General features: G+C 58.8%; 59 protein-coding genes and 2 tRNA genes (1 of these 61 running past the window's edge). 28 read left to right on the forward strand and 33 right to left on the reverse strand.

The window, feature by feature from the left end:
- Positions 1–347: IS30 family transposase (locus BMX75_RS10790; protein WP_139197161.1), on the forward strand; the 347-nt coding region annotated here is incomplete at its 5' end.
- On the opposite strand, the gene BMX75_RS10795 is transcribed toward BMX75_RS10790, so the two are convergent.
- From BMX75_RS10795 to BMX75_RS10825, 7 genes are read right to left on the reverse strand one after another with little or no spacing between them, the layout of a single operon-like run.
- Positions 340–1,350 (reverse strand): phage late control D family protein, encoded by a 1,011-nt coding sequence (locus BMX75_RS10795; RefSeq protein ID WP_092827821.1) that lies wholly within the window; start codon positions 1,348–1,350, stop codon positions 340–342. The genes BMX75_RS10790 and BMX75_RS10795 overlap by 8 nt on opposite strands.
- A complete protein-coding gene (locus tag BMX75_RS10800) occupies positions 1,347–1,790 on the reverse strand; it encodes a phage tail protein (protein ID WP_092827823.1) in 444 nt (147 codons plus the stop codon). The genes BMX75_RS10795 and BMX75_RS10800 overlap by 4 nt, the downstream gene beginning before the upstream one ends.
- A 27-nt stretch (positions 1,791–1,817) precedes the next feature.
- Positions 1,818–4,556, reverse strand: coding sequence for a phage tail tape measure protein (locus BMX75_RS10805; protein WP_092827825.1), 2,739 nt, complete (start codon positions 4,554–4,556; stop codon positions 1,818–1,820).
- On the reverse strand, positions 4,540–4,683 hold the full coding sequence (locus BMX75_RS10810; RefSeq protein WP_092827827.1) for a GpE family phage tail protein: 144 nt from the start codon (positions 4,681–4,683) through the stop codon (positions 4,540–4,542). Before BMX75_RS10810 ends, BMX75_RS10805 begins: the two co-directional genes overlap by 17 nt.
- A 26-nt stretch (positions 4,684–4,709) precedes the next feature.
- Positions 4,710–5,018, reverse strand: a complete 309-nt coding sequence (locus tag BMX75_RS10815) for a phage tail assembly protein (protein ID WP_092827829.1) — start codon at positions 5,016–5,018, stop codon at positions 4,710–4,712.
- Positions 5,019–5,077: 59 nt separating this feature from the next.
- The gene (locus BMX75_RS10820) at positions 5,078–5,590 is read right to left on the reverse strand and encodes a phage major tail tube protein (RefSeq protein WP_092827831.1); all 513 of its coding nucleotides are present in this window, start codon (positions 5,588–5,590) and stop codon (positions 5,078–5,080) included.
- A 12-nt stretch (positions 5,591–5,602) separates the two neighbouring features.
- On the reverse strand, positions 5,603–6,787 hold the full coding sequence (locus BMX75_RS10825; protein ID WP_092827833.1) for a phage tail sheath protein: 1,185 nt from the start codon (positions 6,785–6,787) through the stop codon (positions 5,603–5,605).
- A 177-nt stretch (positions 6,788–6,964) separates the two neighbouring features.
- On the opposite strand from BMX75_RS10825, the gene BMX75_RS10830 reads away from it, so the two are divergent.
- On the forward strand, positions 6,965–7,558 hold the full coding sequence (locus BMX75_RS10830; protein WP_092827835.1) for a hypothetical protein: 594 nt from the start codon (positions 6,965–6,967) through the stop codon (positions 7,556–7,558).
- A 743-nt stretch (positions 7,559–8,301) separates the two neighbouring features.
- Positions 8,302–8,907 (forward strand): YajG family lipoprotein, encoded by a 606-nt coding sequence (locus BMX75_RS10835; protein WP_092827837.1) that lies wholly within the window; start codon positions 8,302–8,304, stop codon positions 8,905–8,907.
- A gap of 92 nt (positions 8,908–8,999) precedes the next feature.
- On the opposite strand, the gene BMX75_RS10840 is transcribed toward BMX75_RS10835, so the two are convergent.
- The 7 genes from BMX75_RS10840 to BMX75_RS10870 are packed head-to-tail and all read right to left on the reverse strand — an operon-like array spanning position 9,000 to position 13,516.
- The gene (locus BMX75_RS10840) at positions 9,000–9,680 is read right to left on the reverse strand and encodes a DUF4376 domain-containing protein (RefSeq protein ID WP_092827839.1); all 681 of its coding nucleotides are present in this window, start codon (positions 9,678–9,680) and stop codon (positions 9,000–9,002) included.
- 7 nt (positions 9,681–9,687) lie between these two features.
- Complete coding sequence (locus BMX75_RS10845; RefSeq protein WP_092827840.1) at positions 9,688–10,920, reverse strand: phage tail-collar fiber domain-containing protein; 1,233 nt, start codon at positions 10,918–10,920, stop codon at positions 9,688–9,690.
- Positions 10,913–11,542, reverse strand: coding sequence for a phage tail protein I (locus BMX75_RS10850; RefSeq protein WP_092827842.1), 630 nt, complete (start codon positions 11,540–11,542; stop codon positions 10,913–10,915). The genes BMX75_RS10845 and BMX75_RS10850 overlap by 8 nt, the downstream gene beginning before the upstream one ends.
- Entirely contained in the window at positions 11,535–12,464 is a 930-nt protein-coding gene (locus BMX75_RS10855; protein ID WP_092827844.1) for a baseplate assembly protein, read from the reverse strand. Before BMX75_RS10855 ends, BMX75_RS10850 begins: the two co-directional genes overlap by 8 nt.
- On the reverse strand, positions 12,461–12,793 hold the full coding sequence (locus BMX75_RS10860; protein WP_245748502.1) for a GPW/gp25 family protein: 333 nt from the start codon (positions 12,791–12,793) through the stop codon (positions 12,461–12,463). The genes BMX75_RS10855 and BMX75_RS10860 overlap by 4 nt, the downstream gene beginning before the upstream one ends.
- 10 nt (positions 12,794–12,803) lie before the next feature.
- Positions 12,804–13,001, reverse strand: a complete 198-nt coding sequence (locus BMX75_RS10865; protein WP_092827848.1) for a hypothetical protein — start codon at positions 12,999–13,001, stop codon at positions 12,804–12,806.
- Positions 13,001–13,516, reverse strand: a complete 516-nt coding sequence (locus tag BMX75_RS10870; RefSeq protein ID WP_092827850.1) for a phage baseplate assembly protein V — start codon at positions 13,514–13,516, stop codon at positions 13,001–13,003. Before BMX75_RS10870 ends, BMX75_RS10865 begins: the two co-directional genes overlap by 1 nt.
- 158 nt (positions 13,517–13,674) lie before the next feature.
- On the opposite strand from BMX75_RS10870, the gene BMX75_RS10875 reads away from it, so the two are divergent.
- Together BMX75_RS10875 and BMX75_RS10880 are read left to right on the forward strand one after the other, a co-directional pair.
- The gene (locus BMX75_RS10875; protein WP_092827852.1) at positions 13,675–13,926 is read left to right on the forward strand and encodes a type II toxin-antitoxin system RelE family toxin; all 252 of its coding nucleotides are present in this window, start codon (positions 13,675–13,677) and stop codon (positions 13,924–13,926) included.
- A gap of 27 nt (positions 13,927–13,953) precedes the next feature.
- Positions 13,954–14,316: a helix-turn-helix domain-containing protein gene (locus BMX75_RS10880; protein ID WP_092827854.1), complete on the forward strand. Its 363-nt coding sequence runs from the start codon at positions 13,954–13,956 to the stop codon at positions 14,314–14,316.
- A gap of 68 nt (positions 14,317–14,384) precedes the next feature.
- Here BMX75_RS10880 and BMX75_RS10885 read toward each other — a convergent pair whose 3' ends face one another.
- The 11 genes from BMX75_RS10885 to BMX75_RS10930 form a co-directional block, all read right to left on the reverse strand.
- Complete coding sequence (locus BMX75_RS10885) at positions 14,385–14,843, reverse strand: phage virion morphogenesis protein (RefSeq protein ID WP_092827856.1); 459 nt, start codon at positions 14,841–14,843, stop codon at positions 14,385–14,387.
- The gene (locus tag BMX75_RS10890; RefSeq protein ID WP_092827858.1) at positions 14,833–15,339 is read right to left on the reverse strand and encodes a phage tail protein; all 507 of its coding nucleotides are present in this window, start codon (positions 15,337–15,339) and stop codon (positions 14,833–14,835) included. Before BMX75_RS10890 ends, BMX75_RS10885 begins: the two co-directional genes overlap by 11 nt.
- Positions 15,302–15,547, reverse strand: a complete 246-nt coding sequence (gene lysC / locus BMX75_RS18405) for an Rz1-like lysis system protein LysC (protein WP_217639876.1) — start codon at positions 15,545–15,547, stop codon at positions 15,302–15,304. Before lysC ends, BMX75_RS10890 begins: the two co-directional genes overlap by 38 nt.
- Complete coding sequence (lysB, locus tag BMX75_RS10895) at positions 15,435–15,869, reverse strand: Rz-like lysis system protein LysB (protein ID WP_092827860.1); 435 nt, start codon at positions 15,867–15,869, stop codon at positions 15,435–15,437. The genes lysC and lysB overlap by 113 nt, the downstream gene beginning before the upstream one ends.
- Positions 15,866–16,363: a lysozyme gene (locus BMX75_RS10900; RefSeq protein WP_245748504.1), complete on the reverse strand. Its 498-nt coding sequence runs from the start codon at positions 16,361–16,363 to the stop codon at positions 15,866–15,868. Before BMX75_RS10900 ends, lysB begins: the two co-directional genes overlap by 4 nt.
- Positions 16,353–16,556: a hypothetical protein gene (locus BMX75_RS10905; RefSeq protein ID WP_092827864.1), complete on the reverse strand. Its 204-nt coding sequence runs from the start codon at positions 16,554–16,556 to the stop codon at positions 16,353–16,355. The genes BMX75_RS10900 and BMX75_RS10905 overlap by 11 nt, the downstream gene beginning before the upstream one ends.
- A 46-nt stretch (positions 16,557–16,602) precedes the next feature.
- Positions 16,603–16,827 (reverse strand): tail protein X, encoded by a 225-nt coding sequence (locus BMX75_RS10910; protein WP_092827866.1) that lies wholly within the window; start codon positions 16,825–16,827, stop codon positions 16,603–16,605.
- A complete protein-coding gene (locus BMX75_RS10915) occupies positions 16,824–17,297 on the reverse strand; it encodes a head completion/stabilization protein (protein ID WP_092827868.1) in 474 nt (157 codons plus the stop codon). The genes BMX75_RS10910 and BMX75_RS10915 overlap by 4 nt, the downstream gene beginning before the upstream one ends.
- 116 nt (positions 17,298–17,413) lie before the next feature.
- Entirely contained in the window at positions 17,414–18,094 is a 681-nt protein-coding gene (gpM, locus tag BMX75_RS10920; protein ID WP_092827870.1) for a phage terminase small subunit, read from the reverse strand.
- A 22-nt stretch (positions 18,095–18,116) separates the two neighbouring features.
- Entirely contained in the window at positions 18,117–19,166 is a 1,050-nt protein-coding gene (locus BMX75_RS10925) for a phage major capsid protein, P2 family (RefSeq protein WP_092827872.1), read from the reverse strand.
- A 15-nt stretch (positions 19,167–19,181) separates the two neighbouring features.
- Positions 19,182–19,988: a GPO family capsid scaffolding protein gene (locus BMX75_RS10930; protein ID WP_092827874.1), complete on the reverse strand. Its 807-nt coding sequence runs from the start codon at positions 19,986–19,988 to the stop codon at positions 19,182–19,184.
- A 61-nt stretch (positions 19,989–20,049) separates the two neighbouring features.
- Here BMX75_RS10930 and BMX75_RS10935 point away from each other — a divergent pair, with 61 nt between their 5' ends.
- Together BMX75_RS10935 and BMX75_RS10940 are read left to right on the forward strand one after the other, a co-directional pair.
- Complete coding sequence (locus tag BMX75_RS10935) at positions 20,050–21,918, forward strand: terminase large subunit domain-containing protein (protein ID WP_479715030.1); 1,869 nt, start codon at positions 20,050–20,052, stop codon at positions 21,916–21,918.
- Complete coding sequence (locus tag BMX75_RS10940) at positions 21,915–22,991, forward strand: phage portal protein (protein WP_092827878.1); 1,077 nt, start codon at positions 21,915–21,917, stop codon at positions 22,989–22,991. The genes BMX75_RS10935 and BMX75_RS10940 overlap by 4 nt, the downstream gene beginning before the upstream one ends.
- 44 nt (positions 22,992–23,035) lie before the next feature.
- On the opposite strand, the gene BMX75_RS10945 is transcribed toward BMX75_RS10940, so the two are convergent.
- Together BMX75_RS10945 and BMX75_RS10950 are read right to left on the reverse strand one after the other, a co-directional pair.
- On the reverse strand, positions 23,036–23,638 hold the full coding sequence (locus BMX75_RS10945) for an antA/AntB antirepressor family protein (protein WP_092827880.1): 603 nt from the start codon (positions 23,636–23,638) through the stop codon (positions 23,036–23,038).
- A 25-nt stretch (positions 23,639–23,663) separates the two neighbouring features.
- Positions 23,664–24,422 (reverse strand): BRO-N domain-containing protein, encoded by a 759-nt coding sequence (locus tag BMX75_RS10950; RefSeq protein WP_092827883.1) that lies wholly within the window; start codon positions 24,420–24,422, stop codon positions 23,664–23,666.
- Between the two features lie 913 nt (positions 24,423–25,335).
- Here BMX75_RS10950 and BMX75_RS10955 point away from each other — a divergent pair.
- The 3 genes from BMX75_RS10955 to BMX75_RS10965 all read left to right on the forward strand — a co-directional run bounded on the left by BMX75_RS10955 (position 25,336) and on the right by BMX75_RS10965 (position 27,636).
- Positions 25,336–26,043: a hypothetical protein gene (locus tag BMX75_RS10955; protein ID WP_217639877.1), complete on the forward strand. Its 708-nt coding sequence runs from the start codon at positions 25,336–25,338 to the stop codon at positions 26,041–26,043.
- A gap of 436 nt (positions 26,044–26,479) precedes the next feature.
- Positions 26,480–26,803 (forward strand): hypothetical protein, encoded by a 324-nt coding sequence (locus BMX75_RS10960; protein WP_092827885.1) that lies wholly within the window; start codon positions 26,480–26,482, stop codon positions 26,801–26,803.
- A 215-nt stretch (positions 26,804–27,018) separates the two neighbouring features.
- Entirely contained in the window at positions 27,019–27,636 is a 618-nt protein-coding gene (locus BMX75_RS10965) for a hypothetical protein (protein WP_092827887.1), read from the forward strand.
- Between the two features lie 8 nt (positions 27,637–27,644).
- On the opposite strand, the gene BMX75_RS10970 is transcribed toward BMX75_RS10965, so the two are convergent.
- Complete coding sequence (locus BMX75_RS10970; RefSeq protein WP_092827889.1) at positions 27,645–28,169, reverse strand: helix-turn-helix domain-containing protein; 525 nt, start codon at positions 28,167–28,169, stop codon at positions 27,645–27,647.
- A 277-nt stretch (positions 28,170–28,446) separates the two neighbouring features.
- Here BMX75_RS10970 and gltX point away from each other — a divergent pair, with 277 nt between their 5' ends.
- The 3 genes from gltX to BMX75_RS10985 all read left to right on the forward strand — a co-directional run bounded on the left by gltX (position 28,447) and on the right by BMX75_RS10985 (position 30,207).
- The gene (gene gltX / locus BMX75_RS10975; RefSeq protein ID WP_092827891.1) at positions 28,447–29,925 is read left to right on the forward strand and encodes a glutamate--tRNA ligase; all 1,479 of its coding nucleotides are present in this window, start codon (positions 28,447–28,449) and stop codon (positions 29,923–29,925) included.
- Positions 29,926–30,019: 94 nt separating this feature from the next.
- Positions 30,020–30,095 (forward strand) — tRNA-Ala (locus BMX75_RS10980).
- A 36-nt stretch (positions 30,096–30,131) separates the two neighbouring features.
- Positions 30,132–30,207: transfer RNA gene (locus BMX75_RS10985), tRNA-Glu, on the forward strand.
- A 386-nt stretch (positions 30,208–30,593) separates the two neighbouring features.
- On the opposite strand, the gene BMX75_RS10990 is transcribed toward BMX75_RS10985, so the two are convergent.
- The gene (locus tag BMX75_RS10990) at positions 30,594–31,475 is read right to left on the reverse strand and encodes an NAD(P)-dependent oxidoreductase (RefSeq protein ID WP_092827893.1); all 882 of its coding nucleotides are present in this window, start codon (positions 31,473–31,475) and stop codon (positions 30,594–30,596) included.
- 103 nt (positions 31,476–31,578) lie between these two features.
- Entirely contained in the window at positions 31,579–32,865 is a 1,287-nt protein-coding gene (gene gltA, locus BMX75_RS10995) for a citrate synthase (RefSeq protein WP_092827895.1), read from the reverse strand.
- A gap of 488 nt (positions 32,866–33,353) precedes the next feature.
- On the opposite strand from gltA, the gene sdhC reads away from it, so the two are divergent.
- The 9 genes from sdhC (at position 33,354) to sucD (ending at position 45,107) form a co-directional block, all read left to right on the forward strand.
- A complete protein-coding gene (sdhC, locus tag BMX75_RS11000) occupies positions 33,354–33,731 on the forward strand; it encodes a succinate dehydrogenase, cytochrome b556 subunit (RefSeq protein ID WP_066317194.1) in 378 nt (125 codons plus the stop codon).
- Complete coding sequence (gene sdhD, locus BMX75_RS11005) at positions 33,725–34,072, forward strand: succinate dehydrogenase, hydrophobic membrane anchor protein (protein ID WP_092827897.1); 348 nt, start codon at positions 33,725–33,727, stop codon at positions 34,070–34,072. Before sdhC ends, sdhD begins: the two co-directional genes overlap by 7 nt.
- A 3-nt stretch (positions 34,073–34,075) precedes the next feature.
- Complete coding sequence (gene sdhA, locus BMX75_RS11010; RefSeq protein ID WP_092827899.1) at positions 34,076–35,848, forward strand: succinate dehydrogenase flavoprotein subunit; 1,773 nt, start codon at positions 34,076–34,078, stop codon at positions 35,846–35,848.
- Between the two features lie 24 nt (positions 35,849–35,872).
- On the forward strand, positions 35,873–36,583 hold the full coding sequence (locus BMX75_RS11015; RefSeq protein ID WP_092827901.1) for a succinate dehydrogenase iron-sulfur subunit: 711 nt from the start codon (positions 35,873–35,875) through the stop codon (positions 36,581–36,583).
- Positions 36,584–36,908: 325 nt separating this feature from the next.
- Positions 36,909–39,740 (forward strand): 2-oxoglutarate dehydrogenase E1 component, encoded by a 2,832-nt coding sequence (locus BMX75_RS11020; protein WP_092827903.1) that lies wholly within the window; start codon positions 36,909–36,911, stop codon positions 39,738–39,740.
- 38 nt (positions 39,741–39,778) lie between these two features.
- Complete coding sequence (odhB, locus tag BMX75_RS11025) at positions 39,779–41,377, forward strand: 2-oxoglutarate dehydrogenase complex dihydrolipoyllysine-residue succinyltransferase (protein WP_092827905.1); 1,599 nt, start codon at positions 39,779–39,781, stop codon at positions 41,375–41,377.
- A 90-nt stretch (positions 41,378–41,467) separates the two neighbouring features.
- Positions 41,468–42,907, forward strand: coding sequence for a dihydrolipoyl dehydrogenase (lpdA, locus tag BMX75_RS11030; RefSeq protein WP_092827907.1), 1,440 nt, complete (start codon positions 41,468–41,470; stop codon positions 42,905–42,907).
- A gap of 161 nt (positions 42,908–43,068) precedes the next feature.
- Entirely contained in the window at positions 43,069–44,235 is a 1,167-nt protein-coding gene (gene sucC, locus BMX75_RS11035) for an ADP-forming succinate--CoA ligase subunit beta (protein WP_066317210.1), read from the forward strand.
- Positions 44,235–45,107: a succinate--CoA ligase subunit alpha gene (gene sucD, locus BMX75_RS11040; protein ID WP_066317215.1), complete on the forward strand. Its 873-nt coding sequence runs from the start codon at positions 44,235–44,237 to the stop codon at positions 45,105–45,107. Before sucC ends, sucD begins: the two co-directional genes overlap by 1 nt.
- Positions 45,108–45,159: 52 nt before the next feature.
- On the opposite strand, the gene BMX75_RS11045 is transcribed toward sucD, so the two are convergent.
- The 3 genes from BMX75_RS11045 to BMX75_RS11055 form a co-directional block, all read right to left on the reverse strand.
- A complete protein-coding gene (locus BMX75_RS11045) occupies positions 45,160–46,221 on the reverse strand; it encodes a glucosaminyl phosphatidylglycerol flippase (RefSeq protein ID WP_092827909.1) in 1,062 nt (353 codons plus the stop codon).
- Positions 46,199–47,317: an N-acetylglucosaminyl phosphatidylglycerol synthase gene (locus BMX75_RS11050; RefSeq protein ID WP_092827911.1), complete on the reverse strand. Its 1,119-nt coding sequence runs from the start codon at positions 47,315–47,317 to the stop codon at positions 46,199–46,201. The genes BMX75_RS11045 and BMX75_RS11050 overlap by 23 nt, the downstream gene beginning before the upstream one ends.
- Before the next feature lie 149 nt (positions 47,318–47,466).
- Positions 47,467–49,407: an exoribonuclease II gene (locus tag BMX75_RS11055; RefSeq protein ID WP_092827913.1), complete on the reverse strand. Its 1,941-nt coding sequence runs from the start codon at positions 49,405–49,407 to the stop codon at positions 47,467–47,469.
- A 161-nt stretch (positions 49,408–49,568) separates the two neighbouring features.
- On the opposite strand from BMX75_RS11055, the gene BMX75_RS11060 reads away from it, so the two are divergent.
- The 6 genes from BMX75_RS11060 to BMX75_RS11085 form a co-directional block, all read left to right on the forward strand.
- Positions 49,569–50,366: a Cof-type HAD-IIB family hydrolase gene (locus BMX75_RS11060; RefSeq protein ID WP_092827915.1), complete on the forward strand. Its 798-nt coding sequence runs from the start codon at positions 49,569–49,571 to the stop codon at positions 50,364–50,366.
- A 97-nt stretch (positions 50,367–50,463) separates the two neighbouring features.
- Positions 50,464–51,216 carry a response regulator gene (locus BMX75_RS11065; RefSeq protein ID WP_245748507.1) on the forward strand — a complete coding sequence of 251 codons (753 nt, stop codon included), beginning with the start codon at positions 50,464–50,466 and terminating at the stop codon, positions 51,214–51,216.
- A gap of 80 nt (positions 51,217–51,296) precedes the next feature.
- Positions 51,297–52,700 carry an ATP-binding protein gene (locus BMX75_RS11070; RefSeq protein ID WP_092828266.1) on the forward strand — a complete coding sequence of 468 codons (1,404 nt, stop codon included), beginning with the start codon at positions 51,297–51,299 and terminating at the stop codon, positions 52,698–52,700.
- Positions 52,701–52,806: 106 nt separating this feature from the next.
- Complete coding sequence (locus BMX75_RS11075) at positions 52,807–54,087, forward strand: ABC transporter substrate-binding protein (protein WP_066322354.1); 1,281 nt, start codon at positions 52,807–52,809, stop codon at positions 54,085–54,087.
- A gap of 81 nt (positions 54,088–54,168) precedes the next feature.
- Positions 54,169–55,095 carry a carbohydrate ABC transporter permease gene (locus BMX75_RS11080; protein WP_092827917.1) on the forward strand — a complete coding sequence of 309 codons (927 nt, stop codon included), beginning with the start codon at positions 54,169–54,171 and terminating at the stop codon, positions 55,093–55,095.
- On the forward strand, positions 55,088–55,451 hold the beginning of the coding sequence (locus BMX75_RS11085; RefSeq protein WP_066322350.1) for a carbohydrate ABC transporter permease. The gene runs 515 nt beyond the window's last position; only the first 364 of its 879 coding nucleotides appear in the window; its start codon is at positions 55,088–55,090; its stop codon lies off the right edge, out of view. Before BMX75_RS11080 ends, BMX75_RS11085 begins: the two co-directional genes overlap by 8 nt.

Below are 55,451 nucleotides of genomic sequence, written 5' to 3' on the forward strand. Positions count from 1 at the left end.
GACTGCTGACGCCGCGGCGTGGCGCGGTCAAAACCGTGACGCTGGACAACGGCTCGGAGTTCGCCAACCACGAGACAGTGGCCAAGGCGGTGACCGCCTCGATTTACTTCTGCGATCCTTACTGTTCCGGCCAACGTGGTACCAATGAAAATACGAATGGCCTCATCCGGCAGTACTACCCCAAAGGGACTGACTTCCGGCAAGTGAAAGATACCGAACTAAGAAGGGTCGTCAAAAAACTGAATGACCGACCTAGAAAACGGCTCGGTTATCGAACACCGGCACAAGTGTTCCTGGGTGAGTACTCAGGTGCCCTGGATACCGCAGGTGCTGCACTTATTACTTGAATTCAGGATTACCCCTAACCTCACATCGCATCAATGTCCCAAACCCACCATCATTCAAGCTGTGCTCCACCTCCGTCACCAGCCACGCGGTGGCGTCGATCTGGGGCTTGTAGCCGCTGAGGGTAAGCGGTGTTTCCGGCAGTATGTCGGCCCGGCCCAGGGTCAGCGTTAGCTCAAATTCTGCCAGGCCACGTTGAATGCGTTGCCATTCGGCGCGGGCGGCGGTCAGGGCGTCGTCTTCGGTGGCGTAGGTGGGGCGTAGTTGTTTGGCGTTGTCCGCGGTGCCTGCGAGTACGGTTTTGCGTTCGGCGCCGCGGGTGTCGTTCCAGTAGGCTTTTACGCCGCTGTAGGCGTCGCGTTCGGTCACGCTGTAGCGGTGCTGGTCGCCGTCGCGGCGGGTGAGGGTGATGGGCGGCATGGCCTGACCGCTGGCGGTGAGCCCTTCACCTGCTACGGTGAGCAGCATGCGCCCGGCCTTGATGGCGGCGATGGCGTCATAGCGTTCGCCCAGGCGGGTGAGGAAATTAAGGTCGGATTCTTCCGTTTGGTCGATGTGGCCAACGCGAATGCCGTAAAGCACATCGGCCACCACCGGTTTCAGGTCGTGGCGCCCGGCGATGGTGGTGACGATCTCGCCGAGGGTCAGCTCGTGCCAGCTTTGGGTACGCTTGCCGGGCAGTTGGCCGCGCATGTCCGCCGAGCGGGCGCGGATGGTGAGCTGGTCCGGCGTGCCGCTGTGCTGCACCTCATCCACCGTAAAGCGGCCCTTGTCGATCAGCCCTTCATCCTGCCAGCCAAACGCCACTTCCAGCTCGGCCCCGCGTGGGGGGATGGCCAACTCGCCGTCGTGGTCGGCCAGGGTGATGTCCAGTTGGTCGGCTTCCAGCCCGCGCTGCTCGCGCAGGGTGAGGTTAATCAGCCGCCCGTTAAAGCGTGGGGTGATGTCGTCGCCGTTTAACGTAATGCGGTAGCTGGGCCGTGGGTAGCGTTGGTCTGCGTTCATACGTAGCCCCCGGCCAGGCGGGCCACGGCGGGCAGGGCGAGGCGGCCGATCAGGTCGGTGCGTTCGTCATCCACGTGCTCGAGCGTGAGGCTAAACTCGATTTTTTCGGCGGCGCCGTCGCGGAAGAAGTAGGTGCTGGTTTCTTCCACGCGGGTAACCACCCACAGGCCGTACTGGCGGCCGGTGCCTTCGACCAGCGGCCAGGCGTTGCCCTGGTCGGCCATGTCGCGGATCTCATCCAGGCTGAAGCGCCCGCCGGTGAAGGCGGGCAGTAGGGTGCCGGTTAGCGTGGTGGTGTCCGCTCCTGGGCCTGCGTATTGATAGGCGGGCCGTTGCCCCACGCGGGACTGGCTGGGGTGCCGCCATTCGGTGATTCGCTTTAGCTCCTGATACGGCACGCTGCGGGTCTCGAACACGAACATGCCAAGGGCCATTAACATGACATTTCCTCCAAGAGAGTGCTCCGGTTAGTCGATATCGCGCATTGAAGAACGCTGCCGCGCCTGGGCTTCGCGCTGGGCGTTTTGCAGGGCGCGCTGCACTTCCTGGGCGACGTACTGGGCCAGCTGCTGTTCGTTCATGCCCTGGGCGGGGGTGACGGTGATGTTGATATCGCCCATGGTGAGGCCGCCACCTGCCTGGGGGCCTGGCGCGCTCAGCGGCGGGCGGTTATCAAACTGAATGGGCGCTGGCTGCTCGATGGCGGGCATGGCGGCTGCGGGTAGGGCAGCGGCGCCGATTGCCAGGCCTGCCCCGGCGCGGGTGACGCGCTTGGCGATCTCCTGAATACGCCGTGCGGGTTCGTCGCGCTGGGCGTCCAGCCCTTTGTTCAGGCCGTCTACCGTGTAGCCGCCCAACTGGGTAAACACGCGGGAGGGGGAGTTGATATCCAGCACATCGGCGAACCAGCCTTTTACGCTGTCCGCTATGCCCACGACACGGTCACGCAGCTCGCCGATCTTGCCGCTAAGGCCGCTGATTAACCCATCTACCGTAAAGCCACCCAGCTCGGCAAAGACCCGTGAGGGGCTATTGATTCCCAGCACGTTGGCGAACCAGTTGCGCACGCTGCCTGCCATGCTTGTTATGCGATCACGTAATTCGCCCAGTTTGCCGGTTAACCCGCCGATGATGCCGTCGACAATGGCGGTGCCCAGGGAGCCGAATTGCTCCGGGATCTCGACGCCCATCGCCGAGAGGGCGGTGGTCATGCCCTTGTACAGCAGGCCCAGCGGCGACCAGTTCATCAGCAGTTTGTACACGCCGCCAATGCCGTCGGCGAAGGCGCTTTTGACCTGCTGCCATAGCCCCTGGAAGAAGGCCTTGATGGGTTCCCAGTAGCGGTAGATCAGGTAAGCCGCCGCGGCGATGGCGGCAATGGCAATGCCGATGGGGTTCGTCAGGAAGAACATGGAGATCGCCCGGAACACGCCGCCGAGCCACATCATGGCCTTCCCCGCGGTGAGCAGCTGCGGGCCGATCAACGCCATGCCATAGCGCACCATGGCGATGGGGCCGAGAATGGAGGCCAGCATCAGCGTTAGCATGCCGCCCGCGGTGACCAACACGGCAAGCCCGGCGGCGACTTTGGCGAGGGTACCGGCCAGCCGTGGGTTTTCGTTGATCCAACTGCTCACGCCGCGGGTAATGGCGGTGACGTTTTGGATCAGCTCCCGCAGCGGGCCTTTGTTGGTCTCGGTGATCGAGATGCCGACTTCATCCCAGGCGCTGCTGAGCGATTTGAGATCGCCGCCGATGTTGTCGGTCATGGTCTTGGCCATGCGGGCGTTTTCGCCCATGTTGTCGCCCAGGGCGTTGATGATGTCGTCCAGCTGGCCGCTGCCCATGGCATTGACCAGTTCCGCCATGCCGGAGCCTGCCTCGGTGCCGAAGATCCGCTGCATGATGGCCTTGCGTTCGACATTACCCATGTCGGCGGTGGCCTGGCTGATATCACGCAGGATGTCGGGCATGGCGCGCATGTTGCCGTTGGCGTCTGACACCTTCAGCCCGATGTCTTCAATCGCGGCGGCGCCTTTGGCGGCGGGGTCGGTCAGGCGGTTCATCATGGCGCGCATGGTGGTACCGGCCTGGCTGCCCTGGATGCCGATATTAACGAGAATGCCGGACATGGCGGCGGCCTGTTCCATGGTCAGCTTGAGATCCTCGGCGCCGCCCAGGTACTTCATGGTGTTGCCGAGCATTTCCAGGTTGACGTTGGCCCGGCTTGCCGTGCCGGAGAGGATATCCGCCACGCGGGCCATTGAGCCTTCGGCTTCCATATCCACCTTGAACGACCCGGCGATGTTGGAGGCAATATCCGCGGCGCGGCCGAGCTCGGTGTTGTTGGCCAGCGCCAGGTCCAGCACGTCGCGCATGGAGGCGCGAATAGCCTCGGTGCTCATGCCCGCGCGCAGCAGAAACTCCTGGCCACCGCCCACTTCTGAGGCGCTAAAGGCGGTCGAGCCACCCAGCTCCCGGGATTGTTGGCGTAGGGCCTGGAAGCGCTCGTCGTCGACGGTAAAGCGGCCCACCGCCTGCAGGGTGCTCATCTGCTCACCCCATTCCACCCCCGGGGCGAGCAGGCGGGACCCGGCATACAACGCGGCACCGCCACTGGCGGCCATGCCCGCACCGGTACCGGCCATGTTGTTGCGCATGCTCATGGCGCGGTCGTAGCGCTTGCGGGCCTGGGCGGCGCGCTTCTGCTGCTCGCTTAACCGGGTGAGCTTGCGTCGCTGTTCCTCCACGGTTTGGTTGGCCTGCTGCATTTCGTTGGCCAGCCGCCGTTGGTCGCTGGTCAGGTTGTGGGTGCTAACCCCGTTATTCTCCAGCGAGGTGCGCAGGCGCTGCAGGGTTTGGCGTTCGTCGTCGTAGCGCCGGGTGAGCTTGCGGGCCTGGGTGATGGCCTTTCGCTTCTCGGCGGCCAGGGCGCTGGTGTCGCCCTGGTGGGATTGCATCTGCCGGGAGAGACGGCGTATACGGTCCTGCTGGTCGCGCAGGGCGGTGGCTGTCTCACCGGTCTGGCGTTTCAGGGTACGAAAGGAGCTGACGTCTTTCTGGGTGGCCTGGAGCTTTTTCAGGCGGTCGCGGTTGTCGCGCATCGCCTGGGAAGCGCCCTGGGAGGCGCGGTCGATCTTCTTCAGCGGTGCCGTGGCCTTGTCCACGGCGTTAAGGATCACCTGCAGTTTAAGATCGCGCGCCACGCTGGCCCCCGCTGTCGGTTGGTGTGCTGCGCTTGCGCGCCCGTTCGCGCCATTCCATTAGCTCCCGCAGGCTGAAGTTGGCGCAGTCGTCCGGCGACCAGTGGAAGACGATGGCGAGATCCGCCATCGCGTCTTCTACTTGGCCGGGGAGGTTTATTCGCTCTCGCCCTTGGCCCGCTTCGTGAGCAAAAAACCGGCGATTTCACCGCCGCACTGGACCAGGTCGGCCGGGTCCATCTGGCGAACCTCGGCGGCCGTGAGCGATGGAGTGGAAAGGCGCGGAATGAGCGTGATCAGTGCGTCGGTTTGCATTTGCAGCACCTCGGCCAGGGAGACGCCGCGTAGCTCGCCGGAGGTGGGCTTGCGCAGGTGAAGCTCGGCGATCTCGGTCTCGCCCCGGGTGAGCGGGGTATCCAGCGCGACAGTGGAAGTGATGGCTTGGGTAACGGCTGCTTTGGTCATGGTGGTTCCTGGTTAAGCGTTGGGGTTAACGGTGGTTGAGTGAGCGCAGCGGGCGGTTCTTAAATACCCAGGCGCTGGCGGCGGCCGGCGAGGCGGTCTTCGCCGTTCACCTTGAACACGCCGTTGGGCAGGTCGATCTCGATCTTGGTGGTGCCGTCGATGATCAGCTTGTAATAGCTGAGCGTGCTGGTGACCTGGTGCTCGGTGTTTTCGCCGGGCTGGGCGTCGCCCATGTCGATCTCGGTGTGGCGGCCGCGCATCACGACCTCGACCGCGGAGGCGTCGTCCACGTCGTCGCGCTCGTAGCTGCCGGTCATACGCAGCATGTCGGCATCAATGCGGGCGCTGCCGAAGTTGTCGAAGATGCTTTCCACCAGGCCGCCCACGGTCCACTGGCAGGTGAGCAGGCCGTCCAGGCCCATATCGATACCCACGGGGCCGTCCATGCCGCCGCCGCGCCATTCTTCGATCTTGCGGGTGAGGGTGGGCAAGGTGACCGACTGAACGATGCCCTGCCAGCTGTCGCCGTTGCTGAACAGATTCAGGTCTTTGAGCTTTTTGGGGAGTGCCATAACAGGGGACCTTTATGCAGTGGCCGCGACGCGCTCGGCGAAGTCAGCCAGGTAGGAATCGGTAATGCGTTGCAGGAAGCCCAGGTCTTCAAGCGGCGGCACCGGGGTGTAGTCGTAATCGATGCGCAGCTTGCCCGCCTTGAGCGACTCGGGGGTATTGAGCGTTTCGTTGAGCCAGGCGCTGCCATCGACAATCAGCCCCAGGCTTTTCAGCTCGCTGAACTTGGCGTTGATGCCTTCGATAATGTCTCGCGCCAATGAGGGGTGCATGGGCTTATCCACGGCCCACAGATGGGCCTCGGCGACGGTATCGGCGAGGATCTGCGCGGTGCGGGTGTAGTTCTCGAACGGGAACAGGCTTTCCGGCCCGGCGCAGGTGCGCGAGCCCCAGAAGCGGTAGCCGCCTTGTTGGATAAGCGTGGTGACATCCGCCGCGTTTAGCAGGCCCGCATCGGTGTTGGGGCTTTGCAGATCCCAGAACACGTCTTTATTGATGCCGGTGACGCCGTTGACCACGACGTTACTCAGGGTTTTGTGCCAGCCGACGTCCTCATCCAGCTTGGCGCGCAGGCCAAGGGCCACGGCGACGGGGCTGAGGGTGCGGGTTTCGGCGTCGTCGGTGTCGAAGGCTTCCCACTGAGGCCAGATCGGCATTAACTCACGGGCGCCGAACTCATCGCGGTAGGCAATCACCTCGGAAACCGTTTCGCAGCCGTGGGCGTAGATGTAACCAAAGGCGCGCAGCTGCTCGAGCACCGAGACCATGGCGTTGGCCACTTCTTTGGTATCCAGGTAGGGCACGCCGATTATTTTCGGGCTTACGCCCAGCGTTTGCTTGGCGGTGAGCAGCGCCTGCAGCCCGGTGCGGCGGCCTTCTTCATTGGTGGTGCCAATGATATTGGCGGTGGTTTCTTCCTCGGTTTCGCCTTCGGCTACCCGTACCGCGACAATAATCGGCTTCGCCTGCTGGCTGATGGCGGTGAGAGTGTCTTTCAGCGTGCCCTGGGTACCGGCGTTGCCAATGGCGGTATCCACATTAGTGACCAGGGCCGGGCGGTTGAGAGGGAAGGTTTTTTCGTCCGCGTCTAACGCGGTGCACACCACGCCAATAACGGCGGTAGACGCCGTGCGGATGGTACGGGTGCCGTCGTTGACTTCCGCAACGCGCACGCCGTGGTGGTATTGATCTAGTGCCATGGTGGCTCCTGCGCAGGTTCACAAGAAAAGTGAATTCACGCAGGTATCGTGCGGGGTCTGGTGGCTGGGTGTTAGCGGTGCTGGGTGTGAGTGGGGCGGTTTACACCGTGGGGTGTGGTAAGTGACAAATAGCTGTTTTACAGCGCACTATGACGCTCAAGGCGATGGGAGCAGTCAATGAGTGGTACAGAGTTAATGCAAAGCAGCGTAGGTCTTGTACACCGAAGCTTTATGGAATGGAAATTTGAAAAGCTTCTTCGTAAAGCAGAAGCCCACGGATTAACAGAAGAGGAACTGCGAAATAGCGATCACCGGTTTGCTCTATATATGAGGGTAGGAAGGGCGTTTGAGATCTGCTCAGAGGTGGAGGTTGTTGATTATATTGCTGATGCCATGATTGGCGGCATTCGATGTGGAGATGCAGACAAGCGTCCTGACTTTGCGCAAATGGCTATCAGTGCTTTGAATGGTGTTACCAAGACTGAGTTAAACCTTATATTGCTCATGCATGAGCACGGTCTGTGGGGCACCACAGATGAGGAGATCCTGGATGAGTCTGGCTTTGAAGGCTTCCAGGCTTCGCTCGGAAATTATCTCGGCCTAAATGATCTTTCCGCCAGCGCTATTTTGAATGGGCTTACGCGGACAGGGTTAGTGACGCCACAGGCTAGCGGTGTTGGTAATGCCGTTAATATTCAAGGAAATAGACTGACCCAATTGGCTCGAGATTTGTTTAAGTATGTCGATTATGCGCGTCGATTGACCACGTAAAAGCCCGCCGGTTGGCGGGCTAGAGGGTTATGTCGTGAGGGGTAGGTGAGGCCAGATCATCAAAAGGAATTCGAGAACTTGGCTCATCAGGTTCGCAACCTCAATCAGGAGCTTAACTGTTGTCATCGATAAGCCCCCGTTGCGTGGGACGGCATAAAATCTCATTTGGCCATGCGATGAATCGCGATAAAAATCGCTTGAGCCTAGGCTGTATTATGCTAGGGTAATACATGTGCGAATCACCTCATATTTACAGACGTTGCAGCGTCTTATGGGGTTCAAAGGAGCCAAGCTATGCTTGGCTTTTTTCGTGTCTGAACAAAATGTTCTAGACAACACAAATACTATATATAGCTCAATAGGATATCAATCCAAGCATATGAGGTATTTTTCATCCACAGGATATTGACAACTAGCACCCATTCCTTAACGAAAGTTCCTACCGGGTGGCGGGCTAGAGTTCTTAGTGGATGGTTACCAACTGATGGCTAAAATCCCCTCGCGATCCTCATCCTCCAAAGTCGCATCAATCGCTTTTTTCCGCCCCCAACTGTGGTCGTAGATGCCTTTAAAGTACTCGATGTTTGCGGTAGTGAAGCAGCTTTGCTTATGTTTTGGCGCTGCACCCTAAGGAACATCCTGAAAGGCAACGGGCAAAATAAATTGACTAATGATAGTTCGATGGTTAGGTTTTTTCATGCTTCATGAAAACCAAACTAAACGCATGGATGTAAGGGAATCGAATGAAATTGCTAAAACTACTTGGGGTATTCGCGGGATTGGCGCTGCTGCACGGCTGTGCGGCGATACCGGAGTCGCATAAGCTGACATATGAACCACAAACTGAGGTGTCCGCTGTGGCGGGGGCTTCCGAGGCTCCGGTAAATGTGGTCGTGGCTGACGAGCGTGAAGATAAAAGCCGTATCAGCCATAAAAAATACAGCTATGGTGGCTTTGCCATGGCGTCGATTTACAGTGAAGTGCCCGTAGAAGAAGAGATGCAGGCTGCTATTGAGCAGGAACTGAAGGCTAGAGGGTTCGGGATCGATAGCAGTGCGCCTTTAACCATTCAGGGTGAAATTATTAAACTGTATTCAAATTTGCATTTGATCGACACCCTGTTTACGGGCAAAACGGTAGCTGACTCGACGTTTCAGCTAGAGGTAGTGTCAGAAAATAATGAAGTGCTGTATAGCAAAGAAATCTCAGTAACCCCTGAGCATAAAGGGGTGATGTACATGTCAGCATCTAACCTAGCCAGGCCTATCGAATTGGCGATGGAAGAAACGCTGGATGAGTTGTTTGATGACCCGCTGTTTATAGAAGCACTGCTTAGTTCAGGGAGTTGAATAAGCACAGGCCAATGTATCTGCTAATTTGGTCTTTGGCCTGATACTTGAATACGCAGCCCTCAGCCCGCCAAATTGGCGGGCTTTGTTTATTAAGGTTGGTTGCCGTTCCACTCCACCGCTTCAATCCCATCCCGATCCTCGGCCTCAAGTGCGACCTTAATCGCGTCTTTCCGCTCCCAGCTGTGGTCGTAAATTTCCTCGATGTGAGCGAGCGCGGCGGTGGTGAGGGCGTACATATCATTGGGCGTAAGGTAGCGGGTGACGTTTTTCTGCCCGCGGAATTTCATCACCTGTTCGGTGATGCCTTCCTCGCGCGCGGCTTCCGCTTTGGCCCGCAGCCCGAGCAGGTTGATCTGGTCTTGCGGGCGGGTTTGCACCACGTCCTGCTCGCCGGCGATCTCGTAGGGCAAGCCTTTGACCAACTCAGTATCTCGGGCCGTATTGATTTCACGGCGCTTTTGTTCCGCGAGATCGCTAAGTGGCATGGGTGGGGCTTCATTCAGAGCATCTTCGGGTGGCTCAATGCCGAGCTCTGTTATTTCGTGACGCTGGCCGTCTTCAGTCCAGTAAACATGACCCCGCCAATCCGGTACGACTTCCCACCTTTCATGAGACCAGCGTGCCGCTTCATGCTCGCTCGTGGTAGGTGGCTTGCTGATGGTGGCACCTTGAGGAATGCGAGGTGTTCTTCGCATTGGATCAATTGGAGCCGGCCGGCCTTTTGGATTGATGATAGTGTCATCATTGGGATTGATGTCATAAATGCGCATGGCGGCCTCAGATTTTGGTCAGATAAATGACAGCGTTGTTGCGGGGGCGGGTTTCATCACCGCCTGTATATTCAGTCCTATTGGTATCAACAAGTGTGTGGTTCGAGCCTGTTTGTGGCAGCCCAGTCCCGTCATAGCTGTTGTTGCCTGTTTTAATTTCGTGGTCATGGCTTCTTAATTCGTCATCCTGGTGCTCAGAAAGCTCACGCCCAGGGTCAACGCCGCGGTCTAAATCCAAACCTCGAAAAAACTCGCCTCTATCGTCTGGCCAACCAAACGTTTTTTCTCCATCGCCTTCACCGTATTTCGTCCCAAATACAGCGAAGACACGACGATAATCAGAGCGATCTCTATCGGCGCCATCGTTGACTCCGTAACCTTCAGGTATGGTTTCAGAACGCCATACAATGGTCGTGCCGGGCTTAACGCCGTCCCAGATCATCCAAACGTGAGGTCTATTGTCGCTAACGGCTGGATCTACGCCCTGCACTTCGCCTGTTAAATCTCGGTCGTAAAATTCATAAAACTGGCCATCGCTGCCACGACAGACTTCACCTGTGGTGTAAGTGCGGTCAGGGTCGTAGGCGGCGAATTGATACGCTCCAGCTAATACCGCTTTGTCGATCATCGCCTTTACACCCGAAGGCTTGGCGGCGCGGTCATCGCGTTGGCCATCCAGGTGTTCCTGCTTGGTGGCAAACTGCACAAAGCCTTTAGCCGTGGTGGTGGCGTCCGGATGGTTGCGGCTGGCGATGTGGGCTTCGATTTCCTTATCGACATACTCCCTGGTGGCTAACACTACACTGGGGTCGACCTTGAGCTCCACGTTGGCGGTATTACTTAAAATCAGGTGCATACGCACCACCTGGTTGCGGCCGGAGCCTTGGGCAAGCAGGGGCTTGTAGCTGGGTGGGCAGTTGGCCACGGCGACAAAGTCGCCATCTTCGTCCTCGATGCCCAGCTCGCGGATCCACCAGCCGCCGATGTTGGGCGGTAGCACCACTTCCACCACCAGGATGGCGGGGTTGTCCGGGTCGATAGAGAGCTGGTTGATGGCGGCGCGGTGTACCTGGTTTTCCAGCTCGGTTTGGTCTGGGTCCGGTACCGGGTCGTTGCCGTTGGCATCGCCCAGCAGCAGGTGGGTGAGTTTCCAGGGTCTTTTCAGGGCATTGGCGTTGGCCTGCTTGGCTTCCCCAATGGTGGTGAGAAAACCGCCGAAGGTAGAGTTTTCGTCAATCATTTAGGTACACATCCAGCGTGTCGTGGAACAAGGGGGTGAGCGCGTGCGCGGTGAGGCACTGCACGTGCAGGTCCGGGGTTTGCCAGGGCAGTACCTCTAGGGTGTCGCCGTCGTACATGGCCACGCCGACGTGGCTGGTCACCTGGGTGCTGAGGGTGATATCCAGCCCGGTGATGTGGCGTGTTAATGGCTTGGCGTCGTCGATCAGCCGCTCGAGCTCCTGGTACATGGCATCGGTAATGCCGGTATCGCGTACGCCGATGCGCAGCGAGAACGTGCCGCGTTGGCCAGCCGGTTCGGTTTCCCACCACTCGACCACCTCGAGCAAATAGCCCAGTGGCTCGACCACCCGGCGCAGCGCGCTGATGGTGCCTTTGCGCTTGTGCACCGCCCAGGAGGCGCGCACCACGCCGCGCTTGGTGGCGGTTGTCCAGTTGGGGTCCCAGCGGTCGACGCTGAGCGCCCAGGCCAGGTAAGGCAGCAGGTGGGCGGGGCAGTCGTTGGGGTTCCAAAGTTGGCGCAGCGGAACCGGTACGTCCTGGAGCTCGGCCAGCGCCTGGGCGGCGGCGCGTTCCAGCGGTGTGCTGTTGGCGGGCAGTAGCGGGCGGCGTTGATCAGTCATCGCGGCCTCCGATGCGTAGGCGTTTATCGGTACAGCGGGCGGCCTGGGTGCGGTCGATCAGTAGGTGCTCGGCGGGCTTGATCAGATTGACGTGTTCGACCCCTTCCACATGTAGGGCGGCCTTGATCGCGTCGCGGTAGATGCTGACGCCCAGGCGACGGCGCTGGCGGTGCTGGGCGTCGATAAAGCGGGTTAGCCGGGCGTTGGCGGCGTCTAAAATCGGCTCCTGGGCGGTGTCAGCGTCGTCGTAAAGCTGCAGCTCGGCGTCGATCTCGTAATCAATGATCTCGGCGGATTGCACGGTGACGCGGTCGCCCAGCGGGCGAATAGTTTCAGGGGTCAGGGCGTCGTAGACGATGTCCAGCAGCGCCTGGCTGGCGGTGCCATCGCCCTCACGGGAGAGGATGATGATAAGCGCGTCACAGGGCTCGGGGGAAAGCGCGCGGGCGTCGGCCACGCGGCCATCCGCTGAGCGGGCGTGGAATTCGTAGGCGCCGCGTGGACCGGCGATGCTGAGGCCTTCCCAGGCTTCCTGGGCGCGCAGGCGCAGCTCGGTGTTGCTCTCGTACGTTGGCGCGACCGGCGGCGAGGCGTCCGGGTTGCCTTCATCTACCACCAGCCGTTCCACCTCAAAATTGGCGACCAGATGGTCCAGGTCTTCGTCGTTGGCGTGGGCGAGCATTACGGCTTTGGCAGCTTCGTTGACGCGCTGGCGGAGCAGCAGCTCCCGGTAGGCGTTTTCTTCCAGCATCTTCACCATGGGCTCGGATTCCAGGGTGAGCAGCTCGGTGATGGCCTCGCGTTCCTCTTCAGGGTGAAGCGCCACCAGCCTCGCCTTGCGTTCGGCGAGGATGGTTTCAAAGTCGAGCGGCTCGACCACTGTGGGGGCGGGCAGCTGGGAGAGATCAATCGGGTTGCTCATCGCAGCGGCACCTCCAGCGCGACGCGTTCGCCGGTGTCTCGGCGGCGGGCGGTTATGCTGAGGGTGAGCCTGCCGGGGCGCTGGGTAGAGACCTGGCGGGTGATTTGCTGCACGCGTAGACGCGGCTCCCAGGTCATCAGGGCGACCACAGTGGCGGAGTAGGCGCGCAGGGCCGTGGGGCCGTCCAGGGGCTGGTCGATCAGTTCCGGCAGCAGCGAGCCGTAATCACGCCGCATCACCCGCGAGCCAATCGGCGTGGTGAGGATATCCGTCACGCTTTGGCGAAGGTGGGCGTTGGTATCCAGCGTGCGGCCGGTGTGAGCGTTCATGCCGGGCATCTCATTTCACCTTGTACGTGCCGGAGGAACTGCCGCCGGTAACGGGCACATCGGCGTTGGCCTGGACTTCATCCACCACCGCATTGGCGATTGCCTCGGCCATGCGGTTCACCCAGCTGTGCTTGCCGCTGGCCGTGGCCCCCTGGGCTTGCATCTCGCTGACGATGCGGGCTTTTAGCTGGCTCTTACTCAGCGCCATTACTTACCCGCCTTGACGGTGGAACTACCGTCGCCATGGGGGTTACCCGTGAAATGGCAGATGTGCTGCTGGGTGACCACGCCGGTGCCCTGGTTGTGTTTGATCAAGGGCGCATCCACGGTCACGGTGCCGGTGGCCTTCACCTCAATCGGCCCCACGCAGTCGATGAAAAGCCGGTTCTTGGCGTGGTCGTACTCGATATGCGTGCCATCCGGCAGCCAACGGCCAATCAAATCCGGATTGCTTGAGGGGGCTGGCCGGGCATCGCTGTAGATGCCTGTCAGCACCACTCCGGCGGCTGGGTCACCGCCAGGCGAGAAAATGATGACCTGTTCGCCCTTCGTGGGCGGGTCCCAGTCCCGGGTGGTGCCCGCGCGGCCTTCAATCCATGGCAGCCAGTCAGTTAGCAGCTCACCAGTTTTGACGCGCACGCGGGCAGCGGTGTGATCCACTTCGGCGATGGTGCCGGTGCGGATCAGGTTGTGGAGCAGGCGGAGCAGTTCGGGAATGTTCATGCCGCTATCCTGCGGCGGCATGAAGTGAAGGCGAAGCGGCGGCGGGTGTAAGAGGGGTTATTGACACCGAGTTGATGACAGGCGGTTAGGTGAGCGAAAATATTAGCTGTTAGCTAAAAATGCTCGATAATTTTTCGCTGTAAGCTATAATGGGTGTAATGAAGACGATCACTTACCGGAAAAGTGCACTCAAGGTGTTGCAGCGGATGCCACGCCCAGAGGCGCAACGCATACAGGGCAAAATCAAGGCCTACGCGTCAGACCCTGCAAGCCAACGCAATAACGTGAAGGCGTTGAAGGGGAGCAATTATATTCGCCTGCGGGTGGGCGATTGGCGGGTGATCATCGATGAAAGCGGCGATGTGTTAGACATCATTAACATCGGTGCCCGTGGTGGCGTGTACCAATAACGCTCCAGACCATTAACAGGAGGCAGCATGAGCGCACCTCAAATGATTCAAACCCCCACCGGCGAGCGGCTGGTGGTACTGCCCGAGCAGGAGTACAACGCGCTGCTTGCGCGGTTGGAAGACCAGGACGATATCGACGCGGCCAATGCGGTAGTGGCGCGCGGTGAGGAGTCGTTTCCGGTGGCGGTGGTAGATGCGCTGCTGGAAGGCGTGGCCCCCGTGAAGGTATACCGTGAATATCGCGGCTTACGCGCCGGTGAACTGGCGACCAAAGCAGGTATTAGCCAAGGCTACCTTTCCGAAATAGAAGCAGGTAAAAAGACCGGCTCGCTGAGTGTGCTGACCCGCATTGCGGGCGCGCTGGACGTGGAGCTAAGCGACCTCACCTAGCGGTCACGCTTTCCCTGGATGACATCGCAGCGCCCTGCCTTTAATCGGTGGGGCGTTTTTTTGCTCGGTTAACGTATATCCAGATGGGTAAGCACCCAGTCCATAATGTGCTCTTGATCCAGCGCGGTGAAGCCGAGCAGCTCGCGCTGGGCGTATTCCACTTCCGGGCCATCACGGCTGACGCGGTCGCGCAGGCCGTACTGGTGGGTTTTGGCCAGGCGGGCCACGCTGCCGAAGAAGCCGACCACGGCGGTGTCGCCTCGCGCGGTGGCCTTGAGCCATTTGGCGGTGGAGAGTTTGCTGAACATGGCGCGTCGGCGAATGCTGCCCTGTTGTGACCGGAAGGATTGCGCCTTGCGCGGGGTGAAGGGCGTGCCATCCGGATTGGTTTGGGCACGGATGCGTTCGCGCTGGCGGCGGCGAAGATCCCGCGCGACGTTTCGAGCCAGTGTCCGGCGCTGTTTCACGTCTAGCTGGGCGAGTAACGGGCCGACCCAGTCTTCCAGGGCTTGCAGGTCATTCGCCATCGTCGGTCTCGCCCTGTGCACCCCATTCGGCGGCTAGGGTGTAGTCCGCGTTTGCCTGGGTATCGCGGGTGTACATTTGCCAGCGTGGTGGCGGGCAGCCGGTTGTCTCAAAGCGCGGCAGGGCGTGGTCGACCTGGATATGCCCGGTGTCGCAGTTCACCTTGGCCAGCACCCGCTCGGTAAGTTGAACGCGCAGGGCGACATCCACCGCATTGTGGCTGAGGATCTCGGCTTCAAAGCGCACGGCCTCATTGGGGTCGGCGTCGGGCTGGTACTCGGCCAGCCACTGCAGCAGCGGTACCATGAGGGTGTCGAGGTCGTCGGCGAAGTCGGTGAGTACCAGTTGGGCGGTGAACTGGTATTCGTGGGTGAGGTTGGGGCCACGACGAAATTCGATGCTGCCTTCTTCCACAAAGGTGAGCAGCTTGTCCGGATCTCGCGCGAGGCCTGGCACGGCGTTAATCAGGTGGGCGCGTAACAGATGGAGTTTTTTCATCGGCGGCCTCGTGGCAATTGATGATGGCGTCGACCTCGGCGGCACATTGCGCCCAGGCGGCTTCGGTGCGTTCCAGCTGTAGATTCAGTTCGCCGTTAGTCGTCGGCTGGCTGGCCGGTAGGCTGCAGGGGCTGGGGGTCGCGCACTGATTGATGGTAAGCCTCGGCGCCGGTGACGGCGGGGCGGCGGCGCAACCGGCTAACAGCATCAGGCAGGCGAGTGTTGGCCCAAGCGCGTAGCGTGGCGTTGTCACGTTGCAGTTCCTCGATGGTGGTTAAGCGGTGCGAGGCGGTGCGCTCAAGCGCGGCTTGTTGCCTGGCCAGGTCGCGCCGCTGGCTGTTGAGCCGTTGGGTGTTGGCCCAGAGTGCATCGATCACCACCTGGTGTTGGGCTTCGCGCTGGTGGGATTCCGCCAGCTGCTGCTCGGCGAGCTCGGCGCGGGCCTCGGCGGCGTTCAGGCGCTGCCAGAGCGCCCAGGTCACGGTGACGACCAGGGCCAGGATCACCACGGCGGCGATGAGTCGGTTCATGGCGCTGGCTCCTGTGCATCGCGTTGTTTCAGCCCGGCCAAACACAGCTCGCGCTCGGTGGCGCGGCGCTTGACCAGGCCGTTGAGCTTGCGGCCCTTGGCGTAGACCCAGCGCGAAAGCTCACGACAGGCACCGCGTAGATCCCCGGCGTTGAGTTTGCGCAGCAGGGTGGAGCGGGCAAACGCGCCTTCGCCGACGTTGTACACAAACGAGGCCAGCGCGGCCCGGGTGGGCGGTGGCAAATCGACCTTGGCGCGGCTGTCTACCGCCTTGAAGGCATGGCCTAGATCGCCTCGCAGTAACTGCTCACACTCGTGGCGGGATAGCGTTTGGCCCATTCGCGCCGTGGCGGTGTGGCCATAGCAAACGGTGGGGATGCCCACCGGGTCCTGGTAGGCGGTGGGTTCATAGCCTTCGTAATAGGAGACCACTGCGGTGGCGATACTGACGGCACCAGCGGCGAGGCTGACGCCGACTTTGGTTTTAAGACCCACGGCGGTTCTCCCAGTATTCGCGCAGTCGGGATACATAGCGGGGGATCAGCAGGCCGATTTGCAGCGCTAGGTATAGCAGGGTAAGCACGGTGACCCAGTCGGCCGGTGTCATGCCGCCCACGTGCATGAGCGACACCACGGCCGGTGGGGCGGCTTTGGCGGTTTCGGTGGTGACTTCAAACGGTTGGCTCATACGGGCCTCTAGGCTGGCGAGTGGTAGGCGGCGGATGGGTGCGGCATCAGTCCCAGAGCTGCACCCGCGGGGCGCGGCTGGGCGATGCGGGAATGGCGGGCAGCTTGACCGCGGTGCCCTGGGGCAGTTGTGGCCCTAGCTCGGCAAGCCCGGGGTTGGCGGCCAGCACCTGCTCGGTGATGTTTTGGGTGACGCCATAGGCGCGGTAGCAAAGTGCGTCCAGGGTTTCGTTTTGCCGCGCTCTGAGGGTGTTGGGCTCATTGCGGTTCATATCAGCTCAACGGTGCTGTGCGGGCGGCCTTCGATCTCGCTGATCGCCCAGGCGGCATCGCGGCGGTAGGCGTCGGCCGGGTCGGCCAGCTGTTCGCCACGCTCGCGGCCGCTGTTGGTGGCGTCATAGTCGGCGTAGCGCTCCATCAGACTGGCGTGTGCGGTGGAGAAAACGGCGCGCTGGTACAGGCCGAGGTAGGCGCCCGGGGTTTGCCATACCGGCACGGGAATATCGTCGACGGTGGGGTAACCCGCCTCGACCTGTTCTGCCTGCCAGTGACGTAACAGCCGGTTGACCATGGCGACGGCGGTGAGCAGCGCGCCTTCAATTCGGGCGCTGGTAATGGTGCCATCCAGCCGGTGGCGTTCGCGGAAGTCGCTGGGCTGAATGGCTGGCCAGAAGCCGTTGTTCTCAATCGCCTGGTCACTGGTGTCGCTGTTGGCGGTGCCTGCCGAGATAAAGCTGCTCATCAGTCCTCTCTTTAAGGTGCTGCCGGTGAAAAAGGGGGTGGGCGGCGTTTCGAGATACGGTTAATCGTTTCTCTCACGTCGCGCCCCCTGACGTCGGCGGTCGACTCGGTTGGCCGCTAGCCCTTGGGCTGCGCGGCGGCGTTCTGTTTGAGCTCTCGCTCCAGGCGTTCCAGGTCTTTCTTAACGCCAATGCGGTCATTGAGTGACAGGGCACGTTCCAGGTTGACCTGGGCTTCTTCCAGCTGGCCCGTGGCTCGGCAGGCGTAGCCAAGCGCTTTGTGCAGCTTGGCGCGGATCTGGTCGTGCATATCCGCATCGCGGGTGAGCACCTCCACATCGACCAGGTAGACGAGTAGGGCGGTGGTATCGGCGCCCTCTTCATCCAACTGTTTAAGGGCTTGGTCGGCGACTTCCTCGGCGATGATGGCGGCGGTGCCGCGCTCGAACTGGTCCGGCGGGGTGAGGCCGTGCTTGATGGCGTACTTGGCAATGGCGATGGCTCCGGCGAGGTCACCGGCATCGATACGCCAGAGCATGACGCGCATCAGCACGTCGTCTTGCGCGCCCTGGCCTGCTTCCAGCACGCCGGTAACGTAGTCGGCGTAGTTGGGCAGGATCTCGCGTTTGATCTCGGCCTTTTTCTCCATTGATTGGGTGGCTTTCAGGCGCCGGTAGTCTTCAAGCAGGGCGGCCTGCATGAGCTCATAGGCTTCACCCTGCATGGGCGCATCGCCTGCATCAGCCGCCGCCTGGGCGGCGCTGACACGTTCAAAGTGGCGTCGGGCTGGACTGGTCATTGCGTCTCCCCTATCTCTAAATTCAAGAGCCGTTGAGGGCTTTTTCTGAAAGCTCGATGTTCTCGACCATGCAGCCCGCGCCGAAGTCTTCCACCACGTATGAATCGTTGCTTGATTCGTAGTTTTCGACGCGGTTGCGCTTGGGGTTCTCGGTGACGTAGCGGCGGCGGGCACCGTTCTGCCAGTAGATCGAGAGGTTATCCAGGGTGGTGACCATCAGCGCGTTGTCGGGGAAGAAGGGCACATCCACTCCTTGCAGCGCGCCGATACGCTTCTGGCTGATCACCATGTCGGCGGCCATTTGCTCGGAAGGCGGCAGTTGGTTCAGCAGCGGGAAGTACTTATCCGCCATGAGGTTGCGGCCGAGGATGACCACCAGCCCTGGTAGGTTGCGGAACCAGGGGGAGATCAGGTTGTTGACCACGTCATAGACCACCGCATCCAGCGAGGCAAAGTCGCCGACAATACCGGGTTCGGTTTCGTTGGGCGTTGGATCAATCAGGATCTTGCCGCTGGTTTTGCCGTCCTTCATCACCCGCGCCGGTGATTGGGTGCGGTAATGCTCAAGCCAACCGATGTTGACGTCTTCCAACATCGGGTTGGCTGTGGGGTCGGTTTGCTTGGCGGCGGAGGTGCCGTTGAAGCCGATCATCATACGGTCCAGCGCCTGCTGGCGAACGATGACATCGCGCACCATGGCCTGGAAGTTGGGGAACTTCGCCCATGCGTCCAGCTTGGCGTAGCCCAGGTGGGTGTCGAATTCGGTCATTCGGCACTCGTAGCCCTGGGCATCCAGCGTGGTGAGGTCGCGGGTGGTACGGTCCTGATTGTTGACGTTGGTGCGGGCGGCGATGGGGCCGGTGACCCCCAGGGCCAGCTTTTCGCCTTTCAGCTCATCCACGCCGACCATATTGATGCGCGAGAGGAAGTCGCTGGATTCCTGAATGCGCTTTTCCAACCGCTGCTGGATGGTGGGGTCGACGGCGAATTTCTGGGTGGCGTCCGGGACGCCGTTGAGCTTCGCCACTTGACTGGCGAAGTTGTTGAAGTGCTTGCGGGTATCGTTGCGCATGGGCTTGGGCGTCTCTTAGCAGTCGGTTTCGATGGTGCCGTCGTTGCCGGTGGCGGGCTTGCGCGGCGTGTGGCTGGGGGTGTTGTCGAGCTGGGTGTACAGGGCGTCGAAGTCTTGCTTCAGCGTGTCGTGGGCGCTTTTGAGCTCGTTGAAGGCGGCCTGGGTGGGGCGCTTTTCCAGCTCGGCAGCCAAGGTTGAGTGCTTTTCCACGAACAGGCCGAGGGTGTCTTCCAGCTCGCTGCGAAAGGCGCTGAAGCTGGCATCGGTTTTGGCGTCGTGCTTTTTGAACAGCGCCTTGACGCGCTCGGCGAGGCTTGGACCGGTGTCCTGGGGGGTGAACGCCAGCTCGGTTTCCAACGCTTCGGAAAAGACGTTGTCCGGGCGTTGCTTGCGGGCCGCCAGCGGGGAGTTCTTGCCTTCCTGCGCGCTGAATTTGAGCATCGAAGTGCCCAGCGCGGCGGGGGAGTCGGTGACGGCCAGACCCACCAGGTAAGCTTCGCCGGTGCCCGCAAAGTCGAGATCCACCTCCATCGAGGTGTAGATTTTCTGACGCTTCTCGACCATGGCCTTGAGCTCATCGGTCGGGTCGATCTCGGCGTAAAGGCCGAGCTTGCCGTCCTCGTCGGCTTCGGTTTTCAGCGCGGTGACATCGCCGTAGGCCTTGAAGGGGCCGTCCGGCAGCATGCCTTTCATGTGTTCCAGGTTGACCCGGCAGCCGTATTTGGCGGGATCGAAGTTGGTGGCCATTTGGGTGAGCCATTCGGCGCTGATGGTGCGGCCATCGGTGGTGGCGCCTTCTTTTGCAATGCGATGCCAGGGCATGGGCGGGCCTCGGTTGAGTTAGGGGCGTTTCGGCTGGGGTCAGGTTCCGCGTGTACGCGATTTGGCTCAACGGGCGGCGGGTGTCAGTCGCGCTACTTACACCGAGGCGGGCAATCTCCGCTTCGTCTGCGCGGGTACGCTGGCGGGCATGACACCTCAAGCGCATATCGACGACGATCACTACCGCCTATCCGCCCGCCATCTTTATTGGATGGGGTGGCGCATTGCGCGGATTGCCGAATTTCTGGACATCCCCCGTGCGACCATTGATAGCTGGAAAAAGCGAGATGCCTGGGACGACGCGACGCCGACCCAGCGGGTAGAGGGCGCGTTGGAGGCGCGCCTGGTGCAGTTGATCTGGAAGGATCAAAAGGAAGGCAAGGACTTCAAGGAAATCGACCTGCTGGGCCGCCAGATCGAGCGGTTAGCGCGGGTGCACAAGTACCAGGGCAGCGGGAAGGAAGCCGACCTTAATCCCAATATTGAGCGTCGCAATGCTGGCGAGAAACGCAAGCCCAAGCGTAACGATGTGGGTGACGAGGGCGTGATTCAGATCGTCGAGGCCTTCGAGGCCTCGCTGCTCGACTACCAGCGTGATTGGTACCGGGCAAAAGAAACCGAAGCAATCCGCAATATTCTCAAGAGTCGCCAGATTGGCGCGACCTGGTACTTCGCCCGGGAGGCGATTGCTGACGCCCTTGAGACGGGGCGAAACAAGATATTTATGTCAGCGAGTAAAGCCCAGGCGCATATCTTCAGAAATTACATCGTGCGCTTCGTGTTTGAAACCACCGGCGTGGAGCTGAAGGGCGACCCCATCATTCTCGCTAACGGCGCCGAGCTGCACTTTTTGGGCACCAATGCCAAGACGGCGCAGGGCTACCACGGCGATACCTACCTGGATGAGTATTTCTGGATTCACGGCTTCGAACAGTTCCAGCAAGTGACGTCGGGGATGGCGATGCAGAAGCAGTGGCGAGAGACCTATTTCTCTACGCCATCCTCGGTCACCCACGAAGCCTATCCGTTCTGGACAGGCAGCCACTTCAACGAGGGGCGACCCAAAGCTGACCACATCAAAATAGATGTGTCTCACAGCGCCTTGTCGGGAGGTCGACGCTGTGAGGATGACCACTGGCGGCAGATCGTAACGGTCGAAGATGCAGTGGCTCGCGGCGGTGACATCCTGCTCGATATAGACAAGCTCCGCCGCAAATATAGCCCCGATGCCTTTAAGAACTTGCTGATGTGCGAGTTCGTAGACGACACGCAAAGTGCCTTCCCGCTGGCGATGATGCAACGCTGCATGGTGGATAGCTGGGATGCCTGGCGGGATTTGAAGCCGTTCGCCCCGCGCCCTTACGGCGATCACCCGGTGTGGATCGGCTACGACCCGGCGGGGGATGGCGAAGACGGCGATGGGGCAGGCCTGGTCGTGGTTGCGCCGCCCAAGTCCATGGATGGCAAGCACCGCATCCTGGAACGCCACCGCCTGAAGGGCCGCGACTATGAGGCCCAGGCGGAATTTATCCGCAGCGTGACCCGCCGCTACAACGCGACCTTTATCGGTATCGATACCTCCGGCCTTGGCGAGGCGGTGGCCCAACTGGTGGCGAAGTTCTTCCCCACCGTGACCCGGTACCGCTACACCCCCGAGATGAAAGCGCGCCTGGTGATGCAGGCGCAGCAGATCATCAACAAGGGGCGGCTGGAATTTGATGCGGGCTGGACGGATCTCGCCCAGTCGTTCATGGCGATCCGCCGGGAGCTGACTGCCTCCGGACGCCAGATGACCTACACCGCCGGTCGCAATAACCAAACCGGCCACGCGGATCTCGCGTGGGCGACGATGCATGCCCTACACAATGAGCCACTCGATGGCCCGGTCGACCACGGCACGGGCCGTTCCCTAATGGAGATGTTTGAATGAGCGATTCGCTGGCGGAAAAGCCCCGGATTCGTGTACCCGCTTATGATGTGAATGAAGCGGGGGAGCCAGCAGCGCCCGCCAAGGCGGAGGCGTTCAGCTTTGGCGAGCCCACGCCGGTGATTGATGGCTATGACTTTTTCTATACCGGATGCTGGATGCTGGGCAACGAGTGGTACGAGCCACCGGTGGACTTTCCTGCGCTGGCTCAGACCTACCGTGCTACGGCCCACCATGGCTCGGCCATTCAGGTGAAGCGCAATATACTGGTGCGTTCGTTTATTCCTCATCCACTGCTCAGCCGCCAGGCGTTCAGCGCGCTGGCCACCGATTACTTTGTGTTTGGCAACTGCTACCTGGAGCGGATCTTCGGGCGCCTGGGCAGGTTGTTGGCATTGAAGCCAGCGCGGGCCAAGTACGTGCGCCGTGGTGCGGATCTCAGCCGCTATTTCTGGGTACCCAATTGGGAGGAGCGCAGCGAGTTCAACGAGGGCAGCATCATTCACCTGCTGGAACCGGATATTAACCAGGAGGTTTATGGCGTGCCGGATTACCTGGGCGCGCTGCAGTCGATCTACCTGAACGAAAACGCCACGCTGTTCCGGCGCAAGTATTACCTCAACGGCTCCCACGCCGGGTTCGTGATGTACGTCTCCGATGCGGCGCATAACCAGGAAGACATCGACGCCATGCGCTCGGCACTGAAGGAATCGAAGGGCGTGGGCAATTTCCGCAACCTGTTCCTGTACAGCCCCAACGGCAAGAAAGACGGCATCCAGATCATCCCGATCAGCGAGGTGGCCGCCAAGGACGATTTCGCCGCGATCAAGAACATCACCCGCGACGACCAGCTCGCCGGCCACCGCATCCCCCCGCAGCTAATGGGCATTATCCCCAACAACACCGGCGGCTTCGGCGACGTGGAGAAAGCCGCCAAGGTGTTCGTTACAAATGAATTAGAGCCGGTGCAGGCGGTGTTCAGCGAGATTAATGATTTGCTGGGGGAGGAGGTGATTCGGTTTAAGGAGTATTCGTTGGCTTCTGCCAGCGAGCCAACCGCTGGCCCTATTCGTTAACCATACATCCAACCAAAACGCCGCCCAATTGGGCAGCGCTTGCGTTAGGTGGAAGCAATCTGTGGCGGTGACGGGGGCAGGTGGGTGGCGTTCCACACCTCTAATGGTTCGGTGGGTAGACCAATCGCATCATTCACCTGCCGCAGGGCGCAATGCAGGTTGAACCGCTCCCGTGGATCTTCGTTCTTGGCAAGTTCCCGCGCTAGGGTGCGGCTCTGCTCCTGCAAAATGAGCAGGTAGCGGAACTTCGGTGTGTCCTTGATGCGCTTACGCACCTGTTCCAGCGGCTGCACCTCGGTCGCCTGCTGCTTTAACAGCGCCACGGCTTGGCGCTCACGCTGGATAAAGTAGCGCCGCACCTTGCGGCCCATGGCATTGTTTTCAATCATCGCCAGTTCTTTGGCCATTCCAATCGTCAGGTGGTAGTCGATCATCTTCTGGGGGCGTGCTTTTGAGCTCACCAAATCCGGTGAGCTCAAATTTTGTACAGTTATGTAGTCCTCGCCTTCCTCGAATCCGTATTGACGAATGCGGTCTAATATCCAAGAGGAAAAGGCCCTGCCCACTTCCAAAAACTCATGCAGGTCACGGGCGTTGCACAGCAGCGCTTCCTCCGATTGAAACACCGGAATCATCATATCGTTCATGGGTTTCTCCTTTGCTAACAATCGATTAGTGGACTTGCTGCTGTAGGCGCTCAAGGTAGCGGCCTGCAATCGCCGCACCGTCTACCATGTGGCTGTACATCGCTTTGCCTGCCGGGGAGCCTAGCTGGCTAAGCGCCTCGTAAAGATGATACTGGCGGTCAAGCTGCCGCAACGCCTGCATATGGTGGCACAGGGCATACAGGTTGGTGCAGTCGCTGCTGTCTAGCGGGCTGGTGGTGGTGATGGCGGGAAGGGGAGCACAGGCGGCAATAAAGTTGCAGGCGTTGTTTAGCTCATCGGCAGGGATCAGTTCGGCTCTGGGCACGTTGAAGCGAGTGTGTACCAATCCCCATAGCTGGGAACGCGCTTGGCGCTGCTGAGCGCTCGGCAACCGCTTGAGCTTTTTGCCAATCAACTCATGCAGGATATGCAGGCCATCGGTACCGATAGTGGTCGAAGAAATATCGTAGTAGCCATACTTGCGGATAGCGGGCAGCACCTCGGCGGTCACCCACTTCTTGAACCGGCGTGCTTCGGTTTTACGGCTGCGTAGTATCAGTGAGTAGAGGCCAGACTCATTGATAAGTATGGGTTTTCTTCCCGAACCCGAATACTGTTCGTGTTTGCATTTCTCGTCGTCATCCAACCCGATCAGCGCTTTGTTGGTGTCGCGCAGATCCAGCGCAGCGCATACATCCATGGCAAAAAACCACGGCTGTTCGTCAATCAACAGCGTGCGAATTTCTTGGGTATCGAACTGGAAAGGAATGATGTGAGCAGCCATGTAATGGCCTCCGTATAAGTTTTAGTGTGCAGCTGTTCCAGTTAGTAGCTGGAAGCCGGGTCTCAACTAGAGCCTTATACGAAGCTCCGGGCATATTCCCGCAATGCGGTATTTTATTACGCCTCTCGACCCGGCCATAAACCTGTGTATGGCAGGAAGCGCCGTCTTTCAGGCACAAAAAAACCGCAAAGCTATCGGGTGCGGATACCGCGTATAAGTTCTAGTACCAAGGACCTTAGCGGCACCGCCCCCGGCTGTCAATCACGCCACCCGCGCCCCCTGGCGCGCGATCGACTCCCCGCCCCGCCTGCGCGCTAAACCTGTCTGTTTTTATGCACCCATGCACATGTCGCAAAGCTGCGCCGTAACTAGGGTTCACGACCTGATTGCGAGCGCTCGTTCTCATGCGGAATCCTGCGAATTTCTTAACAAAGCGGGATGGTAGTGACTCAGGCAGGCTGAGGTGCTCTCAGGAGTATGGGGGTCGTCGGAAAAAGGTAATCTAGGTGATTTGGCTGTTTTTCTTACGTAAATAAATGATTTTAAAAGATATTTAGATTACCTCTAAAAGGTAATAAAAGGTGATGCAAAAGGTAATATTTACATAAGTTGTTGATAATAAATGGTTTTAATAATTGATCATTTCACCTTATAAAAAGGTAATGTGGTTACCTATTGATCACCTTTTTATTACCTTTTGAACGACTGTTTTAACTTCATTAATTTCAAAAGCTTACGACACATTTTTGAGTTTGGTTACCTTTATTACCTTTTTCCGAGACCCCCAAACATTCTGACGTACCCTTCACGCATGATGCGCACGCACACGCGTCATGTGTGCATCTGTGAGCAAAAGTGAATTCAAACCAAATGATGTGTAGCATTCTGCAATCATTTTTTAAGAGGAAACAGAGTGAAGGATATTGCCGATAGCATCGTTCCTAGTGAGTACGCAAGCCTCGAGCCATTGCTGAATTCTTGGATTTCGACCGTGAAGCATTACTGTGAGCTGCATAAGAAATTTGAGCTAAGCGAAAACTGCTGGTGGCACAATGAGCGAGCTTCCATAAGCATTCTGGCCGGGGCCGCATGGCGAATACCTCATAGTGAAGATCAATGGGTTGCAATAGAGGAATTCGCCACGAATAAGCGGGGATTAATTGAGGAGAACAAAGATGGTGGTGATTCTCGCTATGGTCGTTGCGACATGTACGTTACGAACTCTGATATTTCATACGCTATAGAAGCAAAACAAGTCTGGCAATCTATTGGAGATCGAAGCCCCGGTGAAGTGAATGTGAAAGCTGGGCTAGAGGCGGCTTGGAAAGATGCAGGCTCTTTACACAGTAATGAAGCAGATTGGCGAATGGCCGTAACTTTCATTGTTCCTTACATACCTCTGAACGAAGTCAATGAGGAAGGAGAAGTTGATCGTGCTAAGGTTCGAGAAAAAGTTGAAACATGGCTGGAAAAAACCGGTGGTTTTGAGCGTGTGCGAGGTAAGCCCATGGCTTATGCATACTACTTTCCTTATGACTGCTTAGATTATTACAACGATCAAAATGGAAGGCTTTTCCCAGGCGTTGTTGTAGCGCTAGAGCGTCGAATTAGGGGAAAGTGAATTTTTATCTGCAACATTTTTGCTACATGAACTTATTGAAGCCCATAACCATGGGCTTTAGTTCCAATCCATCATGGGCGCAACCGAAAACCGGCGTGCCGCGTCTGCTGGGTTAACGTTCGTCATATCAATCACTTGCATACTTGGTATGCGGTATAAAGACACGCCCTGAAACAGGTGGAAGCGATGCACCGTAGTGGACGCATAGAATCGGAGATAATGGGTGTAAGATTGTACGCAAAAAAGGCCATTCAGCCCAGAGCATAAATCGCCACTCAGCGCGGCTAACATCGCTTCTGTCGTTGTCCAGCCCTGAAGAGCGTTTATCGGCGTGGAGATAAATCGACTTGGGAAGAATGGTGTTTAGGTCCGGCTATGGGTTAGGCTTTTTGTTGAGTGAAGCAAGCGATCGCTTGATAACGACGGGGAGAAGGGAATGGAATTTGTCGCTATATTGGCTGGTTTAGCCGTTATGGTTATCTGCTGGGTGTTGCTTGTTAAGTCCATGAGGATTAACGGGCGTCCCATGTGGTGGCGTCACTTTGCTTCAGCTTCATTTTCGCCACTGACCTTTGCCGGGGGATCCTTGATAGTTGGTAGCTTTTTGGGGGTGACCGACCCAGATGGCGAGACATGGGGCTTTGCGGGTGTTATTGCTGGCTTATTGGTGCTATTACCGGTGTCCATCACTTTGGGGGTTTCATGGGGTGCTGCTAAGCGGAAGCAATTAAATCGCCCTGCGGGCGATAACCATACGTAACCAAAGCCAAGAACAGGCCGACAACCTAAGCTTTCAACCGGACCAGGGGCTACTAACCCAGAACCATTCTTATCATCTGGTGCATTAGCATCCATAGTGGCGTTTTCTGATCTCACCATGGCACCTGATAATCCTTTCTTCGATCAGTGGCTTATTTCTCTGTGTATGTGGCAGGGGAATGATAAGCTGGCGGCTATGGTGGCCGAGGAGCAGTTATGCATCAGATGAAAACAGGTTTCAGGTTCATGTTGGTTGGTATCATGTTAGTCAGCATGACGCTGCTTGTGGGCTGTGGCGGCGAGGATGAGCAGGCCGCGGACGAGCAGGCCCGCGAGACGGCAGAAGCGATTGCTCAAGAAGAAGCGAGTCGCGAAGCCCAGGCGCAGAACGAACCGGCCGAGGAAGTAGAGCCGTTGGATGTTCGAGTTCTTGTATCGGCGTCGATCGGCTCGGATCGCCAAATGCAGATCGAAGGCGAGACCAATCTGCCCAATGGCGCTCAGGTGCAGGTGATTGTCGAGCGCGAACTGAGCCGCGTGCGCTGGCGTGAACGGGTCGAAATTGAGCAAGGGCAGTTTTCCGCAGGGCCGTTTGGTCCCGGCAGTGGCCTGCCGGACGGTGGCTATAGTGTCACCGTGGAGCTGTCCGAAGCCACCGTTCAACCCAGAGCCGTGCAGCAGCGCATAGGCGAAAAAGGCGAATACCTGACGGGAGAGCTGGTCACTCAATCCCGCCATGGCCTGGGCCAGATTGCCACTTACACCACTCGCTTTATGGTCGGCAGTCAGCCCAGACAGTCGCGGGGGAACGCAGAGTTACTCCAGACACCATGAAATGCCCTTCAGGCGGAGCGCCAGTGCGCCAACAGTACGGCTTGAATAGTAACGTCGCTGGTCGCTTTGCTTAGCTGTTTAAGATGACGTTTATCGTGCTGTTCCACCAGGTACAGGCCGCTCTTGTGGAAGACGTGGGTGGGGCCCAGCAGGAGTAGGTCGCCCGGCTTGGCCGGTGCAAAGTCGCTATCTGGGGCCGGTGTCACCATGATGCAGGGAGCTTTCCAGTTGGCCTTGAGCGGTAAATGATCAGGCACGGTCATCGCCGTTGACTGCACCTGTTCCCAGGGTAGTGGCCCTTCGTGGCTGAGCGTCAACAAGAGTGGGGCGCTGTCACCCTCAAGCAATGTGGCGAGCGAGCAGTCCAGGGATTCGGCCAATGCCACCAGGCGCTCATGACCGATTTGCTTGATGGCTCCGGACTCCCAATAAGAAATAGTGACATCCGATACGCCAACTTTACGTGCTAGGGCAGCTTTGTTGAGCTTGGCCCGAAGTCGCAGTTGCTTGATACGTGAGCCTAGCGATTCCATTTCGTTTTCCTGTCGATGAGCGGCGTCGCTCGTTTAAAAATGTCCATCAACACGATGGCGTTAAAATAGGGTCTCTGCTGAAAATGAGACCTGGATTCCGCTGATCAGCGCTACGACATACTAAGCGATTGTGCAATAACGCGCATTTTTTTCCAGACAACGTTTATTTAACCCCGTATCTGACGCTTTCTGGCGGCAGTCGTTCCCTACGCGATGGTGTTGGTTAAGCACAGGGTGCGTATAATATCGCCACGCTTTTTGCCAAAAGGACGCTCCTATGACCGTACGTACCCGAATTGCGCCATCGCCGACGGGAGATCCCCATGTCGGTACGGCGTATATTGCGCTGTTTAATCTATGTTTCGCACGTCAGCACGGCGGCCAGTTTATCCTGCGTATCGAAGACACCGATCGGGTGCGCTCCACGCCAGAATCGGAACAGATGATTCTTGATTCGCTGCGCTGGTTGGGCCTTGAGTGGGATGAAGGCCCGGATGTGGGTGGGCCGCACGGTCCGTATCGGCAAAGCGAACGTGGCGATATTTACGCGCAATATGCCCAGCAACTGCTGGACGCCGGGCACGCGTTCAAGTGCTACCGCACCAGCGAGGAGCTGGACGAGCTGCGCGAGGCGCGCAAAGCCGCCGGTATGCATCTGGCGCTGAAACCCGCCGACCTGGCGCTGGATGAAGACGAGGCTGCACGGCGTGCCCAGGAAGGCTGGCCCTACGTGGTGCGCATGAAGGTTCCCGGCGACGGTGTATGCGTGGTGGATGACATGCTGCGTGGCACTATCGAAGTGGACTGGGCGCAGGTAGACGCCCAGATTCTACTGAAATCGGATGGCATGCCCACCTATCACCTGGCCAATGTGGTAGATGACCATTTGATGGGCATTACCCATGTGTTGCGGGGGGAGGAGTGGATCAATTCCGCCCCCAAACACCAGTTGCTTTACGAGTATTTCGGTTGGGAGATGCCGCAGCTTTGCCACATGCCGCTGTTGCGCAATCCAGATAAGTCGAAGCTTTCCAAGCGCAAGAATCCGACGTCGATTAATTACTATCGCCGCATGGGGTTCCTCCCTCAGGCGGTGACTAACTATCTGGGCCGAATGGGCTGGTCGATGCCCGACGAGCGCGAAAAATTCAGCCTTGTGGAAATGATGGCGGCCTTTGATGTTCAGCGCGTCTCGTTGGGCGGGCCGGTGTTCGACCTGGAAAAGCTGACCTGGTTGAACGGGGTCTACATTCGCGAAGACCTTGATGACGACGCGCTGCTGATGGCACTGCGTGAGTGGGCCTTTAATGAGGACTATGTAAAGCAGATTCTGCCGCAGATTCGCCCCCGTATCGAAACCCTTGCCCAGGCAACGCCGTTGGCGGGTCACTTCTTTTCCGGGTTGCCCGAGCTGAAAGAGCAGGACTTCGACAGCGTCAAGTTGGAAAAAGACGAGTTGGTGAAGCTGCTGCAATTCCTGGTCTGGCGTTTTGAAGTGGTGCCAGCGTGGCACAAAGAGGCACTTCTTGAGGAAGTGAAGGCATTGGCCGGGCACTTTGATTTGAAAATGAAGGCTTTCCTGGCACCTGTGTTCATCGCCATTACCGGTAGTGCCACCAGCACCTCGGTGATGGATGCGATGGCGATTCTGGGCTCGGACGTCACGCGAGCACGCCTTCGCCATGCGATCGAGGTGTTAGGCGGTGTTTCCAAGAAGCAGGCCAAGCGTCTTGAGAAAGAGTTTCGCGATCTATAAAAACCGCACCCCATTATAGCCATAATATTTTGGCATTTTCCTGGTTGACGAAGGCGAGCGTAATCAGTAATATACGCCCGTCTTCGCGACACGTGGGGCCTTAGCTCAGCTGGGAGAGCGCAACACTGGCAGTGTTGAGGTCAGCGGTTCGATCCCGCTAGGCTCCACCAATCTTGGCCTCGTCATACGCGAAGCGTGCTTGAAACGTCCCATTCGTCTAGTGGTCCAGGACACCGCCCTTTCACGGCGGTAACAGGGGTTCGAACCCCCTATGGGACGCCACCATGCATTCTGCATTATTCCTTTCTTTTCGGCAGTGTTATGTAGGCCACTACATGTGCTTACCCATGACTATGCCTCGCTGTTTTACAACCCTCATTATGTGCTGAAAATCCGCTGATTCAGAGGATTTTGTACTTGACTTGTCCACTTTTGCGTTTTTCTCAGACAGGTTGTGCACAACCCTGTCATGCCTGTGCGCTAAATCATTGTTTTATTATTATCTGTTTAAAAACAGTAACTTGCGTAAGGTCAAAAAATGACCAATTTAAGGCCTGCCCGCTGATCATGGCGATTGTGGGACGTTTTCTAGTGGTTGTGAACAGGGTTATCCACAGATAGTGTGGAAAACCCTGTTGGGGTTACTAGCGGGGTGAAAAGTCAAGCTTCTATTGTGCTTTGCGCAGACGTTTTAGCAGTGATGAGGTGTCCCAGCGGCCGCCGCCGAGTCGCTGTACATCGGCATAAAATTGGTCCACCAGGGCGGTCACCGGCAAGGTGGCGTCAAAGTGGCGTGCCTGGGCTAGACAAATAGCAAGGTCCTTGCGCATCCAGTCCACCGCAAAGCCATGTTGATACTCATCGGCAATCATCGTTTTGTGGCGATTTTCCATTTGCCATGAACCTGCGGCGCCTTTGGATACCACGTCGATGACCTGTTGCTGGTCAAGCCCGGCCTGCTCGGCAAAATGCAACCCCTCTGCCAGGCCCTGGACCAGCCCCGCAATACAGATCTGGTTGACCATCTTGGTCAGTTGCCCGCTGCTGGCATTGCCTATTAGCGTTACGGCGCGGGCGTAGTGATCAAGAACGGGTTCTACGGTATCGAAGTGTGCTTGTTGGCCGCCACACATGATGGTCAGCGCACCATTTTCTGCGCCTTGCTGGCCGCCTGAAACGGGGGCGTCGAGAAAGGCGATGCCCTGCTGACGACAGGCGGCATCAAGCTCCAGGGCGAGATCCGCCGATGCAGTGGTGTGATCCACCAGAAAGCTGCCGCTCGTCATGCCATGGAGCACGCCATTTTCCCCGGTTGTCACTTGCCTTACATCGTCATCGTTGCCAACGCACACCAGGACAAGGTCAGCGCCTTCAGCGGCTTCGCGGGGCGTGGCGTGGGCACTGCCGCCGTATTCGCTTACCCAGGCGTCAGCTTTGCTGCTGGTGCGGTTGTACACGCGTGTGGTGAGACCTTGTTGGGCAAGATGCCCTGCCATGGGATAGCCCATAACGCCTAGACCGATAAATGCAACTGTCTGGATCGTAGCCATAAATCACCTGATTGTTGGTGTGTTGTGAATGAGGGATGGCGGAAATGCAAAAGGCCACCCTGGGGCGGCCTTTGCATGTGCGTTTCATCATGAGTAGCGCGGTTTATTTTTTGGGGTAGTCGCGCTGGTCGTGGCCAATGTAAAGCTGGCGGGGACGACCGATCTTGTAGCTTTCGCTGAGCATCTCGTGCCAATGCGAAATCCAGCCGATGGTGCGGGATACCGCAAAGATCACCGTGAACATGTTTCTCGGAATGCCCATGGCTTTCAGGATAATGCCTGAATAGAAATCGACGTTCGGATACAGTTTGCGCTCAATGAAGTACTCATCTTCAAGGGCAATCTGCTCCAGACGCTTGGCGATTTTCAACTGCGGGTCGTCGGCCAGGCCGAGCTCGGCCAGCACTTCGTCGCAGGTCTCTTTCATCACCTTGGCGCGCGGGTCGAAGTTGCGATAAACACGGTGACCGAAGCCCATCAGCTTGAACGGGTCGTCTTTATCCTTGGCTTTATCAACAAAGCGCTGGATATTTTCTTCAGACTCGTCGCCGATTTCGTCGAGCATCGCCAGTACAGCTTCGTTGGCGCCGCCGTGCGCCGGTCCCCATAGGGCCGCAATACCGGCACTGATGCAAGCGAAGGGGTTGGCGCCGGTTGAGCCCGCCAGGCGAACAGTCGAGGTGGACGCGTTTTGCTCGTGATCCGCATGCAGCATGAAGATGCGGTCCATGGCTTTGGCGTACACCGGGTTGATTTTGTACTCTTCGCACGGATTGCTGAACATCATGTAGAGGAAGTTCTCTGCATAGCTCAGCTCATTGCGTGGATAGTTGAAAGGCTGGCCGATGTTGTACTTGTACGACATCGCGGCGATCGTCGGCATCTTGGCGATCAAGCGAATAGCGCTTATCTCGCGATCTTCTTCTTTGGTGATGTCCATGTGGTCGTGGTAGAAGGCCGCTAGACCGCCGACAACGCCGCACAGGATCGACATCGGGTGCGCGTCGCGGCGAAACCCTTTGAAGAAGTTGTTGATCTGATCGTGGACCATGGTGTGGTTACGAATGCGCGACTCGAAATCGGCATACTGCTTGTCGTCAGGTAGGTCACCGAACAGCAGGGTGTAGCACATCTCAACGAAATTGGACTCTTTCGCCAGTTGGTCAATGGGGTAGCCGCGGTGCAGCAGGACGCCCTTGCCGCCATCGATATAGGTAATGGCTGACTGGCAGGAAGAGGTGGCCATGAAGCCGGGGTCGTAGGTGAACAGGCCCTCGGCGACCAAGCCCCGGACGTCGATAACGTCTGGGCCAAGTGAGCCGGAGTACATTGGTAGTTCGATCGTTTTGTCTAGACCGTCTACCGTCAATGTTGCTTTCCTGTCAGCCATGCTGGCCTCCTTTCGAGTTCGGGTTGGGACGTAAAGTCGGTGCTGCGCATACCGCGCCGGCGAAAAGGCCTGCCCACTATAGAAGCGTGCGTCATTTTGTCAATTAGCCCTATCGCTAGGTATGCTTGTACAGTGTAGGTCGTGCTGGTTAACATTTGTTCATGGTTGATGTGTCGCTAATAAGCGGAAAATGCTATCACAGGGATAATACGTTAACCTGCTTACGAACGAGCTTGCTTACCGACACTATAGCGATGCTGCGATGCAAAATCGACTCACAATGCGGAGTTTTTTCTTGCACAATGGTCGAGTAAAGCCTTAGTTCGGTTTGTCAGCGGGGGCTAAGCTTCTTATAATCTCTGGCGCACGACCGGTAGGCTGGTGGTCGTGCCAGACTTGGCAACGGCCGAGCCCCTTCCAGTAATCACTGCCCGCTCGGGCTATGCCCGACCTGTCGCAGAGCGGGCCAATAAGAGTGTGTATAAGCCGTGAATAGCAAACGACCCGTAAATTTAGACCTGACGACGATACACTTTCCCCTGCCGGCATTGACGTCGATTGCGCACCGCATCACCGGTGTCATCCTTTTTGTTGGCCTCATTTTCGCTTTCTGGGCACTTGGTGAATCACTGTCTTCACCGGCAGGCTTTGATGCTGTGAGCAGTGCCCTGGCCAATAACTTTTTCGCCAAGTTTGTGGCTTGGGGCCTGCTGTCAGCGCTGGCGTTCCATTTCGTCGCAGGCATTAAACACCTGCTGATGGATGCCAACATTGGTGTCACGCTCGAGGGAGGTGTGAAAAAAGCGCAGATCACTGTAGTGGTAAGCGCGATTCTGATTATTCTGGCAGGAGTCTGGGTATGGTAACCAACATCACAAGTTTCGGCCGTAGCGGCCTGTCCGACTGGCTGATGCAGCGTTTTTCAGCGGTAGTGCTGGCCATTTACACCGTGTTCATGGTGGCTTACCTGCTGCTTAATCCCAACCTGGATTACTACGCCTGGACCGCGCTGTTCGATCAGACCTGGATGCGGATTTTTTCCCTGCTGGCCTTTATCTCGGTAGCAGCGCACGCCTGGATAGGCCTGTGGACCGTGACGACCGACTATCTCAAATCCACCTTCGTCCGCGTAGGTGCCCAGTCTCTCATCATTCTGGCCATCTTTGTGTACCTGGTGTGGGGCATTCAAATTCTGTGGGGAGCTTGATACATGTCTAACCTACGTAGCCTGACCTTTGACGCCATTATCATCGGTGGCGGTGGCTCTGGCCTGCGCGCTGCTCTAGAGCTTGCGAAATCCGGGAAGAAGACAGCCGTATTGTCGAAAGTGTTCCCAACGCGTTCCCACACTGTTTCTGCCCAGGGCGGGATTACCTGTGCCATCGCGTCTTCCGACCCGGATGACGATTGGCGCTGGCACATGTATGACACCGTCAAGGGCGGTGACTATATCGCTGATCAGGATGCCTCGGAGTACATGTGTTCTGAGGGCCCGAAAGCGGTCTTCGAGCTTGAACACATGGGCCTGCCGTTCTCGCGCTTCGATAATGGCCGCATCTATCAACGTCCCTTCGGCGGGCAGTCGAAAAACTTCGGTGAAGGTGGCCAGGCGGCTCGTACCTGTGCCGCGGCCGACCGTACCGGCCACGCGCTGTTGCACACGCTGTACCAGAACAACCTCAAGAACAACACGACGTTCTTGAACGAATGGTATGCAGTGGATCTGGTCAAGAATGCCGAGGGCGATGTGGTGGGCTGTATCGCCATGTGTATCGAGACCGGCGAAGTAGTGCACGTCAAATCGAAAGCCACGGTGCTGGCGACCGGCGGTGCAGGGCGTATCTACGCCTCCACCACCAACGCCCTGATCAACACCGGCGACGGTATCGGGATGGCGCTGCGCGCCGGCTTCCCGATGCAGGACATGGAAATGTGGCAGTTCCACCCCACCGGTATTTACGGCGCGGGTACGCTGGTCACCGAAGGTTGCCGTGGTGAAGGCGGTTACCTGATCAACAAGGACGGCGAGCGCTTCATGGAGCGTTACGCGCCAAATGCCAAAGATTTGGCGGGCCGCGACGTTGTGGCGCGTTCCATGGTCATGGAAATTCTGGAAGGTCGTGGCTGCGGCGAGAACGGCGATCACGTCTTCCTGAAGCTTGATCACCTGGGTGAAGAAGTCCTTGGCAAACGCCTGCCGGGCATCGTCGAACTGTCCAAGACGTTTGCCCACGTCGATCCTGCGAAAGACCCGATTCCGGTCGTGCCGACCTGCCACTACATGATGGGCGGTATTCCGACCAACATTCATGGCCAGGCGATCACTCAGGACGAAAGCGGCAAAGACCATATCGTGAACGGCCTGTACGCCTGCGGTGAAGCGGCGTGCGTATCGGTTCACGGGGCCAACCGTCTGGGTGGTAACTCACTGCTCGACCTGGTGGTCTTCGGTCGTGCCGCGGGCATGTTTATCGAAGGCGCGCTGAACGAAGGTATCGAGTATCTTGACGCGTCCGAGTCGGACGTCGAGTTTGCCATGAAGCGCATCACCCGCTGGAACGAGTCCGAGGGTGGCGAAAGCATCCCGGCGCTGAAGGCAGAGCTTCAAGACATCATGCAGACGTCCTTCGGTGTTTTCCGCGAAGAGAAAAACATGCAGGAAGGCGTCAAGAAGCTGGAAGAACTTCGCAGCCGTATTGCGAACGCCCACCTGCCGGACAAATCCAATGCGTTCAACACTGCACGCGTGGAAGCCCTGGAACTCGATAACCTGATGGAAGTGGCCGAAGCGACGGCGATCGCGGCCCTTGAGCGTAAAGAAAGCCGTGGTGCGCACTCGCGCTACGACTACCCTGACCGTGATGATGTCAACTGGCTGAAGCACTCGCTCTATTTCCCGATGTCCAAAGAACTGAAGAAGCGCGACGTCAACTTCAAGCCGAAAACCGTTGACACGTTCGAGCCCAAGGTTCGTACCTACTAATCTCTGCAACGAGAGGGAGTCACCATGTCCAATCTTCAGGTATCCATATACCGCTATAACCCGGAAACCGACTCCGCACCCTACATGCAGGAGTTTCAGGTCGATACCAAGGGCCGGGATGTAATGGTGCTGGATGTTCTTCATATGATGAAGGAGCAAGACAGCGGTCTGGCCTTTCGCCGTAGCTGCCGCGAAGGCGTCTGCGGCTCGGACGGCATGAACATGAACGGCAAGAATGGCCTGGCCTGTATTACACCGTTGTCGGAAGTCGTGAAAGGCAACAAGCTGACCTTGCGTCCGCTGCCCGGCCTGCCGGTCATTCGCGATATGGTCGTCGATATGGGGCTGTTCTATAAGCAGTACGAGCGTATCCAGCCGTATCTGCAGAACGATACCCCCGTACCGGCGATCGAGCGCCTGCAGTCGCCGGAAGAGCGCGACAAGCTGGACGGCCTGTATGAGTGCATCCTGTGCGCTTGCTGTTCAACCTCGTGCCCGTCTTTCTGGTGGAACCCGGACAAGTTCGTCGGCCCGGCAGGCCTGCTGCAGTCGTATCGCTTCCTCGCGGATTCGCGGGATACGGCGACCAGCGAGCGCTTGACCGATCTGGAAGATCCGTTTTCCGTGTTCCGCTGCCGCGGCATCATGAATTGCGTGGCGGTGTGCCCGAAAGGGCTCAACCCGACGCGGGCGATTGGCAAGATTCGTGAGATGCTCCTGGCAGATGCCACGTAAAAACAAGGGGCTTTTATGCATAAAAAGCGGATACCACTTAAGTTGCGTACAAATGGTACTTAAATCGTGGCGCTTCGCTTGTTATCATAGTGCCTGTCATCTGGTGCGGCGACGCGCCGCACCAGATGGCCAGTCAAGTTTAAAAGCCGGTGCCGTGAGTACCGGCTTTTGAGCATGAACTGACAAGAAATTGAATTGAAAAGGGTTTCCGGCCTCTGGTCGGTGCCGCCGGCAAATGTCCCGCCCCGCCGGCAGGGCAATACCGATGTCGCCGCGGTGACGCGACGATGCCGATACCACCCCATCAGTGCAGGGTGACCAAGAAATGCAACAAGGCATAATGGAGTTGATGTGGCGTTCCTCTCACGTTAGTGGTGGCAACGCTCACTACGTGGAAGCGCTTTACGAGCAGTACCTCGCCGATTCTGAATCTGTCCCTGACGAGTGGCGCAACTATTTTGACCAGTTGCCTCGCCCGGAGGGCAGTGCCTCTCACGATGTTCCGCTAAGTCCTATTCGTGATCAGTTCTATCAGTTGGGCCGTGAAAATCGCCCTGCCCGGGTAGCTGCCGCTGAAAGTGGCGAAAACAAGAAGCAGGTGAAAGTCCTGCAGCTGATCAACGCTTACCGCTTTCGTGGTCATCAAAAGGCCAATATCGACCCGCTGGGCCTGCGTAATCCCACCCCCGTTCCCGATCTCGACCTTTCTTTCCACCAGCTTTCAAAAGCTGACCTGGACACCGAGTTTCAGACTGGTTCTTTCTTTCTAGGTATCGACAAGGCGCCGTTGCGCGATATCGTCGATGCCCTAGATCGTACCTACTGTCGCTCGATTGGTTGCGAGATCATGCACATTGTCGATACCGAGGAAAAGCGCTGGCTACAGCGGCGTTTCGAATCGGTACGCAGTGCACCCAAGTTCAGCGATGACGTGCGCAAGCACGTGCTGGAACGCCTGACGGCGGCCGAAGGCCTGGAAAACTACCTGGCGTCCAAGTACCCGGGTACCAAGCGCTTCGGTCTGGAAGGCGGCGAAGCCTTTGTACCGATGATGGACGAACTTATCCAGCGGGCAGGCGGTTACGGCACAAAAGAGGTCGTCATTGGGATGGCCCACCGCGGGCGACTCAACCTGCTGGTCAACATCCTGGGTAAGAACCCGGCGGATCTGATCGACGAGTTCGACGGCAAAAAAGTCATCGAGCGCGGTTCGGGCGACGTCAAGTATCACCAGGGCTTTAGCTCGAACGTCATGTCGCCAGGCGGCGAAGTCCACCTGGCCATGTCGTTCAACCCGTCGCATCTGGAAATCGTCGCGCCCGTTGTCGAGGGCTCGGTACGTGCCCGTCAGGACCGTCGTAACGACGAAGAGGGCAGCAAGGTCCTGCCCATCAATGTCCACGGCGACGCGGCCTTTGCCGGTCAGGGCGTGGTCATGGAGACATTCCAGATGTCCCAGACCCGCGCCTACAAGACCGGCGGCACGGTTCACATCGTCATCAACAACCAGGTGGGCTTTACCACGTCCCACCCGCAGGATTCGCGCTCCACTGAATACTGTACTGATATTGCCAAGATGGTACAGGCGCCGATTTTCCACGTTAACGGCGATGATGCGGACGCGGTTCTTCACGCGACTCAGGTGGCGCTGGACTATCGGCAGGAGTTCAAGAAAGACGTGGTCATCGATCTCGTCTGCTATCGTCGCCGCGGCCATAACGAAGCCGACGAGCCGTCCGGTACCCAGCCGATGATGTACTCGAAGATCAAGGACCATCCTTCTTCGCGTACCTTATATGCCAAGCGTCTGGTCGAGCAGGGCGTTTTGTCTGAAGAAGACGCCAAGGCGATGATTGAAACCTACCGCGATGACCTGGTGGCCGGTAACCACGTGGCCAATGCGCTGGTTCAGGAGCCCAACAAGTCCTTGTTCGTCGACTGGACGCCTTACCTCGGCCATGAGTGGACCGGCAATGCCGATACCACCTTCGACATGAAGCGGCTGCAGCAGCTGGCGGCGAAAATGTGCGAGATCCCGGACGGGGTCGATGTGCAACGTCAGGTTGCCAAGATTTACGAAGATCGCCGCAAGATGCAGGCCGGTGGCATGGGGATCAACTGGGGGTTTGCCGAAACGCTGGCTTATGCCACCTTGATCGATCAGGGGCACCCGGTGCGTATTACCGGTCAGGATGTCGGCCGCGGCACTTTCTCTCACCGCCATGCGGTCGTGCACAATCAGAAAGATGGCACCACCTTCGTGCCGTTGCAGAATCTTTCGGACGGTCAGCCGCGCTTTACCATCCACGACTCCATTCTCTCGGAAGAAGCCGTGTTGGCCTTTGAATACGGTTACTCGACCACAGCTCCCAATGACCTGGTCATCTGGGAAGCCCAGTTCGGTGACTTCTTCAACGGCGCGCAAGTCGTGGTGGATCAGTTCATTTCCTCGGGTGAGACCAAATGGGGCCGCTTATGCGGTTTAACCATGCTCCTGCCCCATGGTTATGAAGGTCAGGGCCCCGAGCACTCCTCCGCCCGTCTGGAGCGTTTCCTGCAGATGTGTGCCGAGCACAACATGCAGGTGTGTGTGCCGACCACCCCCGCGCAGATTTATCACTTGCTGCGTCGTCAGGTGATTCGCCCGTTGCGCAAGCCGCTGGTGGTGATGTCACCCAAGTCGCTTCTGCGTCACAAGCAGGCGGTTTCCAGCCTTGAAGACCTGGCCCATGGCAAGTTCCATATGGTGCTGGCAGACCAGGCCGAGCTGACCGCTGAGAAAGTGAAGCGCGTGATCCTGTGTGCGGGCAAGGTTTACTATGATCTTGTGAATTGGCGTGCTGAGAACGAGCGCCACGATACGGCGATCCTGCGCCTTGAGCAGCTCTACCCCTTCCCTAAGGAAGAGCTTCTTGAAGCCCTTCAGGCATATACCCAGTTGGAAGACATTGTCTGGTGCCAGGAAGAGCCGTTGAACCAGGGTGCCTGGTACTCAAGTCAGCACCATATGCGTTCCGTGGCCGACATGCTGAAAGATGGCCTGGGACGTGAGTTGAAATTCGCAGGACGCCCGGCCTCTGCTGCTCCGGCAGCGGGCTATATGTCCGTCCATACTGAACAGCAGCGCCAGCTGGTGGAAGACGCGTTTAATCTTTAAGCGCCCACCGGATTTAGAGAACACATAAGGGAAACGACATGGCTACCGAGATCAAAGCGCCAACCTTTCCGGAATCCGTTGCCGAAGGCACCGTCGCCGCCTGGCATAAGAAGCCGGGTGACAGCGTTGAGCGTGACGAGCTGATCGTCGAGATCGAAACCGACAAAGTGGTGCTCGAAGTCGTCGCACCGGAAGCGGGTACGCTCACCGACGTGATGGCCGACGAAGGCGATACCGTCGAGTCCGAGCAGGTGCTGGGCAAAATCGGCGAAGGCGAAGCCTCCGGCGATAGCAGCAAGAAAGAAGCCGCATCTTCTGACGATGACAGCGCTGAAAAGGCATCTGAAGACAAGTCATCAGACGACAAGCAAGACGCTCCCAAAAAAGCCAGCGGTGGCGGCAAGCAGCATGAGGTGAAAGCGCCAAGCTTCCCGGAATCGGTCCAGGAAGGCACGGTCGCGACCTGGCACAAGAAAGTCGGCGAAGCGGTCAAGCGTGATGAAGTGCTGGCGGATATCGAAACCGACAAGGTCGTCCTTGAAGTTGTTGCCCCGGCCGATGGTGCGCTGGCCGAGATCAAGGCCGAAGAAGGCAGCCAGGTTGAATCAGAGGCCGTGCTGGCGACCTTCACCGAAGGTGCCGGTGGCGAAAGCAGCGGCGGCGATGACGCCAAACCGGCCAAGGATGACAGTAGCGACGACGACAGCGCCGATGAAAAAGTCGGTGACAAGATCCTCGCACCGGCTGCTCGCAAGATGGTGGCGGAGCACGATCTGGACGTCGCCAAGATTGAGGGCACCGGCAAGGGCGGCCGCATTCTGAAAGAGGATGTGCAGAAAGCGGTGAAATCAGGTTCTGCCAAGAAAGCTTCCGGCGGCGCTGCAGCAGCGCCTAAAGGTGCTGCTGCAGCTGCGACAACCACCGCGGTAGAGGGTGAGCGGCCAGAAAAACGCGTGCCGATGAGCCGGCTGCGCCAAACCATCGCCAAGCGTCTGGTGGAAGCTCAGCAAACGGCTGCCATGCTGACCACTTACAACGAAGTGGACATGACAGCCGTGATGGAGTTGCGTGCGCAGTACAAGGATACCTTCCTGAAGGCGCACGATACCAAGCTTGGTTTCATGGGCTTTTTCGTCAAGGCGGCTTCCGAGGCGCTCAAGCGCTTCCCGGACGTCAACGCCTCCATCGACGGTACCGACATCGTCTATCATGGCTACCAGGATATCGGCGTTGCCGTGTCCACGCCGCGTGGTCTGGTCGTGCCGGTACTGCGCGACACCGACAGCATGAAAATCGCCGATGTCGAGAAGTCAATCGTCGACTTCGGTAAGCGTGCCCGTGACGGTAAGCTCGGCATCGATGAAATGCAGGGCGGTACCTTTACGATCACCAACGGCGGTATCTTCGGCTCGCTGATGTCGACCCCGATTATCAATCCGCCGCAAACCGCCATCCTGGGTATGCACAAGATTCAGGAACGCCCCATGGCGGTCAATGGAAAGGTCGAGATTCGCCCCATGATGTACCTGGCGGTTTCCTATGATCACCGCATGATCGACGGCAAAGACGCCGTGCAATTCCTGGTGACCATCAAAGAGCTGCTGGAAGATCCCGCACGCCTGTTGCTGGACGTGTAAGGGTCACAACGACCTGTCACATACTCACGTTCAATTGCACTCTGCCTTCTTCCCCATAAGGGAGAAGGCACCCAAGCGAAAGGAGCCAACATGGCTGACAAGTTTGATGTGATCGTTATCGGTGCCGGCCCCGGTGGTTATGTCGCTGCCATCCGTGCGGCGCAACTCGGGCTGAAGACCGCCTGTGTCGAAAAGTGGATCGGCAAGGAAGGCAACGTCGTTCACGGCGGTACCTGCCTGAACGTCGGCTGTATCCCTTCCAAGGCGCTGCTCGAAGCATCGCACAAGTTCGTTGAAGCGAAAGACGATTTCGACGACCTGGGTATCCAGGCCGGTGACGTCACCATGGACGTCAAAAAGATGATGGCGCGCAAGGACAAGATCGTTAAGAACTTGACCGGCGGCATCTCGGGGCTGTTCAAGGCCAACGGCGTCACCGCCATTGACGGCACTGGTAAAGTCATTTCCGGCAAACAAGTGGAAGTGACCGATAAGGACGGCAAGGCCACCACCTATGACGCCGATAATATCGTCGTGGCGGCGGGCTCTGTACCGGTGGAAATTCCGCCGACCCCGCTGGTCGAAGGACTGGTTGTCGACTCTACCGGTGCATTGGAGTTCCAGGAAACACCCAAGCGTCTTGGCGTGATTGGTGCCGGTATCATTGGCCTGGAACTGGGTAGCGTGTGGAACCGCCTGGGCTCCGAGGTCACCGTGCTCGAAGCCATGGATTCCTTCCTGCCCATGGTCGACGGTGCCATCGGTAAAGAAACCCAGAAGCTGCTCAAGAAACAGGGCCTGGACATCAAACTGGGCGCTCGCGTCACCGGCTCGGAAACCAACGGCGAAGAAGTGACCGTCAAGTACACCGACGCTGACGGCGAGCAGGAAATGACCTTCGACAAGCTGATCGTCTGCGTGGGTCGTCGTCCTTACACCAAAGGCGTGATCGCCGATGGGGTCAGCATTGAGCTGGACGAGCGTGGTTTCATCTTCGTTGACGATCAGTGCCGTACCAATGTCCCGGGCGTTTACGCCATTGGCGACTGCGTGCGCGGCCCGATGCTGGCGCACAAGGCCTCGGAAGAAGGCATCATGGTGGCGGATATCATCGCGGGCCATAAGGCCGAGATGAACTACGACGCCATTCCCAACGTTATCTACACCTTCCCGGAAGTCGCGTGGGTGGGGATTACCGAGGAAGAAGCCAAAGCCAAGGGCATTAACGTCAAGACCGGTAGTTTCCCCTTTGCGGCCAGTGGCCGGGCGATGGCCAACAACGCCACAGAGGGCAATGCCAAGATCATCGCCGATGCGGAAACCGACCGCATTCTGGGCATGCACATCGTTGGCCAGCACGCCGGTGAGATGATTGCCCAGGGCGTGATTGCCATGGAATTCGGTTCCAGTGCCGAAGACCTGGCGCTGACTTGTTACGCTCACCCGACCATGTCGGAAGCGGTGCATGAAGCGGCGCTCGCGGTTGAAGGCCACGCGATCCACATGGCCAACCGCAAAAAGCGTAAGTAAATTACGCCGTAACAAAAAAGCGCCACCCCAGGGTGGCGCAACGCTTTCGGCCATGTCTTTTCGACGCGGTTTGAAAAACAGAGATCGAAAGCACGGGGATGACAGTTCTTTCAAGGAAACTGATCATCGTTCGAGTCACATGCAACCAATGGCATGAATCGATGAACCTTCACGAGTATCAAGGTAAACAGCTGTTTGCCGATTATGGTCTACCCGTGTCCAAGAGCTTTGCTGTGGACACTCCCGAAGAAGCTGAAGACGCATGTAAAAAGATCGGCGGCGACATGTGGGTGGTTAAAGCCCAGGTGCACGCAGGTGGTCGTGGTAAAGCGGGTGGCGTAAAGCTGATTAAAGACCCGGCTGATGCCAAGGCGTTTGCCGAGCAGTGGCTGGGCAAAAACCTGGTGACCTTCCAGACCGACGAGCACGGCCAGCCAGTTTCCAAGATTCTTATCGAGACCTGCACTGATATCGCCGATGAGCTGTATCTGGGTGCCGTTGTCGATCGTACGACCCGCCGCGTGGTCTTCATGGCCTCCACCGAAGGCGGCGTAGAGATCGAGAAAGTCGCCGAAGAAACCCCCGAAAAGATTCTCAGAGCCGAGATCGACCCGCTGGTTGGCGCACAGCCTTACCAGGCGCGTGAGCTGGCCTTTGCACTGGGCCTTTCCGGCGACCAGATCAAGCAGTTCACCAAGATTTTCCTGGGGCTGTCCAAGTTGTTCCACGAGAAAGACCTGGCGCTGCTTGAAATCAACCCGCTGGTCATCACCGACCAAGGCAACTTGCACTGCCTGGATGCCAAGCTTGGCCTCGACAGCAACGCGCTGTACCGTCACCCGGACCTGCAGGCAATGCGTGACCCGTCTCAAGAAGACGAGCGCGAAGCTGAAGCGGCTGCATGGGAACTCAACTATGTGGCGCTGGATGGCAACATCGGCTGCATGGTCAACGGCGCTGGCCTGGCCATGGGTACCATGGACATCGTCAACCTGAACGGTGGCAAGCCGGCCAACTTCCTCGACGTGGGTGGCGGTGCCACCAAAGAGCGCGTTGCAGAAGCCTTCAAGCTGATTCTGTCTGACGACTCCGTCAAGGCCGTGCTGGTGAACATCTTCGGTGGCATCGTCCGTTGCGACATGATCGCTGAAGGCATCATCGGTGCCGTTGAGCAGGTCGGTGTCAACGTGCCGGTCGTCGTGCGTCTGGAAGGTAACAACGCCGAGCTAGGCACCGAGAAACTCGCGTCTAGCGGTCTCAACATTATCGCGGCTACCAGTCTGACCGACGCGGCTCAGCAGGTCGTTAAAGCGGCGGAGGGCAAGTAATGAGCATCCTGATCGACAAGAACACCAAGGTCATCTGCCAGGGCTTTACGGGTGGCCAGGGTACGTTCCACTCCGAGCAGGCGATTGCCTACGGTACCCAGATGGTCGGTGGTGTTACCCCCGGTAAAGGCGGCCAGGAGCACCTGGGTCTGCCCGTTTTCAACACCGTGAAAGAAGCGGTTGCGAAAACCGGCGCTGAAGCCAGCGTGATCTACGTACCGGCACCGTTCTGCAAAGATTCAATCCTTGAAGCGGCCAATGCCGGTATCAAGCTGATTGTGTGCATCACGGAAGGCATTGCCACCCTGGATATGCTCGAAGCCAAGGTGAAGTGTGACGAGCTGGGTGTCCGCCTGATCGGTCCGAACTGCCCGGGTGTTATCACACCGGGCGAGTGCAAGATCGGCATCATGCCGGGCCACATCCACCAGCCTGGCCGTGTCGGCATCGTATCGCGTTCGGGTACCTTGACCTACGAAGCGGTCAAGCAGACCACTGATCATGGCTTTGGTCAGTCCAGCTGTGTCGGCATCGGTGGTGACCCGATTCCGGGGTCCAACTTCATCGACATCCTCGAGATGTTCGAGAAAGACCCGAAAACCGAAGCCATCGTCATGATCGGTGAAATCGGTGGCACGGCGGAAGAAGAAGCGGCGGCTTACATCAAGGCCAACGTTTCCAAGCCCGTGGTTGCCTACATTGCCGGTGTGACAGCACCTCCCGGCAAGCGTATGGGCCACGCAGGCGCGATCATCTCCGGCGGTAAAGGCACCGCTGACGAGAAGTTCTCTGCCCTTGAAGATGCCGGCGTTAAAACCGTGCGCTCCTTGGCGGAAATCGGCGACGCGCTGAAAGCCGTCACTGGCTGGTAAGCGGTTACGTCGCCCGGCGTGAGCAAGTCGCGCCTGATATGAAAAAGAGCACCTACGGGTGCTCTTTTTTTGCCTCTGGGACGGGCCCATCGATTGAGGGGCTGCGCCTGAACAAGCGGAATCCATAGCTCAGGAAAAACGGTGCGCCGGCGGCCAAATAGAGATGGTAGCTGATGAGGCGCCATATCAATACCGCAGCGGCGGCCTGCTCGGCGGCCATTAACGGCAGCAAAAGCGAGCCAACCCCCACCTCGGCCGCACCGGCGCCACCGGGCAAAAAGCTCAACTGGCTGGCGGCCATGGCCAGCATCTGGGTCAAGAAGGTCCACACCCAATCGACATCCCCCCCCACGCCGAGCACCGCCAGGTAGAGCAGGCTGTAGCGCATCAGCCAGTGAGCCGTGGTCAGCAGGAGCATCGCGGCTAACGTTGTGGGAGGCAGCGACAGCGTTACCTTCAAGTCCTGGCGAAAGCCCAGACACCCACGGGCAAGGCGTCGGCGGCGGTCGCGACTCAGCCAGGTAAGCCTGAAACGCCTGGCCCGCAATAGCCGGGGTAGCTGATAGACCAGCAGACTGACGAGCGTGGCGCAGGCGACCAGGCCAGCCAGGGCGGATTGCACCAGCGTTTGATGGGGCCAGTTGACGTCGCTGACCAATGACAGAATCACCAGCCCGCCGAGCATACTGAGAAAGAACAGCATGTCGCAGCCCTGGTCGATCAGAAATACCGCGCTGCCTTTGGAGGGAGGAAGACCGCGCTGTGCCAATAGCACGAGTAGCGTGGCGGGGCCGCCACTCCCGCCCGGTGTGGCACACAGGGCAAACTTCGACGCCAGCTCAATACCCAAGGCACCGCGTTGCCCCAACGGGCCTGCCCGCCCGCCCAGCATCAAGCGTAGCCGTGCGGCGTTCAGGTTCCAGCACAGGCAAGCGAGGAACAGCATCAGCAGCAGTATGCCAAGCGGAAACTGTCGGACGCGCTGCCAGGCGTCACTGCCGCCGATCCAGGCGGTCAGCACTAGGGGTAACCCCAATGCCAGCACGATCATGGCGACTTGCAGGGGCCGCCAGCGCCACCAGGCTGAAGGTTTAGCGTGGCTGAAGGAGAGCATGGGGCATAGCGATATCGGTCAAGGTCTCGTAGTGAGCCAGCAGCGAGTGCATCACGCTATCCCAGTTGGCGTAGCGCTCCACATGGCGGCGTGCGTAGCGCCCGCTGGCCGCAATGTCATTGCTGAATAGCGCATCGCAGGCTTCGGCCATGGCGGCGGGGTCCAGCGGGCGGCATAAAATGCCGGCGCCGAGGGGAACATTCTCAGCCAGTGCCCCGGCGCGGGCGGCGACCACTGGGGTGCCGCAGGCCATGGCTTCCTGGGCGATCAAACCAAAGGTTTCCCGGGTACCCGCATGCAAGAGGGCATCGCTGCTGGCAAGCGCCTTGGTCACCTCGTGGGCACCGCAACAGCGGTCGACCACGGTGACGTTGGTGGGGACCTGGTGCGGCATCCCAGGACCCATCAGCAAGAGGTGGTAGTCGTCGCCCAGCCTGCGCATGGTGGCCAGCAGGACATCGATATTCTTTTCCCGGGAGTAGCGGCCGACGAAAATCAGCAGCTTTTTATGCGGTGGAATGCCCATGCTGGCGCGAAAGTCAGCATCGTACTGGCTAGGGTGGAAGTGGTTAACGTCGACCCCCAGAGGCTGCACCCGGACGTGTTCGACGCCCCATTCCCTTAGGCGGTCTGCCATGACCTGGCAGGGGGCCAGCACGCTATCAAACTGGCGATAGAGGTTCGTCAAGTAGCGGATCAAGCGCCGACTCACATGCCGCCCGAAACGGTCGCCCATCAAGCGTGGCAAGTCCGAGTGATAAAACCCGACCACGGGAATGCCCAGCCGTTGTCCGGCTTCAAGAGCTGCCCAGGCGGTCACATAGGGGTCACCGGCCTCGATGAGGTCAGGCCGTAAGCCGATCAGCGCATCGCGCCACGGAGCCGCGCGCAGAGGAAAGCGGTAACCCTGCCCAAGGGGTAAACGAAAGGCCGGTAAGGTGTGCTGGTCGCCGAGGCTGTCTCGCTCGGCACCGGGTACCAGCAGGCTTGTGCGCACGCCGGGGTAGCGGGAAAAGACGCGATGCTTGGCCTGTAAATAGGTACGCACGCCGCCGCTGGCGGGTGCATGGAACATGGTCACATCGGCGATGTGCAAGGTAACCTCCGAGCCACATGAATGTCATGAGTTACCTTAACCAATCAATAAGTCAGTTCGACGACAGGGCGATGACTGACATACGCATAAAAAAACCACGGTCTCGTCAACAGAGACCGTGGCTTAACGTCACCTTGGCAGCCTGCTTATCAAGCGGCGGGTTTTGCTACCAGCGAACGGGTTTCTTCACGGGCTTCGGTGAGCACGACGCGAAGGCTGTCGCCCAGCTTGTAGCGTTCTTCGCCTTCGATCTGGATGCGGCCTTCCTTGTCGTCAATCACCACCTTGCTGCGGTCACTGTGCATCAAGGGAGCGGGGACAAAGGCGGTGGCACCGTTTTCGATCAGGCGAACGCGCATGCCGCCTCGGTTGATCGCCATGATCTCGGCGTCAAAGGTGTCCTGGTTCTGCGCGGCGGGCGTCAGGTAGCGCACGTAAAGCCAGTCTTTCACGTCGCGCTCGGCCATACGGTTCAGGCGGCGGCGCTCGGTCAGCTGTTCGGTGAGCTGCTGGCTGGCTTCAGCCGGGGCTTGTTCACCCTTCAGCACGCGCTTGATCAGGCGGTGGTTGACCATATCGCCATACTTGCGGATCGGCGACGTCCAGGTGGCGTAGGCGGCAAGGCCCAGGCCGAAGTGCGGGCCGGGTTGGGCCGACATGCTGGTGAAGCCCTGGAAACGACGCAGGCGGGCATCCAGCCAGGCATCGTCGCGGCTTTCCAGCGCGCGCTTGAGGTCTTTGTAGTGGGCAAGCTCGGTTAACGCCTGCTGGTCCACCTCAATTTCCTGACCGGCCAGGAACGCCTGCGCGGCTTCGGCTTTCTCGGGCTCAAAGGCGCGGTGCACGTTGAAGATACCGTGACCGATGTGCTGGGCGAGGAAATCGGCGCAACAGGCGTTGGCGGCAATCATCGACTCTTCGATCATGCGGTTGGCGATGCGGCGATCTTCGGTGCGAATCCCCAGCACGTTCCCCGCGTCGTCCAGGTCAAAGACGTAATCCGGGCGGTCCTTGAAGACCAGGGCATGCTCGTTACGCCAGGCGGTTCGCGCTTCGGTTAAATCGCGCAGCGCGGTCAACTGCTCGGCGATGTTATCCGCCGGTGCCCAATCGCCCTGACCATCGATCCAGTCAGACACCGGATCGTAGGCCAGTTTGGCATGCGATTTCACAGTGGCGGCGAAGAAGCGGTAATCGCCCAGGCTGCCGTCGGCATTGATATCCAGCGTGCAGGCCAGCGCCGGGCGATCTTGGCCTTCCCATAGCGAGCACAGCTCGTCCGACAATTTCTCGGGCAGCATGGTGACGTTCTGGCCGGGCAAATACACCGTAAAGGCGCGGGTGCGCGCTTCCAGATCGGCGGCGTGGCCTTCTTCCACGTAGGCGGTGGGATCGGCGATGGCGACGCTCAACTGCCAGCCGCCTTCAGCGCGCGGCGTGACGTGCAGGGCGTCATCCATATCGCGGGTCTTTTCACCGTCGATGGTAAAGAAGGGCTGTGCGGTAAGGTCCTCGCGGACAAGGCCTTCATCGCGCAGTGGCCAGTCGTCGCCCGCATTGGGAGACGCCTGCTCCAGCGCATGACGGGCAAGCGTGACACGCCATGGAACGGCGGGGTCGTCGGATTTGGCCACCAACTCGTCAATCTGGCTGAAAAAACCGCGATCGTTTTCTTTCAGCGGGTGACGCACCAGGCGGGCGACGACCCAATCGCCATCAGCAATGGTCGACTCATCCAGGCTGTTCTTGATGCGCGCTTTAAGCACGTTACGGATCGAGGGATGATCCGGCACGACGGCAAGGCGGTCTTCGCGCTTTTGCACGCGCGCAATAAAACGGTCGAGCCCCGCTTCGATCAGCTTCTCGGGCTCAAGGGATTTTTTATCGCCGTTCTCGTGAATCACGCCTTCTACGCGGTCACCGTGGAGCACCTGCTTCATGGCGGGGGGCGGCACGAAATAGGAGTCACCGTCATCGGTTTCAAGAAACCCGAAGCCTTTCTCGGTAGCCTTGATCACCCCTTCGGCACGTGGGGTGGTATCGCGAATCTGTTGCTTGAGCGACGCAAGCACGGAATTGTTTTGCAGCATGAGGTCAATCAGTTGGCGAAGGATAGGGGGACACTATACGGATTACCGCGGGCCGCGCCAATTGTCGTTGCCGCTGGTCGACCTGGAACACGGTAAGTCAACTACTTACATGCGGTTTGCCGAATCGGGTAAGCTATTGATACATCTTTCGGGAGCGCGCTATGACACCACGGCTAATTGTTTCGGATCTGGATGGAACCCTGCTGGGGAGTGATCACCGGCTGCACGATGAGACGGTTGACGTACTTCGCCAGTTGCATGGTCAGGGGCACCATGTCGCGCTGGCGTCGGGTCGTCATTATCACGATATGCGGGTGTTCCGTGATCAACTGGCGATTCCGGCGCACTTGATCAGTACCAACGGCGCTTATGTACACGACCCGAACGACACCTTGCTCGCCGCCCATCATGTGGCGCCGGAACATGCACAGACGCTGATTGATCTTCCGCGCCCGCCTCAGGTACGGCTTAACATTTACCGTGAAAGCGGCTGGCATATCGACGTTGAGGCGCCGCACTTACTGTCACTTCATGCCTCTACCGGCTTTCGCTATGCGGTTGTGCCGCCCACGCAGATGGACACTAACGGTGTAGGCAAAGTGCTTTATCTGGGTGATCCCGCCGCGCTGAAACAACTGGAAGCCCAGGCGCAGGAAGCTCACGGCGACGCACTGCATATTACCTATTCGACGGTCGACTCGCTGGAAATCATGGCCCGCGGCGTCAACAAGGGGGTCGCGCTATCATCACTGCTGGAGCGGTTGGGGTTGACGGCTGCCGACTGTCTGGCCTTCGGCGATAACCTCAACGATACCGAAATGCTGGACCTGGCGGGGGAAGCCCAGGTGATGGCCAACGCCCACCCGGCGTTGTTTGATCGCGTCACCGGCGCTGAACGCATCGGTCATCACGGCGAGGCGGCAGTTGCCCGGTGGCTACGCGAGCGCTTTGCGCTGTAACAGGCTACCACCTTAGTCGAGGCTGCCTTGTCACCTGCGTTTGGCTCGCCCATGATCATCCCTTCTTACAAAAATAGTGTGGGATCAGCCTGCCCCGATGACAACCACCACCATGACATCGTCCACCCCGACCAAGCCTGCCACGCTGTTCGTGGTCGACGATGACCCGGAAATTTGTGAGCTGTTGGCCGATTATCTGGGCCGTCATGGCTATCATGTGCTGACCGCTCAGGATGCCGCTGCGTTGAGAGCCCTTATGCAGCAGACATCGGCAGATCTGCTGATCGTCGATCTGATGCTGCCGAGGGACGATGGCTTTTCGATCTGCCGGGAGGTTCGCAAACAAAGCGACGTGCCGATTATCATGCTCACCGCCAGTGCCGATGAAACCGACCGGATTCTGGGCCTGGAGTTGGGCGCCGATGACTATCTGGGCAAGCCGTTCAACCCCCGCGAATTGCTGGCGCGCATCAAGGCCGTCATGCGTAGGACCCGGCCCGCCCAAGCCGCGCCCAGCGCCGACCAGGCGCGCTGCGTCAGCTTCGGTGGCTGGGAGCTGGATCGTATGACCCGTGAACTGATCGACCGGCAGGGCGAACGCACGGCGTTGTCCGGGGCCGATTTCCAACTGCTTCAGGTCTTCCTTGAACGCCCCGCCACCGTGCTGTCCCGGGATGATCTCTATGCGCTCACCCGCGGCCGCGACGCACCTCCGCTGGACCGCTCGATCGATGTCCATGTTTGCCGGTTACGCCAGCGGCTGGGCGAGGATGCCCAGCACTCGCAGTTGATTCGTACCGTCCGGGGAGCGGGTTACATCTTAACCGCCCGTGTCGATGCGCTAACGTGACCCCTTCGCGCTGGCAAACCCTCAAGCGGCGTGGTGCGCGCTGGTTGCCGACCACGTTACGCGGTCGCTTCGTGATTATCATGCTGGCGGGGGTGTTGGTCGCTCAGGTGGCAAGCTATGCGATCTGGACGTCTCAGGTGCGTTCCAGTCAGTTGCGACAGCTGGATGAGCTGTCCACCAATATGGCGTTCAGTATCGCGTCCACGATGCAGTATTTCCGTTCATTGCCCTATGAGTACCGGCACATCGTGCTCGACCAGTTGCGCAACATGGGCGGCACGCGCTTTTTCGTCAGCATCAACGAGCGGCGCTTGACCATCGAGGATATTGGCTCGGGCCCGGAAAAGCAGGTGGTGGTGGATAACGTTCGCAATATTCTCACCGAGCAGCTCAATATCGACGACGTGGTGGTGGAGTTCTCCCGGCCCGAGACGCTTCGCGTCTTGAATAACGAGGTATTACTCAAGGACTTGCCGCCGCGCTGGGGCCAGCACAGCCTGCTAATGGAGCCACTTTCGCCCCCGATTCTGGTGGTCCAGCTGGAGCTGGCGCCAGACACCTGGCTTTACGTGGCCACGTTGCTGGGGGTGCCGGATATTTTTACGGGCTATCGCTGGCTTTCCGAAGAGCGCGTGCTGGTCGGGCTGCTGGTGCTGCTCAGCGTGATTGCGCTGTCACTGCTGGGGATTCGCAGCGCAACCCGCCCCTTGGCGCGGCTCTCCAGAGCGGCACTGCAGCTTGGCGACGACCTCGATATGCCGCCCCTCAAGGAGAGCGGGCCTAAAGAGGTCGCCGCCACCGCGGTGGCATTCAACCGCATGCAGCAGCGTATTCGCGAGCAGATCGAAGAACGCGAGCGGTTGTTTTCGGCCATCTCCCATGATCTGAAAACGCCGCTGACGCGCCTGCGCCTGCGCGCCGAAATGCTCGATGATGAGGTTCAGCGGCAGCGCTTCTGTGCGGCCCTGGATGAGCTCGATGGCCTGGTCAAGGGCGCGCTGGCGTCGGTAAAAGGCCTGGACCTGCACGAAGTGCCAGAGCCCTTGGACCTTGAAACACTCATCGATGATATCGCCGGGGAACTTCGCCTCCAGGGCGGACGCGTGACCGTGCAGGGCAAGGCCGCACCTCTCACGGTCAAGCCGATGGCCTTCAAGCGCTGTTTGGCGAACCTGCTGGAAAATGCCGTCTTCTATGGGCAGCACGTGGATGTATCCCTGGTGGACCAGGCGGGCGTCGTGACGATCAAGATTCGCGACCACGGCCCTGGTATTCCCGACGACCAGCTGTCCCGTGTGTTCTCGCCGTTCGTTCGCCTGGAGCCGTCGCGCAGCCGCCACACCGGGGGCAGTGGGCTCGGCCTGGGCATTGCCCGCCACATCGCCCGCGCCCACGGCGGCGATATTCAGCTTGCCAACCATCCCCAGGGCGGGCTGTGTGTCACCCTGACGATCCCTCACCATGAAACTATTACCGATCTGTAATAAACCTTAAATACTATGCAGGACTCGGTAACGCCCATGGGGGCGTATTTACAGTACGCTGTTGAATGTCATTGACCCTACACAACAACAACAGCAGGAGTTACCCATGCCCATGTTGAAGAAAACCGCGTTGAAGAAAACCTCCCTGGCCCTTGCCACGACGCTCGCAGGCCTCACCATGATCGGTCAGGCGCAGGCCAATGAGGTGGAAGTACTGCACTGGTGGACCTCCGGTGGCGAAGCCCGGGCGGCCAACGTGCTCAAAGACCTGATGGAAGCTGAAGGTTACGGGTGGGAAGATTTTGCCGTCGCCGGTGGGGGTGGTGAAACGGCCATGACGGTGCTCAAGTCCCGTGCCATGTCGGGCAACCCGCCCTCGGCGGCACAGATCAAGGGCCCCGAAATTCAAGAGTGGGGCGAGCTTGGCTTGCTCGGCAGCCTGGACGATGTCGCTGAGGCGGAAAACTGGGATGCGTTACTGCCCGAGGTCGTTGCCGACATTATGCAGTACGACGGCGAGTACGTGGCAGTGCCGGCCAACGTCCACCGGGTCAACTGGCTGTGGGCCAACCCGGAGGTACTGGATGACGCGGGCGTTGCAATGCCCACTACCCTTGACGAGCTGTTTGCCGCGGGCGAGGCCATTCGCGATGCGGGCTATATTCCGCTAGCCCATGGTGGTCAGGCGTGGCAGGACGCCACCATCTTTGAAAGCGTGGTGATCGGCAGTCAGGGGGGCGAGTTTTATCAGCGCGCGTTGGTCGATCTTGACCCCGAGGCCCTGGGCGGCGAGCAGATGGTCGATGCGCTGGAGGACTTCAAGCGGTTGCGCACACTGATGGATGACGGCATGTCCGGTCGCGACTGGAATATCGCCACGGGGATGGTGATTGACGGTGAAGCCGCCATGCAGATGATGGGTGACTGGGCCAAAGGCGAGTTTACTGCCCGAGGCCTGACGGCGGGGGAAGACTATCTGTGTGCCCCGGCACCGGGCACCGAGGATGTCTTTGCCTTCAATATCGATAGCCTGGCGATGTTCCGGGTTACCGATGAAGCCGAGCTTGAAGCTCAACATGCGCTGGCCCGCCTGGTGCTTGAACCCACCTTTCAGGAAGCCTTCAATCTGGCCAAGGGCTCGATTCCCGCACGGCCCGACCTGGACATGAGCGAGTTTGACAGCTGTGCGCAGCAGTCGCTCAGCGATTTCCAGCGCACCGCTGAAGAGGGCGGACTGGTGCCGAGCATGGCCCACGGTATGGCCGTACGTGCCGATATCCAGGGGGCTATCTTCGATGTGGTGACCAACTACTTCAACGACGACGACATGCAAGCCGAAGAAGCCGCTGAGCGCCTGGTCAACGCGGCTGAAGCAGCTTCGTTCTAACGTTCATTCGCAACCTGTATAGGCGCTGACCGGCACCGTCGTGCTGGCAGCGCCACCGCTTCCTGGCGAGGACGTTTCCCCATGAAAAACACTTCTACGGCGCGTGCCGGGCATCCTGCTCCACGTGCCTCGACCTTGAGTGGGTGGCAGGCGTGGCTACCACGCCTGGTGCTTGCCCCCTCCGTGGCCATTTCGCTGTTCTTTGTTTACGGCTTCATGCTGTGGACCTTTATTCTGTCGCTGACCAGCTCACGCATGCTGCCCAGCTATGACTTTGTGGGCTTTGGACAGTATGCGCGCTTGATGCAAAACGAGCGCTGGTGGGTGGCATCCACCAACCTGATGATTTTCGGCTCGCTGTTCGTGGTGATTTGCCTGGTGATTGGTGTGCTGCTGGCAATGCTGCTCGACCAGAAAATCCGCCAGGAAGGCGCACTGCGCACGATTTACCTCTACCCCATGGCGCTCTCTTTTATCGTCACGGGCGTCGTCTGGAAGTGGCTGCTGAACCCCAGTCTGGGGATTCAGGCCATGGTACGCAGTTGGGGCTTCGAGTCGTTTCGCTTTGACTGGCTGGTCGATTCGGACATGGTGATTTACACCCTGGTGATTGCCGCTGTATGGCAGGCGTCAGGGTTTGTCATGGCGCTGTTTTTAGCCGGGTTGAGGGGCATTGATGACAGCATCATCAAAGCCGCCCAGCTGGATGGCGCCAGCCTGCCACGGGTTTACTGGCGAGTAGTGATGCCTTGCCTGCGCCCCGTGGTATTCAGCGCGGTGATGATCCTGGCGCACATTGCCATCAAGAGCTTCGACCTGGTGGTTGCCCTGACAGGCGGCGGCCCTGGCTACGCGTCAGACCTGCCTGCCACTTTCATGTACGCCCACGCGTTCAATCGGGCGCAGATTGGCCTGGGCTCGGCGAGCGCCATGCTGATGCTGGGGGGCGTACTGGCCATTCTGATTCCTTACTTGTATTCCGAATTGAGGAGCCGTCGGCATGGCTAATGTGATTCGTCGTCAAACGCTGGCCGCGCGCGTCAGTCGGCTAGCGGTATACAGCGTGCTGATCCTTGCGGCCCTGTTCTATCTCTTGCCGCTGGCGGTGATGCTGATGACCTCGGTGAAACCGCTCAGTGAAATCAGCGCCGGTACACTGCTGACGCTGCCGCAAAACCCGACGCTGGCCCCATGGACCAAAGCCTGGGGCGAAGCCTGTACCGGTATGCGCTGTGATGGGGTCGGCGGCTACTTCTGGAATTCCTTTGCGATTGTGATTCCCGCCGTGCTGATCTCCACCACGATTGGCGCCCTGAACGGCTACGCGCTGACCAAATGGCGCTTTAAAGGCTCGGAACTGGTTT

The organism is Vreelandella subterranea, assembly GCF_900111305.1.
In the GTDB taxonomy this organism is placed as follows: domain Bacteria; phylum Pseudomonadota; class Gammaproteobacteria; order Pseudomonadales; family Halomonadaceae; genus Vreelandella; species Vreelandella subterranea.

Bases quoted from the DNA above. Each gene is read 5' to 3' on its own strand.
- BMX75_RS11080 (WP_092827917.1), top strand. From the start codon at position 54,169: ATGAAAAACACTTCTACGGCGCGTGCCGGGCATCCTGCTCCACGTGCC.
- BMX75_RS10815 (WP_092827829.1), bottom strand. From the start codon at position 5,018: ATGACCAAAGCAGCCGTTACCCAAGCCATCACTTCCACTGTCGCGCTG.
- BMX75_RS10930 (WP_092827874.1), bottom strand. From the start codon at position 19,988: ATGCCCTGGCATCGCATTGCAAAAGAAGGCGCCACCACCGATGGCCGC.
- BMX75_RS10800 (WP_092827823.1), bottom strand. From the start codon at position 1,790: ATGTTAATGGCCCTTGGCATGTTCGTGTTCGAGACCCGCAGCGTGCCG.
- BMX75_RS11065 (WP_245748507.1), top strand. From the start codon at position 50,464: ATGACAACCACCACCATGACATCGTCCACCCCGACCAAGCCTGCCACG.
- gpM (WP_092827870.1), bottom strand. From the start codon at position 18,094: ATGACCAGTCCAGCCCGACGCCACTTTGAACGTGTCAGCGCCGCCCAG.
- odhB (WP_092827905.1), top strand. From the start codon at position 39,779: ATGGCTACCGAGATCAAAGCGCCAACCTTTCCGGAATCCGTTGCCGAA.
- BMX75_RS11015 (WP_092827901.1), top strand. From the start codon at position 35,873: ATGTCCAATCTTCAGGTATCCATATACCGCTATAACCCGGAAACCGAC.
- BMX75_RS10875 (WP_092827852.1), top strand. From the start codon at position 13,675: ATGAAGACGATCACTTACCGGAAAAGTGCACTCAAGGTGTTGCAGCGG.
- BMX75_RS10825 (WP_092827833.1), bottom strand. From the start codon at position 6,787: ATGGCACTAGATCAATACCACCACGGCGTGCGCGTTGCGGAAGTCAAC.
- BMX75_RS10860 (WP_245748502.1), bottom strand. From the start codon at position 12,793: ATGAACGCTCACACCGGCCGCACGCTGGATACCAACGCCCACCTTCGC.
- BMX75_RS10910 (WP_092827866.1), bottom strand. From the start codon at position 16,827: ATGAACCGCAATGAGCCCAACACCCTCAGAGCGCGGCAAAACGAAACC.
- BMX75_RS11045 (WP_092827909.1), bottom strand. From the start codon at position 46,221: ATGCTCTCCTTCAGCCACGCTAAACCTTCAGCCTGGTGGCGCTGGCGG.
- BMX75_RS11055 (WP_092827913.1), bottom strand. From the start codon at position 49,407: ATGCTGCAAAACAATTCCGTGCTTGCGTCGCTCAAGCAACAGATTCGC.
- gltX (WP_092827891.1), top strand. From the start codon at position 28,447: ATGACCGTACGTACCCGAATTGCGCCATCGCCGACGGGAGATCCCCAT.
- BMX75_RS10820 (WP_092827831.1), bottom strand. From the start codon at position 5,590: ATGGCACTCCCCAAAAAGCTCAAAGACCTGAATCTGTTCAGCAACGGC.
- BMX75_RS10970 (WP_092827889.1), bottom strand. From the start codon at position 28,169: ATGGAATCGCTAGGCTCACGTATCAAGCAACTGCGACTTCGGGCCAAG.
- BMX75_RS10915 (WP_092827868.1), bottom strand. From the start codon at position 17,297: ATGAGCAGCTTTATCTCGGCAGGCACCGCCAACAGCGACACCAGTGAC.
- BMX75_RS10990 (WP_092827893.1), bottom strand. From the start codon at position 31,475: ATGGCTACGATCCAGACAGTTGCATTTATCGGTCTAGGCGTTATGGGC.
- BMX75_RS10885 (WP_092827856.1), bottom strand. From the start codon at position 14,843: ATGGCGAATGACCTGCAAGCCCTGGAAGACTGGGTCGGCCCGTTACTC.
- BMX75_RS10905 (WP_092827864.1), bottom strand. From the start codon at position 16,556: ATGAGCCAACCGTTTGAAGTCACCACCGAAACCGCCAAAGCCGCCCCA.
- BMX75_RS10870 (WP_092827850.1), bottom strand. From the start codon at position 13,516: ATGAACATTCCCGAACTGCTCCGCCTGCTCCACAACCTGATCCGCACC.
- BMX75_RS10965 (WP_092827887.1), top strand. From the start codon at position 27,019: ATGCATCAGATGAAAACAGGTTTCAGGTTCATGTTGGTTGGTATCATG.
- BMX75_RS10960 (WP_092827885.1), top strand. From the start codon at position 26,480: ATGGAATTTGTCGCTATATTGGCTGGTTTAGCCGTTATGGTTATCTGC.
- lysC (WP_217639876.1), bottom strand. From the start codon at position 15,547: ATGCTGTTAGCCGGTTGCGCCGCCGCCCCGCCGTCACCGGCGCCGAGG.
- BMX75_RS11060 (WP_092827915.1), top strand. From the start codon at position 49,569: ATGACACCACGGCTAATTGTTTCGGATCTGGATGGAACCCTGCTGGGG.
- BMX75_RS10840 (WP_092827839.1), bottom strand. From the start codon at position 9,680: ATGCGCATTTATGACATCAATCCCAATGATGACACTATCATCAATCCA.
- BMX75_RS10940 (WP_092827878.1), top strand. From the start codon at position 21,915: ATGAGCGATTCGCTGGCGGAAAAGCCCCGGATTCGTGTACCCGCTTAT.
- BMX75_RS10855 (WP_092827844.1), bottom strand. From the start codon at position 12,464: ATGAGCAACCCGATTGATCTCTCCCAGCTGCCCGCCCCCACAGTGGTC.
- BMX75_RS10830 (WP_092827835.1), top strand. From the start codon at position 6,965: ATGAGTGGTACAGAGTTAATGCAAAGCAGCGTAGGTCTTGTACACCGA.
- BMX75_RS10795 (WP_092827821.1), bottom strand. From the start codon at position 1,350: ATGAACGCAGACCAACGCTACCCACGGCCCAGCTACCGCATTACGTTA.
- lpdA (WP_092827907.1), top strand. From the start codon at position 41,468: ATGGCTGACAAGTTTGATGTGATCGTTATCGGTGCCGGCCCCGGTGGT.
- BMX75_RS10890 (WP_092827858.1), bottom strand. From the start codon at position 15,339: ATGAAAAAACTCCATCTGTTACGCGCCCACCTGATTAACGCCGTGCCA.
- BMX75_RS10950 (WP_092827883.1), bottom strand. From the start codon at position 24,422: ATGGCTGCTCACATCATTCCTTTCCAGTTCGATACCCAAGAAATTCGC.
- BMX75_RS10865 (WP_092827848.1), bottom strand. From the start codon at position 13,001: ATGGCGCTGAGTAAGAGCCAGCTAAAAGCCCGCATCGTCAGCGAGATG.
- BMX75_RS11075 (WP_066322354.1), top strand. From the start codon at position 52,807: ATGCCCATGTTGAAGAAAACCGCGTTGAAGAAAACCTCCCTGGCCCTT.
- lysB (WP_092827860.1), bottom strand. From the start codon at position 15,869: ATGAACCGACTCATCGCCGCCGTGGTGATCCTGGCCCTGGTCGTCACC.
- BMX75_RS11070 (WP_092828266.1), top strand. From the start codon at position 51,297: ATGCTGGCGGGGGTGTTGGTCGCTCAGGTGGCAAGCTATGCGATCTGG.
- BMX75_RS10925 (WP_092827872.1), bottom strand. From the start codon at position 19,166: ATGCGCAACGATACCCGCAAGCACTTCAACAACTTCGCCAGTCAAGTG.
- BMX75_RS10835 (WP_092827837.1), top strand. From the start codon at position 8,302: ATGAAATTGCTAAAACTACTTGGGGTATTCGCGGGATTGGCGCTGCTG.
- sdhA (WP_092827899.1), top strand. From the start codon at position 34,076: ATGTCTAACCTACGTAGCCTGACCTTTGACGCCATTATCATCGGTGGC.
- BMX75_RS10845 (WP_092827840.1), bottom strand. From the start codon at position 10,920: ATGATTGACGAAAACTCTACCTTCGGCGGTTTTCTCACCACCATTGGG.
- BMX75_RS10880 (WP_092827854.1), top strand. From the start codon at position 13,954: ATGAGCGCACCTCAAATGATTCAAACCCCCACCGGCGAGCGGCTGGTG.
- BMX75_RS11020 (WP_092827903.1), top strand. From the start codon at position 36,909: ATGCAACAAGGCATAATGGAGTTGATGTGGCGTTCCTCTCACGTTAGT.
- BMX75_RS10850 (WP_092827842.1), bottom strand. From the start codon at position 11,542: ATGACTGATCAACGCCGCCCGCTACTGCCCGCCAACAGCACACCGCTG.
- sucD (WP_066317215.1), top strand. From the start codon at position 44,235: ATGAGCATCCTGATCGACAAGAACACCAAGGTCATCTGCCAGGGCTTT.
- BMX75_RS10810 (WP_092827827.1), bottom strand. From the start codon at position 4,683: ATGGCGGATCTCGCCATCGTCTTCCACTGGTCGCCGGACGACTGCGCC.
- BMX75_RS10945 (WP_092827880.1), bottom strand. From the start codon at position 23,638: ATGAACGATATGATGATTCCGGTGTTTCAATCGGAGGAAGCGCTGCTG.
- sucC (WP_066317210.1), top strand. From the start codon at position 43,069: ATGAACCTTCACGAGTATCAAGGTAAACAGCTGTTTGCCGATTATGGT.
- gltA (WP_092827895.1), bottom strand. From the start codon at position 32,865: ATGGCTGACAGGAAAGCAACATTGACGGTAGACGGTCTAGACAAAACG.
- sdhD (WP_092827897.1), top strand. From the start codon at position 33,725: ATGGTAACCAACATCACAAGTTTCGGCCGTAGCGGCCTGTCCGACTGG.